The sequence below is a fragment of the Rhizobium lusitanum genome, assembly GCF_014189535.1.
Lineage (GTDB): Bacteria > Pseudomonadota > Alphaproteobacteria > Rhizobiales > Rhizobiaceae > Rhizobium > Rhizobium lusitanum_C.
The window spans coordinates 402,734-460,404 of sequence record NZ_CP050307.1; the positions used below are offsets into that span (position 1 = coordinate 402,734).

Genomic DNA, 57,671 nt, shown 5'->3' on the forward strand with positions numbered 1-57,671 from the left:
CTCGCAGCACCTTCGCCATCACCGCATTTCCGCAGTGATCGATGATCAGATTATGCAGGTTGTCGTCGGATACCCAGTGCGCGTCGGTGTGATAGGCGGTCGCGTCGAGAAGCTCGTGAATTTCGCGCCGCACGGCGATCAATTGCCGGCGCGGAATATTGGGGATCGCCAGCACGGCGGCCTCGGGCTCGATCAGCAGTCGCAGCCGCAGGCTTTGCAGATATTCACCGATATCCACCTGGCGCACGACGTAGTTGCGGCCATCGCCCTTGCGCACCAGGCCTTCGCCTTCCAGCCGCTGCAGGGCCTCCCGCAACGGGGTGCGGGAAATGCCGAGGGTTTCGGCGAGCCTTGCCTCGACGATGACCTGTCCGCCTTTCAGCCTGCGATGGCGAATCATGTCGGAAACGGCTTTGTAGGTCAGCGAGGCAAGATTGTGCTGCCCCCCCGTGGACGATGACGTAGCCGGCATGATTGAAATATCTGTCACCCTTACCTCATTTCCCGTGCTGCCCGTATCCCGCGCGACAACGCACTTTCTTCATACACGCCGCTGCTACATATGATAGCCGATCTCGTAAAGAACCTGAAAGAGGGCCTATGGACGATCGCTTGAATGATGCTGGGGATGCAAGTCTTGCCGAGGAAACCTATCGGTTTCTCCTGGCCGATATCCTGTCCGCCCGGCTTGCCGGTGGATCTGTGGTGCAGCAGAGACGACTGGCAACCAAGCATGCGGTGTCTCGTTCTCCGATGCGCCATGCACTCGGCCGCCTTGAAGGGGAGGGGCTGCTGGTCCGCAACGATAAGGGAGTGCTTTGCGTCCGGGTCATAACGCTGAAGGATTATCTCGACAGTCTGGCGATGAGGCTATTGCTTGAGCCGAGCGCCGCTGCTTTGGCGGCTCCGCATATGGCCGAGGACGAATTGATGTCGCTGTCGGCAACGCTCGATGCGATCGAGGCCGAGCCGGATCCGGACCCGGAACTCGTTTGGCAGTTTGACGATGCGCTGCATACACTCATCGCCGCAGCGAGCGGCAATTCCTTCATGGCAGCGACGATCGGTGAGATGCGGCGTTATACGACGATCTTCGAAAGACAGATGGCCGTGGTCCGCGCAAAGCCCGGCGTTGCCGAGCATCGGGCAATCCTGGTCGCGCTTTCGGCCCATGAATCCGATGCTGCGCGCCAGGCCATGGCCCGCCATCTTGAAGCCGTTCGACAGGGCGTTCTGACGAATTACTGAGGGGCCGTCGCAGCAGCTCTTGCATCAGGGATAAAATTTTGTATAAAAGTGGGATCCCAGATGAATGCAAACTTTGGGACGCCAATAAGAAAACCAGCTCCAGAGGTCATCATGCTCCGAATTCAATTGTCCCGCGGCGTCCTCGCCGCATCGTTCCTAGCCCTGACAACATCCTTCGCTCTCGCTCAATCCTGCACGCCAAAGGTCGCTGCCGGCGAATTGATCACGCCCGGCAAGCTCACCATGTCGACCAATCCGACATTGCCGCCCTTGCAGTTCATCGACTCCAGCGGTGACCTGAAGGGCATGCGCGTCGAGCTCGGTACGGAGATCGCCAAGCGTCTCTGCCTTGAGCCGGAATATATTCGCATCGAGTTCTCCGCGATGGTGCCGGGCCTGCAGGCCGGCCGTTGGGACATGATCAACACCGGCATCTTCTTCACCGAGGAACGCGCCAAGATCATGCAGATGATCCCCTATGAGGATCAGGCGATCAGCGTTTCGATCGCGCCGAAATCCGACAAGAAGGTTGCCAGTAAAGACGATCTGGATGGCATGACGATCGGCGTCGAGATTGGCGGCTTCGAAGAAACCAAGACACGCCTGCTCGACAAGGAATTGCGCGATGCCGGCAAGAAGGGCCTGACGATCCAGACCTTCGACAATTTCGCGCTTGCCTATCAGGCCCTGCGTGCCGGCCAAGTCGACGGCGTGGTGTCGATCGATGCCGTCGCCAAGGACTATGATGCGCGTGGCGACTTCAAGCGTGCTCTGAGCGGTCTCTATCCCGCACCGGTCGCCGTTGCCTTCAAGAGCCCGGCGCTTGCTGACGCGGTATCGGCGACGCTCAAGGAGATGAAGGCCGACGGATCGCTGAAGGCGCTGTTCGACAAGTACGGATTGCCTATGGTGTCCGGAGATTATTCCGTGAAGGGTCCCGGCCGCTGATCGGCTTGATCGGTCCATCGGAATGGCGATGCGCGGCGCCGCCGCGCTCGTCTTGAGCAGAAAGTTACGTTCATGACGCTTTGGAGCTGGCCGGGTTTCTTCGGATACCTGTTTAATCCCTTCATCCTCGGTGGGGTCTTCACGACCATCTGGCTGACCGTCGTGTCGCTGACGGCGGGCCTTATCCTCGGATTTGTCCTTGCCCTGATGCGGCGATCACCGTTCCGCTTGGCCAAGATCCTCGCCAAGATCTATATCTGGCTGTTTCGCGGCACGCCGTTGCTCGTCCAGCTTATCGCCCTCTACACGGCGCTGCCGCAGTTCGGCATTCGCTTCACTGTGATCGAGGCGGCCTTGATCGGGCTCGCGCTCAACGAAGCTGCCTATCTTGCGGAAATCATCCGGGCCGGCATCGAGGCTGTTCCGGAAGGGCAGGCCCGCGCCGCCCGGGCGCTGGGGATGACGGAACGGCAGATCATGCGCCACATCGTCATGCCGCAAGCCTTCAAGGTGATCATTCCGCCGCTCGGAAACTCCGTCAACGGCCTGTTGAAGACGACCTCCGTGACCTCGGTCATTTCCATGGAGGAGCTTCTGCGGCGCACCCAGGTGCTCATCCAGGAACATTTCATGGTGCTGGAGCTCTTCGCGGTGGCCGCCATTTACTACCTTCTTCTGACCACGCTCTGGGATTTCGTCCAGAACCATATCGAGAAGCGCTTCGGTCAAGCCACCAACTCCCGGCTTTCCATCACCGAGAAGCGCTAGAACCAGGATATCTGACATGACTAGGAAGTTTCGCGGTGTCTATACCGTGATGATCACGCCGTTGGATGCAGACGGCGCCGTGGACCTGAAGGCGCTGGCTGCCTTCACCGACTGGCAGGTGCGCGAGGGCATTCACGGCCTCATCCCGCTTGGGTCGACCGGCGAGTTCCTGTCGCTGAGCGAAGAGGAACGCGATGGCGTGGCAAGGACGGTCATCGAGACCGTTGCCGGCCGTGTTCCGGTACTGATCGGCACCGGCGCGGAGGATACGCGCGAATGCGTCCGTCTGAGCCAAAAGGCGGAAGCCATGGGCGCCGATGGCGTCATGATCATTCCGCCCTTCTATTCCACGCCGACGGATGACGAACTCGTTCATCATTACCGCACTATTGCATCGGCGATTTCCATTCCGATCATGGTCTATAACAACCCGGCGACGGCCAATGTGGATCTGAAGCCGGAGCTGGTGAAGCGTATCGCGGAGATCAAGGGTTGCGATTATATCAAGGAATCGACCCTCGAAGTGACGCGGGTGCGTGATATCATTCGTCTGGCGGGCGAAAATATGACTGTCTTCGGCGGCATTCTCGGCTTTGAATCCTTCGTGATGGGAGCGGAAGGCTGGGTGGCCGTTGCTTCGAACGTGGCGCCGGGGCCGATGGTCCGCATTTTCGAACTCGCTGCCGATGAGAAGAAGACCGATGAGGCGCGCGCTCTTTATCTGAAGTGGCTGCCGGTCATCCAGGCGGTTGGCGGGCAGGCCTATGTCGCCGGGTCGAAGGCTCTGCTGACGCATATGGGCTTTGCCGCCGGAACGCCACGGCCGCCGCGCCTGCCGCTGCCGCCCGAGCAGGATGCCGCCATGAAAAAGCTGGTTTCGGACTTTGGTCTGACGTTCAGCGCCTGAGGATCGAGCAATGTCCGCCTCCCTTGCCAACCCGCATTCCGGATCGGAACCACCCGTCGAGTTCTTCGTCGACGGTGTGGCTCTGCATGCCGAACGTGGGATGACGATCGCCGCGGCGATCGAGGCGGGCGGACGGCATGATTTTTCGCGAGGCCTCAAGGGCGAGGCGCGTGGCCTCTTTTGCGGCATGGGCGCATGTCAGGACTGCCTTGTCACGGTTGATGGCAGGGTCAGCCAGCGTGCCTGCATGACATCGGTCGCAGAAGGAATGCAGGTGCGTCGACCGGCTTCAAAGCCGGCGCCCACGGCGGACCATGCCGACCTCTGTGAGGTGCCGGCTGCGATCCCTTGTCTTGAGATGGACCTGCTGGTGATCGGCGCAGGGCCTGCTGGTTTGGCTGCCGCCGAAGTCGCCGCAGCCGCTGGGGCCAGCGTAACGCTTGTCGATGAGCGCGCCATCGCTGGCGGCCAGTATTTCAAGCAGCCCTCGACGTCGAAGGCGGCATTGCGTCTCGGCGGTGATGAGCAGGCCCGGTCGGGCGCGGAGCTGATCCGGCGCGCTCAAGCCGCCGGGGTGTCGATGATCGACGGAACACTCGTCTGGGGCGCGGAGAATGGCGAGAGCGGCCCAAGGATTGCCTGCTACGGTCTGCAAGGCGCCTTTTACTGTAAGCCCAGAATGATCGTGATCGCGACGGGGGCCTATGAGCGGCCGCCGGCCATTCCCGGCTGGACACGCCCTGGCGTTATGACTGCGGGCGCGGCGCAGACGTTGCTGAGAAGCTACGGCACGGTGCCCGGCGGACGGATTGTCGTTGCCGGCAACGGTCCCCTTAATATCCAAGTCGCCAATGAGATCCGGAAGGCCGGCGGCTCCGTCGTCGCGCTGGTGGAAACCGCTCCCGCGCCGTGGAAACAACCGCTGGCGGCGCTCAAGCTTCTGGCGGCGGACAAAGCGCTTGCGATCGGCGGGTTGCAGCAGGTCGCCGCTTTGCGGACGGCCGGTATTCCGATTCTGTGGGAAAGCCGGATTGCATCGATGGATGGGCAAGCCGGCGTCGAGGCCGTCACGGTCAACGGACCGGACGGCGAAGCGAGACTTGAGGCCGATACCGTTCTGATCGGTGGCAGCTTTGCGTCCTCGAACGAACTTTCCAGATTGCTCGGTTGCGGCCATGAGGTCATCGATGGCGATCTCGTTGCCATCACTAGGGATGATGGCGAGACCACGCTTGCCCATATCCATGTGGTCGGAGAAGCCGCCCGCTTTGGTGGCGCGCATATTGCCATGGCGCAAGGCCGGCTTGCCGGGATTGCCGTGGCGCGCAAATTGGGCTTCGACGTCACGCCCGACGCAGGCGCCGAACGCAGGTTTGCGCGGCATCGGACCTTTCAGGCGATGCTTTGGAGCGTATTCAAGTCGGCTCGCCCGATTGGCGACAAACTGCCGCCTGACGATACCGTTATCTGTCGCTGCGAAGGCGTCACCTACGGCACGCTGAGGGCGCTTGGCGAGCATAGCGCCAAGGACCTTGCGACGCTGAAGCGGTTGTCGCGTGCCGGGATGGGGCGCTGCCAGAGCCGTTATTGCGGCCACGCGATCGCGGCCGTCGCGGGAGAGAAACGCACAGCCGGAGAGACACGCGGCTTTTTGGCGCCGCAAATGCCGCTGCGGCCGGTGCCGCTGGCGGCACTCGCGGTCGAAAAGCCGGAATGGGGCGGTCACAAGCGGGCGCTGTTGCCCGAGAAGTCGCCGCTGGAGAATCGCGAACCGTTGCCACTGTCGCAGACCTCGACTCTGGTGATCGGGGCAGGGATCGCTGGTTTGTCGACGGCCCTCTTTCTCGCCCGCGAAGGCGAAGAGGTCACCGTCTTGGAGCGCGCCTTTCCGAACTCGCTGGCCTCGGGCGGCAATGCCGGCAGCCTGCATGCGCAGCTCCTGTCCTTCGATCACGGCGCGCGCGCCGAAGGTGGTGGCAGTGCGGCGGCGCAGACGCTGCCGCTGCAGCGCGATTCCATTGCTCTCTGGGCGGCACTCCAGAATGAGCTTGGTTGTGATTTCGAGATGAAGGTGACGGGCGGCCTGATGGTCGCCGAGACCGAGGCGCATATGCGGTTCCTTGCCGAGAAAGTCGGCGTCGAGCAGCGGGCAGGCATCGATTGCAGGCTGATTGGCCAAGAGGAATTACGGGCGCTGGAACCGGCCCTGTCGCCTCAGTTCGTGGGTGCGGCCTATTGCTCGCAGGAAGGCAAGATCAATCCGCTCGTCGCCACCCAGCACATTCTCGAAGCCGCACGGGCGAAGGGCGCGCGCATCTTCGAGACATGCGAGGTCCTCGGCATCGTGCGCGGTCCGGCTGGCTTCGACGTCACCACCTCGCGCGGCACGATCCGGGCAAAACGGATTGTCAATGCGGCCGGCGCCTTCTCGTCGCGCATCGGATCGATGCTCGGCCTCAATATTCCGGTCTTCGGTGCGCCGTTGCAGATGGTGGTGACGGAAGCGGCCGCGCCGCTGATTTCCTGCCTCATTGCCCATGCCGACCGTCACCTGACCTTGAAGCAGGCCGCGAACGGCAATTTCATCATCGGCGGCGGCTGGACGGCCGGCCTCGATCCGGTTCATCAGCATCCAAGGCCGCTGCTGTCGAGCCTCGAGGGCAATCTCTGGGTCGCCCAGCATGTGGTCCCGGCCTTGCGCAAGCTGCATGTCATCCGCAGCTGGGCGGCGATGAATATCAATATCGACGGAGCGCCGATCCTCGGCGAGCATCCGCAACAGCCAGGCTATTTCAGCGCCGTGACATCGAACGGCTATACGCTCGGCCCGATCGTCGGCCAGCTCACCGCGCAGCTCGTCCTTGGTCGGGAGACCGGCAGGGCGCTGCAACCCTTTTCCATCACTCGTTTCGCGAAAGGCCGCTCATGATCGAAATCAGTGGCGTCTCCAAATTCTACGGTACCTACGAAGTTCTGAAAAACTGCTCCGTCAAGGTTGATCGCGGCGAAGTCGTTGTCGTGTGCGGTCCGTCGGGCTCCGGCAAATCGACGCTGATCAAATGCGTGAACGGTCTGGAGCCTTTCCAGAAGGGCTCTATCCGCGTCCACGGGATCGAGGTGGGCGATCCGAAGACGGATCTGCCGAACCTGCGCACCCGCATCGGCATGGTCTTCCAAAATTTCGAGCTCTTCGCGCATCTGACTATCATCGACAATCTGATGCTGGCGCAGAAGATCGTGCTCGGGCGCAGCGAGACGATCGCCAAGACCAAGGCCATGCAGCTTCTCGATCGCGTCGAGCTTGTCGACCACGCCAACAAATATCCGAGCCAGCTTTCCGGCGGCCAGCAGCAGCGTGTCGCCATTGCGCGGGCGCTCGCCATGGACCCCTTGGCGATGCTCTTCGACGAGCCGACCTCGGCGCTCGATCCGGAGATGATTTCCGAAGTGCTTGACGTCATGACGGGCCTTGCGAAAGACGGCATGACGATGATGGTCGTCACCCACGAGATGGGCTTTGCCCGCCGCGTCGCCACTCGCGTGATCTTCATCGACCAGGGCGAGATCGTCGAGGACCGTCCGAGCGAAGATTTCTTCGCCGGCAAGCATAATCCGAGGACGGAAGCGTTCCTCGGAAAGATCCTGCAACACTGAGGAAGCAATCATGTCCGACTTCGATCTCATTATTCAGAACGGCACTGTTGCGACCGCCTCCGACGTATTTAAGGCCGATATCGGCATCAGGAACGGCAAGATCGTCCAGATCGGCGAGAACCTTTCGGGTGGCGTGCGCGTGATCGACGCGGCGGGCAAGTACGTGCTTCCGGGTGGTATCGACAGCCATGTGCATATTTCGCAGCCATCCGGCGACGGCATCGTCATGGCCGATGACTTTGCCAGCGGCACGCTGTCGGCGGTCTTCGGCGGAAACACGACCCTCATGCCGTTCTGCCTGCAGCAGAAGGACATGTCGCTGCGTGAAGCCCTGACGGCCTATCACAAGCTCGCGGACGGCGAATGCTATACTGACATCAGCTTCCATCTGATCGTCTCGGATCCGACGGAAGCGGTTCTCGGTCAGGAGATCCCGGCGCTGGTGGCGGATGGCTACACGTCGCTGAAGGTCTTCATGACCTATGAGGGTCTGCGGCTGAGCGACGGGGAAATTCTGAAGACGCTCGACGTAGCCCGGCGCACCGGCGCTACCGTCATGGTCCATTGCGAAAACGAGGATGCGATACGCTTCTTGATCGACAAGCACGAGCTGGCGGGCGATGTCGCGCCGCGCGCCCATGCCTCGACGCGACCGATCGCCGTTGAGCGCGAGGCCACGCACCGCGCTCTGTCTCTCGCCGAGATCGTCGATATCCCGATCGTCATCGTCCATGTTTCGAACGGTGAGGCGATGGAAGAGATCATGCGGGCGCGGGCGCGCGGCATCAAGGTGATCGGCGAAACCTGCCCGCAATATCTGACGCTAACCGCCAAGGATCTCGACGGAATGGACTGGGAAGGCGCGAAATTCGTCTGCTCGCCACCGCCGCGCGATGAGGCGGCGCAGGCCGATTGCTGGCGCGGGATCGAGACGGGGGTCTTTGAACTCTTCTCATCGGATCATTGCCCTTTTCGCTATGAGGATGAGCGCGGCAAGCTGAACCCGAAAGGCAGCACCAACTTCCGGCATATTCCGAACGGCATTCCCGGTGTCGAAACGCGGCTTCCGATCCTGTTCTCGCAGGGCGTGATGACGGGCCGCATCGACCTTCCGCGCTTCGTGGCGCTGACCTCCACGAACCATGCCAAGACCTATGGCCTCTATCCGCAAAAGGGCACGATCGCCATCGGCGCCGATGCCGACATCGCCATATGGGATCCGGCCATCACCCGTACGATCCGTCACGCGGACCTGCATGACGGTGCCGATTACTCGCCCTATGAGGGGATGGAGATAAACGGCTGGCCGGTCACCACCATCGTCGCCGGCAAGATCATGGTCGATGACAGCGTGCTGGTCGGGTCGAAGGGACACGGCAGATATTGCCCCGCTAAAACGGGGCCGACAAACGACATTACCAACGCAAGGAAAGACATCCGATGAAATTGAAAATCACCGCCGGCCCCTTCGAATTCGATGCCGTGCTTGAAACCGCGAAAGCCCCCAAGACCTCGGAGGCCTTCCTGAAGCAGATGCCGTTCGAAGGAAAGATCGTGCATGTCCGCTGGTCGGGCGAGGGCGTTTGGATCCCGCTTGGCGATCTCGACTTCGGCGTCGGATATGAAAACCACACCAGCCATCCGGCACCGGGGCATATCATCCTCTATCCGGGCGGCATCAGCGAAACCGAAATCCTGCTTGCCTATGGCGGCGTCGATTTCTCTTCGAAAATGGGCCAGCTCGCCGGCAATCACTTCATCACCGTGACGTCTAACCTCGACAAGCTGCCGGAACTTGGCCGCCTGACCCTCTGGGAAGGCGCACAGTCGATCCGCTTCGAGACGGTCGAGGGCTGAGGCTCCGCTAGCGAACACGATCACGGACCATTTCGATGTCCGTGATCGCCTTGCTCGATCGGTACGTGCTATCCGATCGACATCAGGCTCGCATTTCCGCCCGCTGCTGCTGTGTTGATGGAGGTCGTAACCTCTTCCAGCAGCCAATTCAGGCAATAAGCATCCGCCCCCTTCGCGATCTCGTCGCTCGATGCGCCTTGAACGAGGACCAGCGGCCCCGGAAGAGCGGCGATCGCCTGAACCGCCGTCTTTATCCGGTCCGCATTTCCTTCGATCAGCGCGCCCGCAAAGGGGCCATCCGCAGCCCAGTCGTTCGACCAAGCGATACGGCTTGCGACCCTCTCCGGCAGGCCGCGAAGCTCGTCCTGAAGTGCGGACGAGGCATCCACAACGATGGAATTGCCCGTGGCAAGCGCTGCCGCAAGCTGAACGTAGAGACCGAGCGCCGTCTGCGGCACGAGCAATACTTTCCCGCGAGGATGCAGTTGATAGAGGTTCAGCTCGCCGACGGGCCCGGGCAGTTCGATGTTAAGGCCCAGCGATGACCCGCTGGCGATAGTGCGCGCGCGCTCGGCTGCCTGCGGCACTCCCTTGCTGTCGAGCCAGGTGAGGAAGTCACTTGCGGCCTGATCCGTCTTGACGCTCGCATCCCGAAGCGGCTCGGTCGAGGAGGCGACCAGCCGGCGAAGATAGAGGGGGCCGCCGGCCTTTGGCCCGGTGCCGGAAAGACCGCGCCCGCCGAATGGCTGGACACCCACCACGGCGCCGATGATGTTTCGATTGACGTAGAGATTGCCTGCCTTCACGCGCCCGGTGACATGCGCGATGGTCCCGTCGAGCCGCGTGTGCAGCCCGAAGGTCAACCCGTAACCCGATGCATTGACGGCATCTATCAGCTTGTCGAGCTTCTTGCGCTGGTAGCGGATGATGTGGAGAACCGGCCCGAAGACTTCTCTCTTGAGATCGGCCAGGTTCTTCAGTTCGATAATCGTCGGAGCGACAAATGTCCCCTTTGCGGCGGCGGGCGGAAGATCGAGTTGCTGTACCTTGCAGCCCAGTTCGCGCATGCTTTCAATATGCCCGTCGATGCCGCGCTTGGCGTTGTCGTCGATGACGGGGCCGATATCGATCGCCAGCCGATCGGTGCGGCCGACCGACAATTCGCCGAGCGCACCCCGCAGCATGGTCAATGTCCTGTCGGCGATCTCCTCCTGCAAGCAGAGGACGCGAAGCGCCGAGCAGCGTTGCCCAGCGCTGTCGAAAGCCGACGCAATGACGTCGCCGACGACCTGCTCGGCGAGTGCCGAGGAGTCGACGATCATGCCGTTCTGCCCGCCGGTCTCGGCGATCAGCGGGATCGGCCTGTTGAATTTCGACAGTCTCTCCGCAAGCTGCGCCTGGATGAGCCGGGCCACTTCGGTCGACCCGGTGAACATCACGCCCGATGTTTCCGGGGCGCCGACAAGGGCAGCACCGGTTCTGCCGCTGCCGGGCACGAACTGCAGCGCGCCCCGCGGAATTCCCGCTTCATGAAGGATGCGAACGCCTTGTGCCGCAATCAGCGGCGTGACGCCGGCCGGCTTGGCGACGACCGGGTTGCCGGCGACGAGCGCGGCTGCGATCTGGCCGGTGAAAATCGCCAGCGGAAAATTCCATGGGCTGATGCAGACGATCGGACCGAGCGGAACGCTGTCAGGCTTCAGCACCTTGCGTGCCTGCTCGGCATAATAGCGCAGGAAGTCGATGGCCTCCCTGACTTCGCCGATGGCGTTGGCGGCCGATTTTCCGGCCTCCCGCATCACCAGGCCGATCAGTGTCTCCATCTCCGCCTGCATCAGGTCCGCGGCCCGTTCCAGCCGGTCGGCCCTGTCGGACGGGCTGACGGCCGCCCATTCCGGAGCCGCTTCGGCGGCGAGACGCATCACGATGGCCGCGTCGTCTGTGCCCAATTCGGTGACATGACCGACGAGATCGGAATGATCAGCGGGATTGAGAACCGGCCGGGCTTCGCCCCGTTCGGACCCGTCGGCGAGCAGGGGCTTGGCGACCCATTCCATCGCCGCCGACGCCCGCAAGCGCTCGGCAAGACCCACCAGTGACGTTTCGTTTGACAGATCGATGCCGGCCGAGTTCCTGCGGACGTCATGGAACAGATCGGCTGGAAGGGCGATCTTGTCGTGCTGGGCGCCAACGACTTTCATCGCGCGCACCACCTCGACCGGGTCGGCAATCAGGTCTGCGACCGGAACGGCGGGGTCGGCGATCTTGTTGACGAAGGAGGAGTTGGCGCCGTTTTCAAGCAGGCGCCTGACGAGATAGGCAAGCAGCGTTTCATGCGTGCCGACGGGCGCGTAGATCCGGCAAGGGCGATCGAGATTGCTGCGGCCGACGACCTCTTCATAGAGCGGCTCACCCATGCCATGCAGGCACTGGAATTCATACTTGCCGACGGAAAAGTCACTGCCGGCCATGTGATAGATCGTCGCCAGCGTCTGCGCATTATGCGTGGCAAATTGCGGGAAGATCAGATCGGTCGCCGCCAGCAGCTTCTTGGCGCAGGCGATATAGGAAACATCGGTATAGACCTTGCGGGTGTAGACGGGGAAACCATCGAGGCCGTCGACCTGGGCGCGCTTGATCTCGGCATCCCAATAGGCGCCTTTCACCAGACGGACCATCAGCCGGTGCCCCGAGCGGCGGGCGAGATCGATGATGAGGTCGAGGACATAGGGGCAGCGCTTACCATAGGCCTGGACCACGAAGCCCATGCCGTTCCAGCCGGCAAGATCGGGGTCGAGGCAGAGCTCTTCCAGAAGATCGAGCGACAGCTCAAGCCGGTCGGCCTCCTCGGCATCGATGTTGAGACCGATATTGTATCTCTTTGAGAGAAGAGCCAGCGCCTTCACCTTCGGCAGCAGTTCACCCATAACCCTTTCGGTCTGCGCGCGCACATATCGAGGATGCAGGGCGGAAAGCTTGATGGAGATGCCAGGGCCTTCGTAAATGCCACGGCCCGCCGAGGCCTTGCCGATTGCGTGGATCGCGGCTTCGTAGTCGCGATAATAACGCTCGGCGTCGGCCTGCGTTGTCGCGGCTTCGCCCAGCATGTCGTAAGAATAGCGGAAGCCCTTGGCTTCGAGCGTGCGGGCGCGCCGCAGCGCTTCGTCGATCGTCTCGCCGGTGACGAATTGCTCGCCCATCATCCGCATGGCCATATCGACGCCACGACGAACGACCGGCTCTCCACAGCGCGCAATCAATCGCGTTAGCGCGGCGGATAGCCCCTTGTCGTTCACCGTTGAAGTGAGCTTGCCGGTAACGACCAGCCCCCAGGTGGCGGCGTTGACGAACAGAGAACGACCGCCGCCCAGATGCGACTTCCAGTCGCCGTCGGCAATCTTGTCGCGGATCAGGGCGTCGCGCGTGGCGGTGTCTGGGATGCGAAGCAGGGCTTCGGCGAGACACATCAGCGCTACGCCTTCCTGGCTCGACAGCGAATATTCATGCACCAGACCCTCGACGCCGGTTCCCTTGTGCTTGGCGCGAAGAGCCTCGATCAATATCCGGGCGGTCGCCTTGACGGCATCGCGCTCGGCCTCAGGCAGGGTCGCAGCTTCAAGCAGGGGTGGAAGGCATTCCGTTTCCGGGCGCCGATAAGCATCGGTGATTGCCCGGCGAAGAGGACCTTGTTCGCGGATCGGTGGCGCGAATTGCGCGAATGGCGGGGCGGGCGGCGGTGTCGGCTGATCGGCGAGTTTGGCGTTAGCTGTCATGGTAACCTCGAGGTGCAATGGTCTGAAATGCCGATCGCCTGTTAGGCGTCTGTTGCCTGGCCGGAAGGATGCTCCGGTTGCTTCGAGAGATTATATCTTAGCCCCAAAGGGCGTTCTGCCTTGAATTTGAAAATTTGTAGTCATATTGAACTTCAATATCCGCGATTTCAAATAGGATTACCTATAGAAATGACAAAATCCAGTGAAATAGACCAGTTCGATCAGAAGATCCTCGACGCGCTAGTGGAAGACGGGCGCATGTCGATAACCGACCTTTCCGAGCGTGTCGGCCTTTCCAAGACGCCCTGCCAGGCGCGATTGAGAAAGCTGATCGACACGGGCTACATCGATGGCTTCAAGGCAATCCTGAACCCCGCCAAGTTCGGCCTCGATCATGTCGCCTTCGCCGAAGTGAAATTGACGGATACGCGTGAGCAAGCTCTTCTCAGCTTCAACAATGCCGTCAAAAAGATCAAGGAAATAGAAGAGTGCCACATGATCGCCGGCCGCTTCGATTATCTTCTCAAGATCAGGACGTCGGATATCCGCCGATACCGGATCGTGCTCGGTGAGAAGATCTCAAGCCTGCCATTCGTGGCGAGCACCTCGACCAATGTCGTCATGCAGGCGGTCAAGGAAAGTTGGTCCTAGGGCGTCACGGATTATCGTTGAAGAGAACATCCTTTAATCGAACATATCGGCCGTCGATCTTGCTTTCGCGGAGTTCTCCGCACGATACAACTATAGTAAGAGAAATTCGCGTTTTGGGAGGATGCGATGGAAAAATTGTCTGCCGATGCCATTGTTGTGGGGGCCGGCCTGTCGGGACTCGTCGCCGCGACGGAGCTTGCGGATGCGGGCAGCAAAGTGATCGTCGTGGATCAGGAACCAGAGCAGAATTTCGGGGGGCAGGCTTTCTGGTCGCTGGGGGGATTGTTTCTTGTCGATTCGCCGGAGCAGCGCCGGTTAGGCATCAAGGATTCGCACGATCTCGCATGGCAGGATTGGCAGGGCACCGCGGGCTTCGATCGCAGTGAGGACTATTGGCCAAGACGCTGGGCGGAGGCCTATGTCGACTTCGCGGCCGGCGAAAAGCGCAGCTGGCTGCGCGCCATGGGCCATCGCATCTTTCCGATCGTCGGATGGGCGGAGCGTGGAGGGGCCAGCGCAACCTCCCACGGCAACTCCGTTCCGCGTTTTCATATCACATGGGGAACCGGACCCGGGGTTGTCGAACCGTTCGAACGACGCGCCAGAGCGGCCGAGGAGAAAGGTCTGATCCGCTTTTTATGGCGGCATCGCGTCGACAGGCTGACTGTCGCCAACGGCGCTGTCACCGGCGTTTCAGGAGCCGTTCTGGAGGATAGCGACGCAAGCCGGGGCATGGAAACCTCGCGCGTGGAAGTCGGCGATTTCGAGTTGTCCGGCAACGCGGTGATTGTGGCGTCCGGCGGCATCGGCGGCAATCTCGACCTCGTGCGCCAGAACTGGCCGGAAAGATTGGGCAAGCCGCCGCAGACCATGGTCTCAGGCGTTCCGAAGCATGTCGACGGCAGGATGATCGGAATTTCCGAGGAAGCCGGCGGGCGTCTCATCAACCGCGACCGGATGTGGCACTATACCGAGGGCCTCAAGAACTGGGCGCCGATCTGGCCGAACCACGGGATCAGAATTCTCCCCGGCCCATCGTCGATGTGGTTTGATGCCAAGGGCAACCGGCTGCCCCAGCCCAACTATCCCGGCTACGATACCCTGACCAGCCTGCAGCACATCATGTCCACCGGCTATGACTATAGCTGGTTCGTCCTGAACCAGAGCATCATCCGCAAGGAATTCGCTCTTTCCGGATCCGAGCAGAATCCCGATTTCACCGGCAAAAGCTGGAAGCTGGTGATACGCCGCGCCCTCGGCAAGACGGCGCCCGCACCGGTGGAGGCGTTCAAGCAGCACGGTGAGGACTTTGTGGTCGCCAACAGCCTGCCGGAGCTCGTGGCCGGTATGAACCGCCTGGTAAAATCGGAGTTGCTGCAGCTGGAAAAGATAGATCGCGAGATACGCGCGCGCGACGGACAGATCGAGAACCGCTTTTCCAAGGATGCCCAGATCATGGGCATTCACAATTCCCGTAGCTATCTGGGCGACAAGATCGGGCGCACCGCCAAGCCGCATCCAATCCTCGATCCTGCCCATGGTCCGCTCATCGCGGTGCGTCTCAGTATTCTCACCCGCAAAACTCTGGGTGGTCTGGAAACGGATCTTGAAAGCCGCGTTTTAGACGGTCGCGGAGACATCATTCCGGGCCTGTATGCGGTCGGGGAAGCCGCAGGATTTGGCGGCGGCGGCATGCACGGCTATCGCGCGCTGGAGGGGACTTTCCTGGGTGGCTGCCTCTTTTCCGGACGTGCGGCGGGACAGGCCGTTGCTCGGCAGGGGGCTTAAGCTTCGTCCGGCAAGCGAGCGATCGGACTGTTGCTCCAAACGAGGCGGTGAACGAGATTTTATAATAAATGCGAGGCGACCAGAAATATTGAAGAATAAGGCGGCATATACCTCAATTACAATGAAATTACTCAAGGAAATGTGACGAATATACATTCGGAATGCGTATAGATTAGACGGTTTCCGGCTGGCACTCATGTCACGCTGTGGCGATATTGCCATCTCCGTCGCTGCGTCAATCGTCACTTTGAAACGATGATGCTCGACAAGAATGGTTTGTGCGGATCGGGCGGTTTGCACAAGCACATGTGGGGGATGATACATGTTGATAACGGCTAGTGATGGCCAGACTGACGTCTTGGATGCAGCACTCCGGCTAATATGGAAGGATGTTCATGGGTGGGTCGGCGATAGAATTCCGCATATTCTGAAATTTGTTCGCGAGCTGCACGAGGCCGACAAGGTGGAGGGCGACATTCTCGAGATCGGCGTCCATCATGGTAAGCTGTTCTTCCTGCTTGCGGCAGCGTCGAGAGATACCGAGCACTGCGTCGCCGTCGACCTTTTCGAAGATCAACAAAAGAACCTAGATCATAGCGGCAAGGGCTCGCTCACGATTTTCGAGCAGCATCTGCAGAATTTTTTCCCGGAACTTGTCCCGCGTGTGACGGCAATTTCGGCTGACAGCATGTCGCTTACGCCGGCAACGGCGCGCGAGCGGCTCGGCACAAAGGGCGTCAGATTGATGTCCGTGGATGGCGGACACACGGTCGCGCATGTCGTCAACGACATGGAGATCGCTCAGGAACTCCTTGTCTCCGGTGGTGTTGTGCTTCTGGATGACTTCCTGGGAGTGCATTGGCCGACCGTGACCGAGGGCTTTTACAAATACATGGAGGTTGCAAATCGTCGCTTGGCCCCATTTCTGATCTTTCAGAATAAACTGTTCCTGACGACGTTTTCGGACCAGCCCGCAACATTGACCAAACTGCGGGGATTTCTGGATCGAACCTTGCCGAAGGAAATCCATTCCGGGCGCTGGCGTTACGCAACAGTGGGCGAACACAAAGTTCTTTCTTTTGCGTGACGTCTGAAAATTCCGAGTCTCGCTGGCACCGTCGTGACGTGACAAATGAATAATGCGGATCTCTGGCCGTATTATTCATTCCACGATACCTGAAATGTGGCGCCGATGCCTTGTCGGCTACGGCACGTTTATTTCGCCGAAATGAGTGAGTGCTTGTCGGAGAATGATTCATCGCTCAGTCGGGAGCAAAAGATGCTCGAAAGTAACCAATCCGTGAAGAGACCAACCCCGGAATTCCAGTTTCGGGTGCCGCGAGATCTGGCTGTTCTCGATTCCGAAATCAAACGAATTCTTGTTATCGGCTCATGCACTTCGCAGGGCGTCTCGGACTATGCGCACAGAGTTTTCCCAGATGTTCAAGTAGACCACATTCTTTACAATTTCCCTGGGGTCTCCGAATGCTCTCTGCCGAGGCCCGCTGGCGAATATGACTTTCAGTTTATCTATCTTCCCTTGCGAACCGTCATACCCGAAACGATGCTCGCAGATTTATCCCACGAAAGTGAGGAGCCTTTCATCGAGAAATTTGAAGAAGCAAAAGATAGACTTCTTCAAACGCTGAACGGCGCATTGCAGTATACTGAAAACTCCAATCTGATGACATTCATATCGGAATTCCTAACGCCTCAACAGAACTTGATAGGGCGGCTTTTGCCTCGCCATGATTTTCGCAATCCGACCTATTTTGTCGAGCAGATCAATAAAGTCCTTCATCAGATTGCGGGTGAAAGGATCAATACTCATATCGTTCAAACTGATGCGATAGCATCGACCTTTGGCAAAAAGTATATTCAGGAAGATTTTGTTTGGCCGTGGAGCCATGCGTCCTATGCCACGGACTGGGACAGTGAGTACGATACGAGACGTATCGCTATTCCCACCAAGCTTTTGGATCTCTATCCGTTCAATATAGACGACTTCACCCTCGCATTGTGGGGCGAGATGGATGCCATGTATCGATCGATCAGGCAGAAAGACAGCGTAAAGCTGGTCATTCTGGATCTTGATGACACCCTTTGGCGCGGTGTCGTGGCTGAAGAGGGCATTCACCCTCAAATCCTTGAAGGTTGGCCGCTTGGAATGGTCGAGGCCCTGAAGTATCTCAAGCACAGGGGTATCATTCTGGCAATCGTCAGCAAAAACGAAGAAGGAAATATAAACGAACTTTGGCCAGATATTCTTGGTGGCAGGCTTGATCTTGATGATTTTGCGATCCGGAAGATCAACTGGCGGTCAAAGGTCGAAAACATCCAGGAAATTCTTGCTTATACGAACCTCCTGCCAAAGAATGTTCTCTTCATCGATGACAACCCCGCCGAACGGCAGTTTGTCCAAGCGGCTTTCCCGACAATCCGCACATTGGGAGAGGAGCTATACTCGATCCGGCGAATTCTTCTGTGGGCGCCCGAGTTACAGGTGCCTTATATCAGTCAGGAGTCGAGCCGACGTACGGAGATGATCCAGGATCAAGTCAAGCGTGAGACGGCAAGATCTGAGATGAGCCGCAATGACTTCCTTGCATCCCTGGGTGTGAAGGTTGCTGTCCGAGAGATAACGGATATCTCCCATAGCAGCTTTCCGCGGGCATTCGAGTTGATCAATAAATCCAACCAGTTCAATACGACCGGCCAGCGATGGAGCATGGAAGCATGCAGTCAAGCGTTTGCCCATGGTTGGAAATTCTCGACGTTTGAAGTTCAGGACAATTACTCTTCCTATGGGCTGGTCGGCGTTGCCATATTGAACGGGCCGTATCTGGTTCAGTTTGTCATGAGCTGCCGGGTTGTTGGGCTTGGGGTTGAAAGCGCGGTCATTCGTTTTCTTTATCATCATGGGGGCCTGAAGAGCGGTCATATTGTTGAAACGGAAGCCAATTTGATCGTTCGTGATCTCTTTCAGAAGTGCGGTTTCTACTACGATGGAGCGCATTGGGTGACGGATGGCGATTTTCCCGAGGCCTATACCCATGTAAAGATCGGGGTCGCTTGAAGGGCGGGTTCTATCGCCGCACTTGAATTAGCCCCCGGCTTCCGGCACACAGCCCATGGAACGAGGGCGTGGACATGCGGCACATCTATATTGTCGGTATCGGAACGGGAAATCCCGAGCACCTGACCGTGCAGGCGATCAATACCCTGAACAAGGTTGATGTTATCTTCATTCCCAGCAAGGGCGCGGCCAAGGCCGAACTTGCCGAGGTGCGCAAGGATATCTGCCAGCGCTATGTCACGAACGAGACCATCCGCGTCGTCGACTATGCTGTGCCGGTGCGCCAGACGGCGGACCGTAGCTATGTTCAGAGCGTCGATGACTGGCACGCGGACCTCTCGGCAACCTATGAACGGCTGTTCCAGGATCATGTCCCGGAGAATGGCAGCGCCGCTTTCCTCGTCTGGGGCGATCCGAGCCTTTATGACAGCACAATCCGCATCATCGAGCGGGTGAGTGCGCGCAAACGCATTGCCCTCGACTATAGCGTCATTCCCGGCATCACCAGTATCCAGGCGCTGACGGCGAGCCATCGCATTCCGCTCAATCTCGTTGGAAAGCCGGTTCAGATCACCACCGGTCGCCGGCTGGCCGAGAGTTTCCCGGGCATGGTCGAAACCGCCGTCGTCATGCTGGATGGCGAGCAGGCCTTCAGCAAGATCGACGATCCCGATGCCTATATCTATTGGGGCGCCTATCTCGGCACCGAGGATGAGATCACCATCGCCGGCCGGCTCGCCGATGTGTCGGATCGTATCGTGGCGACCCGGGCGGAAGCGCGGGCAAGGCATGGCTGGATCATGGATATCTATCTGCTCCGCAAGGGCCAGGATTTCGACGATCAGGCCTGAGGCGCCCCCGCCGCCAAATTATTTGCCCGCCGATGCGGATTATGTCAGGACATGTCCTTCATAAGGATTGTCTCATGGCGGTGGCCGACAGGTACAGGATGGAAAGGCAGGACGTCTCCTCGCGGCGGGAGATGGATACCCTTGCCTGTGCTCCGGATGCACCGTCTATGGCCCGCGGCGCCTGCCCTTCACTCAGCGCCCCGATGGTCACCGGCGACGGGTTGCTCGTGCGGCTGCGCCCTATGACGCCGGGCCTGCCCATCGCGCAATTTCGTGCGCTCGGCGAGGCGGCTGCGAAGCACGGCAACGGTCTGATCGAGATCACGGCACGCGGCAATCTTCAACTGCGCGGCATGACGACGGACAGCATGGCCGGTCTGGCAGCGGACATCGATCGTGCGGGCATCGTGCCGGAGACTGGGATTGCCATCGAGGTTCCTCCGCTGAGTGGGCTGGACCGGCTGGAGATTGCCGACGCTCGGGATCTGGCCGCGCGGCTTCGCCGGGAGATCGCCGCGCTCGATCCTCAGCCCATATTGGCTCCCAAGCTGACCATCACCGTCGATGGCGGTGGGCGGCTGACGCTGGATGCGATGTCGGCGGATATCAGGTTGATGGCCACAAAAGCTGATAGCGGTTCGATCGTATGGAGCCTTGCGGTAGGTGGAACCGCTCAGACAGCGAGGGTTCTCGCATCTCTGACCGCCGAACAGTCCGTCCCGGCTGTTATCGAGCTGCTGAAAACACTGGCACATCTTGGACCGAATGCACGCGGCCGTGATCTCGACGCCGTCAGTCTCCCGTTAAGGTTGCCTTCGATGCAAGATGGTGCATTCGGCGACGCCGACCGGCCCATTTCGCCGATCGGCATTCATCGTCTTGGCGACAACAGCCTCGTTCTTGGCCTGCGTCCGTCCTTCGGACAGATCCATGCCAGAGATATTCTGAATTTCCTCGACATCGCTGAAGCTGCCGGAGCAAATGAAATCCGGACCGCGCCGGAGCATGCCCTGCTGGTGCTCGGCCTTGCCGAGAGAGCAGTTCGGGATGTTGAGCTGGCGGCGGCCAACCATGGCTTTCGAACGCGCGCGGATGATCCGTCGAACCACATAGATGTCTGTTCCGGGGCGGGAGCCTGTGCTTCGGCTTTTTATCCCACAAAATCGGTGGCTTCAGACTTGCTCGACGAGGCACCGGAGTTGCTTGACGGCTCGCTCGAGGTTCATCTCTCCGGCTGCCGCAAAGGCTGCGCCCATCCGGGCGAGGCAGCTCTTGCCATTGTCGGTGCGCCAACGGGCTACGGGATTGTCGTAAATGGGTCCGCATCGAGCGAGCCCGTGGCCTACATCGGAAAACAAGAACTGAAATCGGTACTCGCGCGGATGAACCGGCTGGTACGGAATAATAAAGTTGCTGGCGAATCGGCGGAGGAGTGTCTTACACGGCTTGGCACCGATGCGGTCGTTACAGCGCTACGACAGGGGTAGGAATGCCAGACTATGATTATATCCGCGAGGGGAATGCGATCTACGAGCGCTCCTTCGCGATCATCCGCAGTGAAGCCGATCTGTCACGCTTTTCAGACGCGGAGGCCGATGTCGCCGTTCGCATGATCCATGCCTGCGGCTTGGTCGAGGCTTCCGAGCATTTCGTGTTCTCTTCCGATTTTGTCGCCGCTGCGCGCGCGGCACTTTCGCGTGGCGCACCGATCTTTTGCGATGCCGAGATGGTCGTCCATGGCGTCACCCGCGCTCGGCTGCCGGCCGCCAACGAGGTGATCTGCACGCTGCACGATCCGCGCACGCTGGAGCTGGCAAAGGCGACGGGCAACACTCGTTCGGCCGCCGCGATGCATCTTTGGGGCGATCGCCTGGCCGGCTCCGTCGTCGCCATCGGCAATGCGCCGACGGCGCTGTTCCATCTTCTTGAAATGCTGCGCGACGGCGCGCCGAAGCCAGCCGCCATTATCGGTATGCCTGTTGGTTTCGTGGGGGCGGCGGAATCCAAGGATGCGCTGGCGGAGAATTCCTATGGCGTTCCCTATGCCATCGTCCGTGGCCGGCTTGGCGGCAGCGCCATTACTGCGGCAACTCTCAATGCATTGGCGAGGCCCGGCCTATGAACGCGCACTCCACCGGCCGGCTGATCGGTGTCGGCACAGGCCCCGGCGATCCGGATCTCTTGACCGTCAAGGCTGTGAAGGCGCTGGAGACAGCTGACGTCGTCGCCTATTTCGCCAAGCAGGGACGAGGCGGCAATGGCCGCGCCATCGTCGAGGATTTGCTGCGAGCTGATGTAACGCTCCTGCCGCTCTATTATCCGGTGACCACGGAAATCGACAAGGACGCGCCGGAATACAATCGTCAGATCACATCCTTTTACGACGTCTCCGCAGAAATTGTTGCCGCGCATCTAAAGGCTGGGAAAACCGTCGCGGTGCTCAGTGAAGGCGACCCGCTTTTCTATGGCTCCTATATGCATCTGCATGTGCGTCTTGCCGACCGTTTCCCGACCGAGGTCATTCCGGGCGTGACGGCCATGTCCGGCTGCTGGTCGCTCGCCGGCCTGCCGATGGTGCAGGGGGACGACGTGCTTTCTGTACTTCCGGGCACCATGGCGGAAGGCGAGCTGGCCCGCCGTCTTGGCGATACGCAGGCCGCCGTGATCATGAAGGTCGGCCGTAACTTACCGAAAATTCGTCGTGCACTCGTGACTGCTGGACGGCTCGACGAGGCCATCTATGTCGAACGTGGCACGATGACGAACGGCGCGATGACGCCGCTCGCCAGCCGAGGAGATATCGAAGCTCCCTACTTCTCGCTGATCCTCGTTCCCGGTTGGGAAGGAAAGCCATGAGCGGACGTCTCTCGATCATCGGCACAGGCCCTGGCAATCCGGAGCAGATGACGCCGGAGGCGCTGGCCGTTGCGGCTGATGCTGTCGAATTCTTTGGCTATGGTCCCTATCTCGATCGCCTGTCGCTGCGCGCGGATCAGATCCGCCATGCCTCGGACAATCGCGAGGAACTGGACCGTGCCAAAGCAGCGCTGGAGCGTGCCGTTGCGGGTGCGAATGTCTGCGTCGTCTCCGGCGGCGATCCCGGTGTCTTCGCCATGGCGGCGGCAGTGTGTGAGGCGATCGACAACGGGCCGGACGCGTGGCGCGGTGTCGATCTCGTTGTGGTGCCCGGCATTACCGCCATGCTTGCGGTTGCCGCGCGCATCGGCGCGCCGCTTGGGCATGATTTCTGTGCCATTTCGCTGTCCGACAATCTGAAGCCTTGGACTATCATTGAAAACAGGCTTCGCTCTGTTGCGCAGGCAGGGCTGGTGATCGCTCTTTACAATCCGATCAGCAAGGCGCGTCCCTGGCAGCTCAGCAAGGCTTTCGAGATATTACGCGACCTGTTGCCGGCGGCAACACCGGTTATTTTCGGCCGCGCCGCCGGACGGCCGGATGAAAACATCGCGATTGCAAGGCTGGCGGAGGCAGAGGCATCATATGCCGATATGGCCACTTGCGTGATCATCGGCTCCGCCGAAACGCGCGTTATCGCCCGGAACGGAAAACCCGATCTGGTCTATACGCCACGCTTCATCAAGGAAGAGGCGAGATGATCGATACGAAGCAGCGCAGCCTCGATAGTTTCGACAGCCGGCAGGCTGGCGGCATGCGCGCGCTCGACCATGATCACCTCGATACCCAATTGCCGCGCAGCCTCGATCTTCGCATAGGTGGCATCGCCACCGCTGTTCTTGGCGACCACCGCATCGATACGATATTCCCGCAGCATCGCCAGTTCGTCGTCCAGGTGGAACGGACCCTTGGCGTGGATATAGGTGACATCAGGCGCCGTCAGCACCGGCTCGACCGGATCAACGCTGCGCACCCAATAATGATGGATGGGCGCGGCATTGGCGTGATGAGCCTCTTGCCGGCCGATCGCCAGGAAGATGCGGAGAGGGGAGGTGCCGAGTGCGGCAATCGCCTCGGAAACGCTGCGCACCGTGCGCCAGCGATCACCCTCGACCGGCAACCAGGCGGGCCGACGGAGTGCAAAAGCGGCAATACCCCTGCGACCGGCGGCGTCAACGGCATTGGCGGAAATGCGTGCGGCGAAAGGATGGGTCGCGTCGATCAGCAGATCGATAGCCTCATCCTTCAAATAGCGCGCAAGCCCCTCGGCGCCACCAAAGCCGCCGGTGCGAACGGGAACCGGCTGCGGAGCCGGATCGGTGGTTCTGCCGGCCAGCGACAGTATGACATCGAGATCGGCGCGGGTAGCCAGCGATGCCGCCAGCCGGCGAGCTTCCGTCGTGCCACCCAAGATCAGAATGCGGGTTCCGCCCATGTCTGAGATACCTTCCGCTCAACGCTGGCTCACTCTTATCGGCATCGGCGAAGACGGTCCAGCCGGGCTCGGCGACGAGGCCAAGCGTTTGATAGCATATGCCCCGGTCGTCTTCGGCGGCGCGCGGCATATCGAGCTCACGCGGCCTTTGATCAAGGGCGAAGCGCATGCCTGGCTGAGCCCCTTCGAAAAATCCATCGAGGCCGTGCTGGCGCGGCGCGGGACACCGATCGTCGTGCTTGCTTCCGGGGATCCCTTTTTCTATGGCGTCGGCGCGACGCTTTCACGACATGTCCCCATCTCGGAAATGACCGTCATCGCAGCGCCGTCCTCCTTCAGCCTTGCCGCCTCGCGTCTCGGCTGGCCGTTGCAGGATGTCACTGTCCTCTCGCTGCATGGCCGACCGCTCGATCTTGTCCGCCCACATCTGCATCCGGGCCGCAAGATCCTGGCCCTGACCTCGGATGGGCAGGGGCCGGCCGATCTCGCCCGCCTTTTGCAGGAAAACGGGTTCGGCCAATCGATGCTGACGGTTCTTGAAGCGCTGGGTGGGCCGAATGAGCGCGTTTCCAGACAGCAAGCCGCCAATTTTGCGCTCTCCGGCATCAATGATTTGAACGTATGCGGCATCGACGTCGTGGCGGGTGAGGGCGCGCGCATCCTGCCGCTCGCCGCGGGGCTTGACGATCACCTGTTTGAACATGACGGCCAGATCACCAAGCGGGAGATTCGGGCAATGACCTTGTCGGCGCTTGCACCGCGCCGGGGTGAATTGCTATGGGATATCGGAGCCGGTTCCGGCTCTATCGCCATCGAATGGATGCTCGCCGATCCCTCGATGCGCGCCATCGCCATCGAATCCAACAGTGACCGTGCTGCCCGCATTCGCCGTAATGCAGCGAGCTTCGGTGTCCCGGGGCTTGCCGTCGTTGAAGCGCAGGCACCGCATGCACTTACCGGATTGCCCACGCCCGACGCGATCTTCATCGGCGGCGGTGGCAGCGATGCCGGCGTCATGGATGCGGCCGTCGGCGAATTGAAGAAGGGTGGGCGGTTGGTTGCCAATGCGGTGACGACCGAAATGGAAGCGATCCTGCTCACTGAGCATGCCCGTCGCGGCGGCTCGCTGATCCGTATCGATATCGCCCGCGCCGCGCCCATCGGCAGCATGACCGGCTGGCGGCCGGCGATGCCGGTGACGCAGTGGTCATGGGTTAAAGAATGAGAAGTGGGGTAGCTGAATGACGGTGCATTTCATCGGAGCGGGACCGGGTGCGGCTGACCTGATCACCGTCCGCGGCAGGGACCTGATCGGCAAATGCCCGGTCTGCCTCTATGCCGGCTCGATCGTCTCGCCGGAGCTTCTGCAATATTGCCCGCCGGGCGCTCGCATCGTCGATACCGCGCCAATGTCCCTGGACGAGATCGAGGCCGAATATCTGAAAGCGGCTGCATCGGGTAAGGATGTCGCGCGCCTGCATTCCGGCGATCTCTCGGTCTGGAGCGCTGTCGCCGAGCAGATCCGTCGCCTGGAAAAGCACGATATCCCCTACACGCTGACCCCCGGCGTTCCCGCCTTTGCGGCGGCGGCCTCCGCCCTTGGACGCGAGTTGACCATTCCCGCCGTCGCTCAAAGCCTTGTTCTCACGCGGGTTTCCGGCCGCGCCTCGCCGATGCCGAACGATGAGACGTTGGCAAAATTCGGCGCCACGGGCGCGACGCTCGCCATTCACCTGGCGATCCATGCGCTCGGGCAGGTGGTCGAGGAATTGACGCCGCTTTATGGCGCTGATTGCCCGGTCGCGATCGTCGTCAAGGCCTCCTGGCCGGACGAGCGCATTCTTCGCGGCACACTGGGCACGATTGAAGCACAAGTCGCGGCCGAGCCGATCGAGCGTACCGCACTGATCTTCGTCGGCCCGTCGCTCACCGCCGACGATTTCCGCGAGAGTTCGCTTTACGATCCTGCCTATCAGCGCCGTTTCCGGGGCAGGGAATGACAGGCAGCGGATGCCGTTGCAATTCCCGCTGAAATTTCCTCTAGTCGGACCATTCGCAAAAGGGGAAAGAGATGCAGCGCATCACCATTACCATCGATGATGATCTTCTGGAGACGATCGACAAGATCAGCGAACTGCGCGGCTATGCCAGCCGCTCGGAAACGCTGCGCGATCTCGTGCGCGACGCTGTCACCCGCGAGCAGGCGGCCGTCAACAGCGAAACGAAGTGTTACGCCACGCTTACTTATGTCTACGAACACGAGACCCGCGATCTCTCACGCCGCCTGACGACAACGCAGCATCATCACCATGATCTCTCTGTCTCGACACTGCACGTTCACGTCGACGGGCACGATTGCCTGGAAGTCTCCGTGCTGAAAGGCACGGTCGGAGAGATCAAATCCTTCGCCGACAGCGTGGTCACCCAACGCGGTGTTCGTTTCGGGAATTTGCATCTCATTCCGTCGGAACATGGCCCACACGATCATGGGCCACATTCACACGATTGATCCGCGAGATCAGCTTGGAATCTCGCATCGCCGCCATCAAACCTGCGCGGACAAATAGGCCATGCTTTGCTTCAATGCCTCCGCCGGCTCCTTCAGCGCATGCACGTCCGGCGCAAAGGGCTCGAAGGAGAAGGGACCGGCATAGCCGGCGGACAACAGCGCCCGCATCTGGCCCGCATTGTCGAGACGATCACTGGCGTCGACCAGGACGCGATGCGGGTCGCGCATATCGGAGACCGTAACATTCGTATCGCTGACGCCGGAGATATGAACCAGGCCGGTAAGCTCGGGGAAAGTGGCCGTCTCGCCGGCAAGGTGATGATGGAACGTGTCGTGGACGAGGCGGAAGGTGGATTGGGCGTCGAGGGATTTGATCGCGGCCGCTGCTTCCGTCTTCGAGCTTAGCGAGCAGATCTCGAAACCGAGCGGCTCGACCAGGCCGATGATCCCAGCCTCGTCCAATATCGGCTTTAGCGCCGTTAGCGCTGTCAGGAGATTGTGCCGGCGGGCATCCGGCTCACGGCCGCTACCGTCGTTGACGGGAACGAGCACCAGCGCCTTGGCGCCGCAATCGCGTGCATAGCCGATGAGTTCGGCAGCCTCCTTGGCGCGGACCTCATTCCACTCGTTGAAGCGCTGTAGCGCGTTGATCGAAATGATCGTCAGCCCATGCTGTGCCGCAAGCGCCTTGACGGCCGCCGCCGCCGTACCATCGATGATGGCGTTGCCGGCCAAGTCGTTGCGGATTTCGACGCTGTCGATGCCGAGGCTCTTCGCCGTGGAGAAGAAGGTCTCAAGGGGCAGGGACGGCGCGCACATGTGATTGAGCGCGAAACGAATGGAACTCATGCGGGTATTCCTCCTCGTCGGCCGGCGGGACAATTACTCGGCCGTACATGCCAAGATGACTATCCAGAATCGCACTGCCGATCCATCCTCGACCTATTGCATCGGCTATCATCGATGATAGAAATATCCGCGTAATGATGGGATTCCATCATTCCCGACTAGATGTTTTCCGAGATGAAAATGTCGAATGGCAAGAAGGATTGGCCCGGCATGGTCGCCTCGCCGCGCTCAACGGCGCCGATCATCAAGCCAAACAGCTCCTTGCAGAGCGAGGGGAGCGGGGTGCCGATGACCATGGAGACGACATCATCGGCAAGCGCCGCCTTCGATTCCGGCGTCAGCTCGTTGACGACGACGACCAGTTTTCCGGCAAGCCCTTCCTCACGGATAGCGGAGATCGCACCCTCCATGCCGCCACCGCAGACGTAGAAACCGATGAGATCCGGATGTTTCTGCAAGAGGTTCAGCGTCGCCTCGTGGGTGATCTCCGCGGTGTCCAGATTGATAAGCGTATCCAGCACCTCGAAATCGGGTGCATTCTCGCGGAAATAGGAGCGAAAGCCGATCTCGCGCAGTTCATGGCCGTGAAAACGATGGCTGCCGACGAAGCAGGCGACCTTGCCTGGGCGATGCGCCGACTTGGCGATGGTCCAGGCGGCTGTGCGCCCGACTTTGCGATTGTCGACGCCGATATAGGTTTCGCGCACGCCCGTCGCGAAGTCGGATAGGAGCGAAAAGACGGGGATCCCCTTTTCCTTCAACTCTTCAATTGCCGTGGTTACCGCCGGATAATCGGGTGCGACAAGCGCAACGGCCTGGGTCCGCGCCGCCATGGCTTTCAGCTTTTCGACGATCGCCGTCGGTGTGGATGCGGCGACAAAATCGACCTGCGCATGGATACGTGCGGTGGCGACTGTCTGCGCCGTCGCCGTAATCTCCTTGGCGAAGGCCTGATAGAAGGGTTGCGATGGCTTCTGCAGCACGAAGCCCAGCCGGTATTGCGGCAGGTCCTCGAAAACGCGCTGCCGCAGCAGGCCCACTGCATGATAGCCGATCGACTGCGCGGCCTCATAGACGCGCCGGGCCGTTTCCTCGCGGACGCGATGCCGCCCGTTGAGCACGCGATCAATGGTTGCCACGCTGACGCCGGATGCTTTTGCGAGGTCGGAAATCGTCGGGCGGCGCATATCGGCTCCTGATGTGTTCTATCAGTAATGATAGTGCAGTGATGATAGCTTTTGATAGATTCCATCATTCACGCATTGAGGCAAGCAAAAACTCGGCCTATCCTTCTCGGCATGAGGTGCGGTGCGCTTTTTTTGGCGCATCGCGGGAGGAAGAGATGATTGAGACAATCAAACGCGATTACAGCCTGCTCGGCCCGAGCAGCAAGCGGGCGGTCGAAACGGGGCTGGCGGCGGCGGAGTGGTATCACACGGATATTCCCCGCAAGGAGATGAAGGCGCTGATGCAGCGCTCCGACAAGGCCGCCATTCGCGACACGATCATTTGGCTGGGCAGCATGGTCATCTTCGCCGGGCTTGGCGTCTATTTCTGGGGCTCGTGGCTCTCGGTTCCCTTCTTCCTGGCCTATGGCGTGCTCTACGGTTCCGCCTCCGACAGCCGCTGGCACGAATGCGGCCACGGCACGGCTTTCAAGACCCGTTGGATGAACGACGCGGTCTATCAGATCGCCTGTTTCATGATCATGCGCAATCCGGTGACTTGGCGCTGGAGCCATACCCGCCACCACACCGATACCGTCATCGTCGGCCGCGACCCGGAAATCGCTGTCATGCGGCCGCCGGATCTCCTGCGCCTTGTTCTGAATTTCTTCGGTATTCTCGATGCTGCCTATGGCATGCTGGATATGATCCGCAATGCCGCCGGCATCGTCAGCGCCGAGGAAAAGACCTTCATCCCGGAGCAGGAGCAGCCGAAGGCGATCCGCATCGCCCGCATCTGGACAGCGATCTACGTGGTGACCATTGCTGCGACTATTTACATGGGCTCGATCCTACCACTGGTGCTGATTGGCCTGCCGCGGCTCTATGGCGCCTGGCATCATGTGTTGACCGGCCTGCTGCAGCATGGCGGCCTTGCCGACAATGTCATCGACCACCGGCTGAACAGCCGCTCGGTGCTGATGAACCCGATCAGCCGCTTCATCTATTGGAACATGAACTATCATGTCGAGCATCACATGTTCCCGATGGTGCCCTACCATGCGCTGCCAAAGCTGCATGCGATGATCAAGCACGACCTTCCGCAGCCCAATCCGTCCATCTGGTCGGGTTATCGCGAGATGATCCCGGCCTTTCTCCGTCAGCTCAAGAACGAGGATTATTTCCTGAAGCGTGAGCTGCCGCCGACGGCGCGGCCCTATCGGGAAGAATTCCACGGCGCATTGCCCGAAGCGGCACAATAACAGCTAAAAACTGAAATCAGGGAGGCAAGAATGAGCGGCAATTGGATCGAGGTCTGCGCAGCCGATGCGATAGACGAAGAAGATGTGATGCGCTTCGACCACGGCGGACGGACCTTCGCGATTTATCGCAGTCCGGACGATGAATACTTCGCCACCGACGGTCTCTGCACACATGAGCAGATCCATCTCGCCGATGGGCTGGTCATGGACCACATCATCGAATGTCCGAAGCACAACGGCCGTTTCGATTACCGGACCGGCGAGGCCAAGGGTGCACCCGTCTGCGTCAACCTCCAGACCTATCCGGTCAAAGTCGAAGGCGGCACCGTCTTCATTGCGGTGTAGGGAGAAAGTCATGCCGCATTTTATCATCGTCGGGGCAGGGGAATGCGGCGCGCGCGCTGCCTTTGCGCTGAGGGAGAAGGGCTTTGATGGCGACATCACTTTGATCGGCGCCGAGCCGGTCGCACCCTATGAGCGCCCGCCGCTCTCGAAGGAAGGGCTTGTCCATGCGGCTGAACCGAAGTTCGTGACGGCATTGGAGCGTTACACGGAACAGCGTATCGACTTGCGACTGGGCATTGATGTGATTGATATCGATCCGGCTACCAAGGCGGTCACGCTCTCAGGCGGAGAAAAGCTCGGCTACGACAAATTGCTATTGGCAACCGGCGCATCCGCGCGTCCCTTTCCAGGCCTTGCCGGAACTGGCGAGCGCATTCGCCTGCTTCGCACCCATGCCGATGCTTGCGCTTTGCGGGCAGTCCTTCATCCCGGCCAGCACATCGCGATTATCGGTGGCGGCTTCATCGGTCTCGAACTGGCGGCCACGGCGCGCAAGCTTGGCGCGGAGGTGACCATTATCGAGGGCTTGCCGCGCGTTCTGAAGCGAGGCGTGCCGGAGGAGATTGCCGAGGTTATGGCAGGGCGCCATCGGCAGGAAGGCGTCGATATCCGCTGCGGCGAGACTATCGTCGCCGTCGAGGAGGGGGCGGATAGCACTGTTATTCGCCTGGGGAGCGGCGAGATCATCTCCGCCGATCTCGTCCTGATCGGCATCGGCGCTCTTCCGAACGTCGCATTGGCAGAGAAGGCGGGCCTTGCGATCGACAACGGCATCGCGGTGAACGAGCGGCTGGAGACCTCCAGGGCCGATATTTTCGCGGCCGGAGATTGCTGCTCATTCCCGCTGGCGCTTTATGGCGGGCGGCGGGTTCGGCTGGAGTCCTGGCGCAATGCACAGGAACAGGGAACATTGGCAGCGGGCAACATGCTCGGCGAAGGGAACAGCATTTCCGCCGTGCCGTGGTTCTGGTCCGATCAATATGATCTGACGCTGCAGATCGCCGGCCTTGCCGATGGTGCAACGACAACGCTCAGGCGCGATCTTTCCGACGGGGCCTTCATCCTCTTTCATCTCGATGATGCCGGGCGGCTTCTCGCAGCCAGCGGCATCGGCCAAGGCAATGCTGTCGCCCGTGATATCCGCCTTGCCGAAATGTTGATCGCCGCCCATGCGCACCCCGATCCAGAGGCGCTGACGGCAAGTCATGTCAAACTGAAATCGCTTCTTGCGGCATGATCCACGTCCAAGCGCCCAGGCTTACCCTTGACGAATGGCCCTGAACGGCAAACTCTCTCCATTTGGTCATCAGGGGGATACGATGAAAATTCTGGGCATATCGGGCAGCCTCCGCAAAGGTTCCTTCAACACGGCACTGCTGCATGCCGCTGTCGAACTGGCGCCGCCGGGTGTCGAGCTCATCGCCGCGACTATTCATGGCGTGCCGCTTTATGATGCCGATCTCGAGGCGGCAGACGGCATTCCGGAGAAGGTGACGGAACTAAAGGAACTAACGGTTGCCGCTGATGGCCTGATCCTGTTCACGCCGGAGTACAACAATTCGCTTCCCGGCGTCTTCAAGAATGCCATCGACTGGATGAGCCGTCCGTCGGACGATATCGCCCGCGTCTTCGGGGCAAAGCCCGTCGCCATCCTCGGGGCGTCGCCCGGTAATTTCGGGACGATCCTCAGCCAGAATGCCTGGCTGCCGGTGCTGCGAACGCTTGGCACAAATCCGTGGTTCGGCGGGCGGCTGATGGTCTCGCGCTCGGGAAGCGTTTTCGATGCGGAAGGTAAAATCATCGACGAGAAGGTTAAGCACAACCTTGCCGCCTTCATCGAAGGATTTGCGGCCTTTGTCGAGGGCGCGAAAAAGAACTGATCCGCGCATTTCGCGCGCGGAGAGTTTTCCTGAAGCCTATGATTGAAAGACCGCATGACCTATTGTGATAAGCAGCGTCGAGTCAGCCGGCCCTTCCGGGGCCGCATACAATCTTCCTTTGAGCCGAAATGAAATCCAACACTGCCGGTTATGTCTTCACGCTGTTGGCGATCAGTATTTTCGCCATACAGGACGGGATCTCCAAACATCTGGTCAGCGCCTATCCGCCGCTTTTCGTGGCGATGATACGCTATTGGGGTTTCATGCTGTTTGCGATCGCGCTGGCAGCGCGCTCGCCGGGCGGATTGCGGGTTGTCGTCCACACCAGAAAGCCTGGCCTGCAGATCGTTCGCGGGCTCCTGCTCGCCCTGCAGATCGTCATCGCCATTTCGTCCTTCGTCATGGTCGGTCTTGCGCATTCGCAGGCAATCTTCTCGTCCGGCCCGCTGATGGTTGCGCTGCTCTCCGTGCCTATCCTCGGCGAAAGGGTCGGCTGGCGGCGATGGTTGGCGATCTCGGTCGGCTTCGTCGGGGTGCTGTTGATCCTGAAGCCGGAAAGCGGTGTCTTTGATATCCGCTTCCTGGTGCCGCTGGCGGGCGCCCTGGTGTTTTCGCTCTACGTCGTCATCACCCGATATGTCAGCAGGGTGGATTCATCGATGACGAGCTTCTTTTATACCGGGGTTGTGGGCGCGATCGCGATGAGCACTGTCGGGCCGTTTTTCTGGACACCGATGCTACCGCATGACTGGGTCTTCATGGGCCTGCTTTGCCTCACCGGCATGACGAGCCATTATTTCCTCATCCGCGCCTATGATCTTCTCGACGCGGTGGTCATCCAGCCGCTCACCTACCTGCAGCTTGTCTTCTCCGCCGTCATCGGTGTTGCGATCTTCGGCGAGACGCTCGGCATCAATATGATCATCGGTGCCGTTATTGTCGTCGGCGCGGGCATTTTCACGATCTGGCGTGAAAATGCCCTGGCCAAGTCTCGGTCGAGGGGCGCCGGAGGGTAGAGGCTTTTACGCCTCTACCTCGGTTTTTGGATGGTCTTCGGTATAGTAGCTGACATACTTCTGCCGATAGCGCTCGGTGCCGCCAAAATCGCTGTAGCGTGACAGTTCCGACATGTCGGTCTTGTTGAGAATGACGCCGAGGATGCGCGAGTTGATCTGCGGCTCCTGCTCCAGAATGTCCTTGACGAGACTGGTCGGCGTCGCGCCCCATTCGGCAACGAACAGGAAGGCATCCACCTGCGGCGCAAATGCCTTGGCGTCGATGACAGGTCCGAGTGGCGCAAGGTCGACGACGATATAGTCGAACATCTTCCGCGCATTCTCCATCAGGTTCATCATGCCCTGCGAGGACAGAAGCTCGCTGGTATGGAGCAGATGGTCGCGTATCACCACTGGCAGGATGGCAAGCTTGGTGCGCGGATCGACCTTGACAGCGCTTGCCCAGGGGACTTCGCCGAGAGCGGCCTCGATAAGACCGACCTGCGGAGGTGTCCTCAGCGTCCGGCTCAGACCCGGATTGCGCAAGTCGGCGTCGATCAGCAGCGTGCGCTTGCCGCTGCTGGCGAGCAGGGCGGCAAAATTGGCGGCTGTCGTTGACTTGCCTTCGCCAGGCAGCGCCGAGACGACGCCGATCACCCGGTCGGAACGTCCCTGCAGCATGATATCGCTGGCAAGCTTGGCGTTTCGCAGGGTCTCGGCGAAAATCGAGCGCGGCGCCTCGACCGAAACACGCATGATGCGTTCGAACGCAACGCCGTTTTCGCCCTCTTCGACCGCTGCCGTCGCCATTGCCGGCACGGGACCAATCTTGCGCTTGCGACTGTTCTTCTTCTTCGGGAAGCCCTGTTGGCCAAGGAGCGGCAGATAGCCCAGGAATTTGAGCCCGAGCACTGCACGCACATCGGCTTCGACGCGGAAGAAGCGATCCCGGAATTCCTGGAACGCGGCAAAGGCACCGCCGGCCATCAAGCCGAGGATGACCGAAAGCGCCATGACAAGCGTCTTCTTCGGGCTCGACGGGGCCGTGGGAACACCGGCCGCCGATATGACGCGCGCTTTGGCGATCGGGAAGGACCGCTGTTGTGCCGCAGCCTCGAAGCGGCCCAGATAGGATTCGTACAGCGTCTTCAGCGCCGTCGCCTTCTGGTTCAGCTCGTTCAACTGCACGAGGGATTTGTTGGCTTCGGAATTCTTGCCGACCATGCCCTCGATGCTGCCACGCAGCGATGTCGCGCGCGATTGTGCCACGTCAAACTCATTTTTGTAGCTCGCCGTTAGTTGCTGGAGCTCCTCATAGATCTGACGGGTAATGTCTTGGCGTTCCGCCTTCAAAGCCACGGCCTGAGGATGGTCGGCGCCGAAATTCTGCGTCACGTCCTGCTCGCGCTTCTGCACTGCAAGATAGCGGGTCTTCAGGTCCTGCAAGCCACTGTTACCGGATTGGCTGGACGAGATCGTCGCGTTCTTCACCGCATTGTCCGGCCCCTGGTCGATAATCGACTTGTACTGGTTATAGCGAGCGGAGGCGCTGGCGGTATCGGCCTGTGCGATGATCAACTGCTTGTTCAGATCGGAGATCTGCTGCTCCGACATCAGCTCGCCGCCGGTCGAAGTCAAGCCATTATCCGCCTTGTACTTCTCGACCTCGAGCGATGCCATCTGCGCCCTCTGACGCAGATCGTTCAGCCGCTCCTGCAGCCAGACGGATGCGCGCTCGGTCGCGTCGAAATTGGCGTTGAGCTGGTCGGTCAGATAGGAGTCGGCATAGGCGCTGGTGATTTTCGCCGCCAATTGCGGATCGGTCGAAACGAAGGATACGGAAACGACGGAACTGCGGGTGACGCGCTCGACCTTGAGAGCGTCCTGCAATATGGCCGCGACCTGCTGACGTTTTGCCTCTCGCGCTTCCGCAGGCGACAGGGGTGGCTTGGCAGGTTTGAAGACGCTGGCAATCAGCTTCACGCCAGACTTGATCAATGCGACCGGCGACTGCGGCGGATTGGCGAACGCGTCATTGTCAACGAGCCCGGCAGTATCGACAACCCGCAAAGCCATCTCGTTGGACTTCAGGATTTCGACGGCGCTGGCAATATCCATGTCGGCCTGCTGGCTGCTGGCCGGCGGCGGCTGGTCCTCCGCATATTTGGTCATGTTTTCATCGAGCAATATCTGCGTTGCCGACGTGTAATTCGGGGTGGCGAACAACAGATAGGCGAGCGCAAGCGCAACGAAGACGGCCACACCGAGCATAATGGTGCGGACACGGCGGATTACCACCGCCATCAGGCGATCGAGGTCAATGAAGCCATCCTGCTCCTCCGCTTTGGGGGTAGCGCTATGGAAGGTGAAATTTTTCTGATGCATGGCGACCACCTCGTCGGAGAAGCCCAATTGAATAACGGCTCGTGACCTGCGGCCACCAGGGCCGCAGGCGGAAAGTGTGTTGGTTTAAGCTGCGTTCATCTGCGCTTCGTGCGAGAGAACCAGGTTCCGGATCGAATCATAGACGAGACCGCCAATATCGGCACGCGCGAGCGCGAAGGCGACGTTGGCCTCGATGAAGCCTTGCTTCGATCCGCAATCGTAAGTCCGTCCATTATAGGCCTGAGCATGGAACCCCTGTGTTTCGGACAGGCGACGCATGCCATCGGTGAGTTGGATCTCGTTACCGGCGCCGCGCTCTTGCCGGGCCAGAATATCGAAGATTTCGGGCTGCAGAATATAACGACCATTAAGGTAAAAGTTGGAAGGCGCCTCCGAAGGATGCGGCTTTTCAACCATTTTGGTCACGCCGAAGCCATGGCGAACCGGCGCTCCCCTGCCGATAATGCCGTAACTTGACGTTTCTTCCGGTGAGCATTCCTCGACACCGACGACATTGCCGCCGACTTCGTTATAGAGGTCCATCAACCCGGCGGTGCAGCCTCGCAGGCCATGGCAGACCATGTCGGGCAGCAGCAGCGCGAAGGGTTCGTCACCGATCACGTCGCGGGCGCACCAGACGGCATGACCGAGGCCAAGCGGCGCCTGCTGACGGATAAAGCTGACGGAGCCGGCGCGCGGCAGAAGACGTTCCAGTTCGGAAACCTGTTTTGTCTTGCCTGCCCTGTTCAGCGAGGAAATCAGCTCCGGCGTATCGTCGAAGTGATCTTCGATCGACGTCTTGTTGCGGCTGGTGATGAAAACGATGTGCTCGATGCCGGCTTCAATGGCTTCGTCGACGGCATATTGCACCACCGGACGATCGACGATCGTTAGCATTTCCTTCGGCATTGCCTTGGTGGCGGGCAGGAAACGGGTTCCGTTGCCGGCAACAGGAATGACTGCTTTTCTCACACGAAGCTTACGGTCCATGGCTCTATCCTTTGTTAGAGTGAGGGCCTGCGCCCAAACTGGGGAGGGAGGAGGAGATTTGCGGGGCCGCAGCCACTTCACCGCCCGTGAGGACGGTCGTTTCGCCGCTACCCCGAAGAGAGGCGGCGAGACGACGAAAGCGAGCTGCAATCGGCATGCGCAGGTGGCGGAGCGCGCGTGGATTGCGGCATGCAATCTTCAGCGCGGTCGGTAGGGCGCCATCCTTGAGGCTGTCGATCAGCATCAGGAAGGACAATACGTCCTTCAGGTTCCGCGTCCGTCTCCGCTGTGCGGCGAGGGCGGCGGCACCAAAAGGATGTTCGGCAAAAAACTTGGCATCGGCGGCGATCATCGCTTCGACATGTTGCCGCTTCAGCACCCGCGAGATCGAACCCTCGCGAATATAATAGAGGTAGCCAGCTGTCGGCTCGACCGCGCAAACGCCGCCCCAGGCAAGGGCTGAGGCAAGGAAGATGTAATCCTCGCCGATCCTGAGGGCCTCGTCGAAGCGCAGGTTATGCTTTTCCAGGAAGGCCCGCTCAAAGACCGGCTTTGTGTAGCCGAGATTGTGCTCGGATTGGAAAATCATGTTCGACGAGATGAATTTCGCGAGCGTCAGCAGGGGCATGCGGGCGAGCATGGCTTCGGGGAACATGGCGCCAACGGCCTCGTTCTCGCCCCGGATGACGTCGAGATTGTCGATCACGATCTGCGCCTCGGCTTTTTCGGCCCGGGCGATCAGTCGTGCCATGCGGTCTGGACGGAGTTCATCATCGGAATCGAGCACTGCCACCCAGCGGCCGCGCGCCGCATCCAGTCCGGCATTGCGCGCAGCACCTGGGCCTCCGTTATGCGGCATGGCGACCAAGCGCACCCGGGGGTCGGGGTGATTGCTGACGATGTCCCGAGTGCTGTCGCTGGAGCAATCGTCGACGACGATGACCTCCATGCTGACCGCGCCCTGAGCAAGTGCGCTGCCGATGGCGGACTCCAGCGTCTCCTCGGCGTTGTAGGCTGCGATGACGAAGCTGACATCAGGGATGAAATCCGTCATTGCGGCGCGTTCTCCAGATTTCCGTATTGCACGATTTCACGAACGCCGAACAGGCCGCTGACGACGCCTGCATGCATGATGCCGCGCAGGCCGTAGCGATGGCGCTTTATCGGCAAAGGAGAAAGAAGCGTGGCGGCAGCAAAGCAGTATGCGGACTTGGTGCCAGCAACTGCAATTGCCTTCCAGCGACCGAAACCGGCCGCCCCCTCTAGCAGCATTCGCCCATGGGTCTGCCCCATGCGGTAGCGCCGCTTCGAAAGCCATGACAGTTTGGCACGCCCGCTCGGCACGGGCTCATAAACCATGGCATCTTCGGCGAAGGCGATGCGCCCGCCCGCCTGGTGCATATGGGCAAAAAATTCTGTGTCCTCACCGCCGCTGCGTCCGAGCGCGAGGTTGAAGCGGCGACCGGCGAGCGAAGGCGCCTTGCGTCGCAAAAGCACGTTGCAGGTATAGCCGGTGCGGATATCGCCCGCGACCCAGACGGGCAGGGTCGAATGGAAATCGCCACGGCTCATCCAGCCCGGCGCCACATTCGGATAGACGGCTCGCACCGGCCCCAAAACAGCGTCAGCCCCGGTCGTATCGGCGGTTACCAGCAATTCCGCCAGCCAATCTTCCGATGCCGTCTCGTCGTCGTCGATGAAGGCGACAAAATCTCCGGTGGCGTGCTCCAGGCATGCATTGCGGGCAATGGAAATGTTCGATGCCGGGCAATGCACATAGGCAATCTCGAAGGGCACGGCCGAGCGCATGGCTTCGACGCGATCAAGCGCGCTCGGCGTCACGTCGTTGTCGGCAACGATAATGCGAACGAGGGCGCCGGTCGGCACGGTCAGGACCGCCAGCGACAGCAGGGTCTGGTCCAGCTCGGCGCGGCGATAGGTGCAGACGGCGATATCAATTTTCACGCGGGGGCTCTCGGGGCTTTGCGTCATGACACCACCCTGCGCCCGCGAAATTTGAGAACTTCCATCCAGAAGCCCATCGACCAGGCGAAATGCATGACCATGGCGGAGATGGCGGCAAGTGGCCCGTATGGGTTCTTCTGACCGAGCGCGATCCAGAAACCGTAGGCGAGGCAAGCAAAGGCCCACAGGCCAATCGGAATAACCGCGATCCAGTTGAGGACGGCTAGGAAAGCGCCGACGAAGATCGGCACCACGGCAAGCGGCAGCATCTGGCGGACGCTTGGCATGCTGCGATGCTTCAGGATATTCCGAGCGCGGCGCGCGCCATAGCCGAGATACTGTCGGAAAAGCGTCGGGATGCTGGCACGCGGATAATAGGTCATCGTTGTCTTGTCGGTGAGCCAGATGCGATAACCGGCCTTGCGCAGGCGATAATCCAGCTCGGCATCCTCATTGTGACTGAAGGTTTCGTCGTAGCCGCCGACGGCGCGGAAAGCGGTAATGCGCATCAGCGCGTGGTGGCCGTGATCGGCCCAATGTCCCTTGGCGCCTTCGCGATGCTTCGAGCCGCCATTGCCGAGCTTCGAGTTCTGCGCCACCGCCGTCGCCTTCTGGAAGGCACTGAAACCCTGGGTGCGCATAGCGACGACGACCGAATCTGTCTCGGTCGCGTCTGCCTCCTCGACCAGTCTTTGGCAATAATCATCCGGGTAGTCGCCATGGGCGTCGATGCGAATGAGATAGTCGTAGTCATTGCCGAAGGTTTCGACGGCAAGATTGATTGCGGCACTTTGCAGCCGTTTCGGGTTGTCGAGCAGCAGAATGCGCGGGTCGGCCCCGGCGATTTCCTTGACAATATCCCGCGTCCTGTCCGTGCTGCCGCCATCGGCAACCACGATCCTGGCGTCAAGTTCGTTCAGAGCGCCACCGAGCTTGGCGATCAGCGGCTCGATATGCTTCTCTTCATTGAGGCAGGGGATGACGATCAGGCAACGCATATGCTTGGGATCTCCAGTTTTCATTGCAATCCACCTCTATTGCGATGCAGTTGGGGGAGGGCCTGTAAATCGGCGGTTTGTTCGTTGGCGCGGGTGAGGGAAGCCAGTCGCTGCACCAGGCCTTGGCAATCAGCGCGATCGGTCATCCATTGCCTGCGGTCCTGTGCGGCCACGGCGTCGAAAGCGGCGAGATAGCGTTCTTCGTTCATGTCGCTCATGAGCGTGACGAGATGAGCGGGGTTAGCCTTGTCGAGCGTGAGGCCGATTTTCCGGCTTGTCAGGAAGCGTGAGGTCTCGGTGCCATCCATGGCGATCGGAACGGCGCCGTAAAGGCCACCCTCGTAGAGCCGGTTCGGCAGCAGCCAGCTCGAATTCATACCCTCTTCGAAGAAATCGATCGCCCAGGAGAACTGTACCTCGCCATAGATGGCCGAGAGGTCCTCCGGGTTCTTGTAGGGACCGCCAAAATGCATGAAAGGCGCATCGCGCACGATGCCATCGAAGTCGTCGAACTCCGAATGGGCCGGCCGGCCGCGCAGGATGATCTCGAAACGTCCGTCCATCCGGCGCGAAAATTCGTCGAGCAGCGCCAGCGACTTGCGGCAGCGAAGCGCGCCGAACCAGCCGATTTTCCAGGGCTCGCCCTTGGCCGGCAACCGGGGAGAGGCAACAGCCATGTCACCAACGCCATCGAGCGCCAGAACCTTGTTCTCCAGAAGGACAATCGGAAGATCGAGGCCGGAGCGAGGGCGGAAATAGCGCTCGACGAAAGCGGGCGAACTGGTCAGCAGTAAAGCGGCGTCCGCACCGAAATGACGCTCCACCCCGCGAAGGGCGGCGCCAAGCGTATCCTTGCGCAGCAGCAGCCGGTGAATATCGAGACACTCGTAGACGACCGGCATATCGCCGCCGAAGATCGATCTCGCCCGATTGGCCAAGGCCAGCATTTCGAGATTGCGGCCGATGATGACGTCCGGCTTCTGGACCGAACGCAATGAGCCGCGCAGTTTCAGCGCGGATGTGAAAACGGCTGCAATACGATGTGTGAACTGCGCATCGCGCGTCTTCCCGAGCTCGATCGGCTCAATGCCGTGCACGGCCGCGAGCGCATTGTCGTCGCGCCGGAAGCCTGCCAGTGACACCCGTGCTCCACCCGCCTGCAGCATCAGCACCCGCCGACGGACGGCGGGGTCAGCTAGATCGTGGACGAAGTAGAGAATATGCAGCATTAAAACTTCCGTTTTCGTGCCCGGTCGAAGCCAGGGGTCTCGTTTCGTTGGTGTCGCATCATGTCTTACCCGGCCGCGACATTTGTTTCGCAGCCGGAATGTCTTAGTTCAGCTTGCAGGCAATCGATTCCGGGAACTGGCACTTGTCGCCTTCCGCGGTGAAAGCCACGCGCTTGATCTGCATGGTTGCCGGGCCGCCGCCATAGGCGAACTTGCCCATCCAGCCGCTCAGCGTGTCGGTGCCCCAAAGGCTGAAGAAGATCTTCTGGGCATTCGTCGGGATCTTCGAAGGGTCGGTCACGTCCTGGATCAGCTGGCCGTTCACATAATAGCGAAGCCGATCCTTCTCCCAGACGAAGGCATAGTCGTTGAAGCCCTGATCAGCGCCGCCGGGGACCGGAACCAGTTTCTCGTTGCCACCCTTGGCGGCGATATACTGGTTGACCTGAACCTGCCCTGCATTCTTGCCGAGAACTTCGAAATCGATCTCGTCATGCGGCCTCTTGTCGGTCGGCCCGATATAGGTAAAGAACGCCGAGTTGAGGCCGGGGCCGCTGGCGGTGCGATAGCGCGCCTCATAGGTGCCGTAGCCAAAACGCTTGGTGGTCTGGATCTCGCCGCAGGCATAGTCGCGCTCACCGGTCTTGCCCTGAGTGAATTGAAGTTGCAGCATGCCGTCTTCGCGGCTGACCTGCTTCTTCGACCAGGTGCAGTTCTGGTGCGGGCCGTTGTTCCAGCCATCGGAAATGTACCAGCGGCTTCTGTCGATCCTGTCGAAATTGTCAACGAAGGATGTGCCGTTCGGCTGATCTTCCAGCGCGGAAGCTACACTTGGAAACAGGCCGGCGCTCAAGATGGCCAGTGAAACAAGGCTGAGTCTGCGCGCATGGGTGGTCGGTTTCGTCATGTGTCACCTTTGCTCTGAAGTCGCCTGCCGGCGGTCGGCGTTGCCGGTGCTTTCGTACGCGAACACGCACGGCTACCAGTCAGCAGGTTGTAGATGGAGGGCAGGGCGGAGCGCGCCATGCCGTTGGTCAGCGGCAGCGCCATCAGGGCGATGGCAGAGGCCAGCAGATAGAAGATCGGATAGATCTCGCTGCCGCCGCGGTTCCAGAGAACCCAGAGGCAGAACAGCAGCGGGTAATGGGCGCAGAACACCCAGAAGCTCAGGCCGCCGGTTCCCGCCAGGCTCTGGCCTAGCCGGCTCCTGATGAAGATCGCCGACAGCGCCCAGAAACCGGGAATGCCGACGAGCACCATAAGGTTGCGGCCTATTTCGAGCCACAAGGGCAGCGTGGGGCCTGTGAGGTAAGTCGCCGTGGCCAAGAGTGCCGCCAGGGCGACGAAGGCCGGTCCAATTAGCGTGGCATAGCGATCGATAATCGTCAGGTCGACACGATAGAGGCTGAGATAGATGCCGAAGCCAAAGCTGAAGAGGATGGAGTTTCGAAGCACGATGCCGAGCGGGATCGGTAACGCCGCCAGCAGCAGCAAGCCCACCAGCGTCGATAAGGGAAAGCGGCTGATCAGCAACGCCAGCAATGGCGACAGCAGGATGCAGACGAAGAGATCGCGCAGGAAATAAAGGGGCAGGTTGATAGGCGTGCCCTCGATGGCGAAAAGAAGCGTTGAAAGCGTGCGCGGGCTGGCGTTCGAAAGATCGGGCAGAAAACCGTCGCCGACACCGAAGCTCTGCAGGATCAGCACCAAAAGGAAGAAGGCGCTGTTCCACAACAGGAAGGGCAGGAGAACGGTCTTCGCCTTGCGGCGAATGGTCTTGCCGTAGTCAAGCTTTGCCGTGCCATGCCGGAAAAGAAGATAACCGGAAATGGCACTGAGGCAGGGCACCCCAACGCGAAAGAGACTATCGCGCAGAAAGACCCGCAGCCAATCGAAGAGCCCATAATCACCATTGAACGGGCTGGAATCCGTATCGAACGGGATATGCACAAATATGATGCCCGAAATGAGCACTATACGCATGAGATTTATCCGCGAAGACACGTTGGCAGTCACATTCACGATGTCCGTCACCCCTTTTCCAGATCGCTCCCCCCTTGCGACCGTTTCAACCAGAGCAGACTAGAGCCTACAACGCATAACCTAGGGCGATCTTACGAAAAGAAATATGGCGGTGCAGCAAAAAACGAGAATGAAGGGGCGCCAACTGCCGCAACTCCGCGGCAAAAAGGCCGGTGAAACAGGTGATGGAGACGGCCGATATCGGTGGAAGTCCCTGGTATTAAAAGGATTTAAGTACGCTGAAATAATTCGTGAAACGATCTGCGGCCCTACGAGGCATCATCATCATTTTTTTCGCATTAGGTGAACATTTTTTGCACCGCCGCATAATCCGTGGTCAAACATGGACAGAATGGGGCGGCGATGCAAGTTCCCTAAGAAAGTTCTGCAGAATCATTCAGCCACAGGTTGCGCTTCCGCATTCGGCTTTCTGCGTGAACGAACGAGTTCCAGTATTTTGCGCACAAGCGCTCTCTCAGTCAGCAGGACGAAAGCGAGGTATATTGCGCCGCCCACCACCGAGCCCACGACGATCTGCAGAACAGCGCTCGGCATCGCTACCTTCAGATGGTCCAGCATGAAGCGAACGATGAGTGCCATGATGAGCGCGGTGATCATCGGCCGGTTGCTGATATAGAACCCTTGAAAGAACGGCATGCCGTCGGCGCGAAAGACCGCCCAGGAATAAAAGATCAAGGTGATGACGCTGACGATGCAGAGCCAGACCATGGCGTTGATCAAATCGCCGGTCATGGCTCCATAGGCGACGGCAGCTGTAGTGACGACGGCGCGGATGATTGCCGACCAGAACAGGACATTGCCGCGGCCGACGCCCTTGAGATAGGGGATGAAGGTGCTGCAGGGCGTCAGGATCGCCTTGGAGAGTGCCAGCAGGCCGAGCACCGGCCAGGCATAGGCCCATTTCTGTCCGAACAGCACCAGCATGGCCGGCTCGGCGATGGCCCACAGGCCGAACATCATCGGCGCCAGAAGCACCGTTGTGACCTGCGTGCTCAGCATCAGCGCGTCCGACCGGCGCTTGCGGTCATGCATCATGTGGCTGAAGGCCGGAAACAAGACGCCCATAACTGCCGAGAGCACGACCTGGTTCGGGATGCTGGCAAAACGATTGCCGGCGGAATAGGCGCCGGCATCGGCCAGACCGAGGTAGCGGGCGATGATCACCATCGGCGACTGGAAGGTAACGAAATTGGCGATTTCCGATCCCATCATGCCGAAGGAGAACTTCGTCAGCCCCTTGATGCGGCTGAAGGAGAAGGCGAACCGGGGGAAGTAGCCGGAGACGGCATAGAGACCGACAAGGCGAACGGTGCCGGAGACAAAAAGCTGGGCAACGAGCGACCAGACGCCAAATCCGAACCAGGCCAAACCGACCGCGACCAGCGCGCCGGAGGACTCCGAAATCATGCTCCAGACCGCATCCTTGCTGAAATTCATCCGCCGCGCCAGGATCGAATAGGCGACATCGGCGGCGAGCTGGATGGGAATCATGAATGCCATAATGCGCAACAGGTAGGCTGCCTCTTTGGCGCCCAACAATGTTGCGAAGAAGTCGGCGAAGACATAAAGAACCACGGCCATCAACGTCGACACCGCGAGATTCACCCAGAAGACGGAGTGAATAGTCAGCATATCCTCCTTCTCCTGGATGACGAGAGAGGAGGTGAGCCCGGCGCCGCCGATCATGGCGAGGAATTGCACAACCGTCAGCGCCACGGCGACGACGCCGAATTCCTCGGGAGTAAGGATGCGCGCCAGGATGGGCACGGTAATAAATTTCAATCCAAATGTACTTGTCTTCGATAAAACGCTCCATCCGACATTGTTCGTTATCGAACGGACACTAACTGTTGAGGTCATTGCGACATCCTATCTCTTGGGAGCGGCTGTAATCAGCGATGGAGATTGTCGAAAAAATGTATGGTCGCGACCCTGGGAGGAGGTCGCAAACTCTTTGTTGAAAAACGTAAGGCGAAAAAATGGCGTCGATTACGATTGTTATTCCCTTCTACCAAAAACAGACAGGCATTCTGCAGCGCGCATTGAGGTCGATATCTAGGCAGGTGTTTCAGGATTTCGATATCCTTGTCGTCGATGATGAATCGCCGCTCCCGGCGGAAAGTGAACTTCAATCGCTCGCAGACGACGAGCGTGCGCGCATTACAGTCATCCGCCAAGCCAATGCCGGCCCGGGCGGCGCGCGCAATACTGGCCTCGATAATGTGCCGGCCGCAAGCCGCTTTGTCGCCTTCCTCGATTCCGATGACGAATGGGCGCCGGAGCATCTGAGCAACGCTTTCGAGGCGCTGACGCGCCACGATGCGGATTGTTATTGGGACTCGATCAGCGGCGGCGAGGGTTTTTCCTATCATTTCGGTATAGACGAACTGGCGAAATCGCCCGACGCCGTACGCCTCTCCGACGCACCCTCCATCATCGAAATCCCCGATATTGCCAGCGTCATGCTGAAGGACTGGGGCTTTCTGCACCTCTCCTGCATGGTGATCGGCCGGCCGTTGTTCGAAAAGATCCGCTTCGAAGCCTCACTGCGACTGGCGGCCGAAGACGTGCTGTTCTTCTGTGACTGCATCCTGGCGGCCAAGCGCGTGCTGCTCTGCGAAGACGCCGGCGCGCTGCGCGGCGAGGGCATGAATATCTTCCACAGCATCGACAATGATTCACCGCAGTTCCTGCGCCAGCAGTTCAACACCTGGACGGCGCTCAACACGCTGGAACAGAGATTTTCGCGCCGGCCGCAGGACATCGAGACCATTCGCGCCTGCAAAAACCGCGCCCGCCAGCAGGCGCTGTGGAGCCAGGCGCGGCAGTTGCGCCGTCACCGATTGCCACAACTTGGGCTACTCGCGAAATGGGCCTGGCGCGACCCCGGCATATTGCAGAGTGCGATGCAGCTTGCCGCGGGCAAGTTTACGCCCTAGTTTTCGCAGTGCAGCAAAGCTGTTCATGCCCCATTCTAGAGCCAATGCATGTGCAGCTACGGTCTAGATCAGCAAGGAGTTCTGTATGAAGCCGTTCCACTGGGAATCCACCCATGGCAATTTCGGTGACGATCTCAATCTCTGGCTCTGGGATTTTCTACTCCCTGGCCTGCGCGACGTTCATGAGGAAACACTGCTGGTCGGTGTCGGCACCGTCCTGAACACGTCGCTATTGCCGCCTGACGGCCAGAAGCTCGTGATCGGCAGTGGCTTCGGCTATGGCACGCTTCCTGACATGAGCGACAGGAGCAAATGGGATATTCGCTGCGTTCGTGGCCCGCTGACGGCTGAAAAAGTTGGCGTTCCCACGGATATGGGCATCATCGATCCGGCCGTCATGGTCACCGAGATGCCGGAATTCAAAAATCTGCCGAAGACCAAGCGCCACACGTTCGTGCCGCATTGGGAGTCGGCAGGCGCCGGGCTCTGGCAGGATATCTGCAAGACAGTTGGTCTTTCCTATCTCGATCCGCGCGGCGAGGCGAAGGCCGTGATCCGCGAGATCGCCACATCCGAGTTGATCGTCGCCGAATCCATGCATGGCGCGATCCTTGCCGATGCCTTCCGCGTGCCGTGGATTGCCGTCAGCACCTCGCGGGCGATCAACAGCTTCAAATGGAACGATTGGGCGCATTCTCTCGGCGTCACCTATGCGCCGAAACATATTCCCGTTTCCACCCGCGCCGAAGCGATCGCCAAGGGCGCCCGCTTCTGGGGTGTTGGCTTCGAACGCGATGAACAGGCGGCCGGAGAACTGGAAAAGCAGCGATATGGCGAGACCGTGCTTGCTGATCCGCAACAGACCACGCTGCGCGTGATGGCAAAACAGGCACTTGCCGTACCCTCGGCGCTGGCGCTTTGGCAGGCCAGCAAGGCAAAGCCGCAGCTCAGCACCGACGCGGCCCTTGCCGGTCGCAAGGAGCGCTTCATGTCGGTGATTGAAAGCGTCAAGCGCGACTACATCTGACGCGCCTGCGAATTATTCGGGAACGGCCTGCAGGAGATAACGCAGGCCGTTTGCGCCCGAATGGGCGATTGGCGCGCTGCCGCCCTTGCGAAAACGCTCGGTCTTATCGGCGAAAATACCGCCGGCTATGGCTGGAATGGCACCTGGCTTGCCCAGGGCGTAGGAGGCCGCTGCCCCCATGCCCGATTTCGATTTGATATCGAGAAAATGCCGCAGCTCGTACCGTCCGCGAATATGCTCCTCGTGGCGGCGGATGACTGCTGCATCGATCGGTGAGAGCCCGCCGGCCGCAAGGATCGCCCGATCCGCCTCGTAAAGTCGGCGCAAATCGTCGGTGCGATGCTGGCCGCTCAGGGAATTGCTGCGCACCACGGCGCCGTAGCCGCAGCTATGGATGATCTTGTAGCGCGCAGCCTTGGCAAGCGCCCGCACATAGAGGTCGTAATCCTCACCGAGACGCAGGGCCTCGTCATAGCGCAGGCCATGCTTGTCCAGAAACGACCGGCGCATCAGCGGCTTCAGGAAGCCGATCTCGCCGCGCCGGACGCCGCGCTTGGAAATATTGCCCTCGACAAAGGCGACCAGATCCAGGAAGCGCGGTTTCGGATCGAAATGATCGAGCATGGTATAGGCATTTGAAACCGTATCGGCATCGACGAAGGCGATATTGTCGGCGACGAAATCCCAATCGTTACTGGCAAGCAGCGGCTTGAAGCGCCCCGGGAAAAAGAAGTCATCGGCGTCGAGGATGCTGATTAGCGGCGCGCGCGAAATCTCGATCGCATGATTGCGTGCCGCGGCTGGCCCGCGATTTTTCTCGAATTCCTGGATGATCAGGCGGCCGCTGCCATCATCGGCCTGACGCGCGGCGGCAGCCGTGCCGTCGGTCGAGCCATCGTCGATAACGACGACCTCGGCCACTTCCGGCTCGCGCAACGCCGAAGCCACAGCGAGACCGATGGTATCGCTGGCATTCTTCGCGGCAATGATTACGCAGACATTGTTTTCGGCACTGTCGATCAAGTCAGCCTCCATGGTTCTGTTGGAGACTTAGGACGACAACAGCCATCCGGCAACCACATGGTCACCAAAAGATGCGCCAAATGGCGGCGTCAGGGGTTGAAGGGTTCGGAACGATTGAGGTTGGCAGCGGGCAGGCCGCTAACCTTGTCACCTTCACGCACCGGCATTGCAGCCGAGCCTTCATTCAACAACGCATTCCTCGCATTGCGTTCTTTCCACACCAGGAAAAGAACGCCCGCGAAGTAACCGATCTGTAGCAGGACTGCGCAAATTGCAGTTTCGATCAAGGTGACCGAAAGTGAATGCGTCAGGAAATAAGTCGCAATGGCGAATACGGCCAGAGTGCCCGCCATGCTGATGAAGACGCGAGGTGCATACATGGACATTACCTCCTCCCCAGGAATATCTGCATAAAAGTAATCAAGGTCTTTCCTCCCTCAGTAGACCCAGAACTCAAATATATTTTATGATTCATTTAGATTCAACCAAGCGACGGCAATACGTTACGAATTGATACGGATCCTACGTCGCGCTCGTTAAAACTACTCCTCCACAATGAATACAATTGCATTCATTATCTTTTTTCGCCTCTCGACACTCTCCCAAAGGTTGTTCGCAAAAATTTCACATACAATTTCGTACTGCTAATCGATTAGTGCAATCGATTCTGATTTTAACAATTCAATCAACTTTTATTACAAAGTCTGGCCGTTGCTTTCATCAATATGTGCGTCGCAATATCTTGTTGCAGTGCAATATTTTTGACCGAAAATCGGGGTTTGTCAGGGGTATTCAAGAGTGTTTAAAGCCTATCTTGGATAAATCAGAGAAAAAAATCTACTAATTCGACCTTTCTTACCCTATTACACTATAAATCAAAACGTAAGAAGTTAATTCTTCCCGGATTTATACGGTATGTAATCTGTGTTCCGGTCGTCTTGGAGGTGACTGAACTTACGGCTCCGGCCACGTTGGCGGTAAAAGCATACCGTGAATCGGCATTGCCACAAAAAATTAGCTTAAAAAATCACAATCTCATCCTACACTCCTCGCTGCACCGCACTAGTTACGCGTCTGAGACATTTCCGACCAATTCGCCAACATGAATGGAGTCATCTCTATGAAGTCTGCGACGAGATCGGCCGCAACGGCTTTTTTCAGCGCCACGGAAAGCGACGTTTTTCCGCCAACGGGTGGAATCCTAAAGAGAGGATTCGACGTCACATCCGCCCTGATGGGACTGATTTTCATCAGCCCCCTCTTCCTCATGCTCATGCTCATGCTCCTGGTGAAGCTCTCGGACCGTGGCCCGATCTTTTACGGTCATCGCCGCATCGGTCACAATGGCAAGACCTTCGGTTGCCTGAAGTTCCGCACCATGGTCGTCGATGGCGATAGGGTGCTGCAGGCTTACCTGAAGGCCAATCCCCGGGCGATGGACGAGTGGCGCGCAACGCGCAAGCTGCAAAACGACCCCCGCGTTACGCTTATCGGCGCGGTGCTTCGTAAACTGAGCCTCGACGAACTGCCGCAACTCATCAATATCATCCGCGGCGAAATGAGTGTCGTCGGCCCCCGTCCTGTCGTCGAGGACGAGCTTGAGCGTTACGAAACTTCCGCGATCTACTATCTCCAGTCTCGCCCCGGCCTTACCGGTCTGTGGCAGGTCAGCGGCCGCAACGACGTCTCCTATGAGAGCCGCGTCGCCTTCGATACGCATTATGTCAAAAACTGGTCACTTGGCAGCGACATGATGATTATCGCCAAAACCATTCCCGCGGTTTGCCTCTCGCGCGGCAGCTACTGACGACGAAGCAGATACCGCGGGGAAGGTTCCTGCGGTTTCCCCGCGCATGCGGGGCTGCGATCTAATAACAGGGAAGATCCTGCATGATTGAAATTAAGCCTTCTGGTAGGCTCGTTGGCGCAACCACATCTTTTCGTTGCGCCGCTCTCGTCCTTTTCAGCCTCTGCGTGGTGTCAGGCAATGCCCGCGCCGATAACCTTCCCGGATATCACCTGGGCGTCATGGACAAACTGAGCATTCGCGTCGCCGAATGGCAGACAGCAGAAGGCACGATCCGCGACTGGTCGGTGGTGTCGGGTGACTACACGGTCGGTCCTTCCGGCTCGGTTTCCATTCCTTTCATCGGGGACATGCCAGCCGCCGGCAAGACGACGGATGAGATCGCGGAAGCGATTGGCCTCGGATTGCAGAAGCAGTTCGGTCTGCGCGATCGGCCCTCGGCTTCCGTGGAGCTTTCGCAATTTCGGCCGATCTATCTCTCCGGCGAGGTCCAAAATCCGGGTTCATATCCTTTTGTGCCCAACCTGACCGTTCTTAAGGCGGTGAGCCTGGGTGGCGGCATGCACCGCGCCGAAGCCGGTCAGCGCTTTGCGCGCGATTTCATCAATGCCAAGGGCGATGCCGTCGTCCTCATGGCCGAACGCGGCCGGTTGCTGATGCGCCAGGCGCGTCTTTTGGCCGAAGTCGCCGGTAAGGATCAGATCGATATTTCGCCGGACCTTCAAAAGCTGCCGCAATCGACCGACCTGCTGGCCAGCGAAGAGGCCCTGATGAAGACGCGTAGCGTGCGTATGAAAACGCAATTGCAAGCGCTGGCGGATCTCAAGGTGCTGCTGCAAAGCGAAGTCGAGGCGCTGGCGAAGAAGACCGATACGCTCAGCCGTCAACTCGATCTCGCCAAGGCGGACCGCGACAAGGTCGAGAGCCTGGCTGAAAGAGGACTGGAACTTGCCTCGCGCAGGATCTCAGCCGAACAGCGCGCTTCCGACGTCGAGACCAATCTGCTGGATACCGATACGGCATCGCTGAACGCCAAGCAGAGCATCAGCAAGGCCGGTCAGGACGAGAATACGGTGCGTAACGATTGGCAGAATTCGCTTGCGCAGGATCTGCAGGATACCGACACCCAGTTGGAAACCCTGCAACTCAAGCTCTCCACCAGCCAGGCGTTGATGCAGGAGGCGGTCGCGCAATCGGCCGATGCCAGCAATATCGATGCCGGCGGGCAGGGCGTGAATGTCGTCTATACCATTATACGGGACGAGAATGGTCAGGCGAAGGAAATTCCGGCCCAGGAGAATACCCTGGTGCTGCCCGGTGATCTCATCAAGGTGAGTGCCGGTCTAGCGATGCGATAAGGAGAGTCGATGCGGATTCGCAAATCGACCTTTATTCGTCCGGGCAGCAACGCCACCTATGGAATGGTGGCGATTGCGCTTTCTTTCTTTGCCTTCGCCTATTCCGCCCGCCTCGGGCAGGCTGCCATTCTCGTCTATTACGCAGTGTGGTTTCCGCTGGTGCTGATCGACTATCGCAGCGTGCTCGGTAGCTACTCGAAGCAGCTCTGGATCTTTGCATTCGGCATTTTCACCTGTCTTTCGATCTTCTGGTCGGTGGTGCCGCCGGTGACCGCCCGCGCCGCAATTCAGTACATGACGCATATCATCTGTGCGCTGATCGCCGTGCGTACGCTCGATATCCGCACGCTGACACGCGGCGCGATTGCCGGCACCAGTATCGTGCTGCTTTATTCGGTGCTGTTCGGCTATTATGCTCTCGACGCGATCGACGGCACCTATAGCTTCGTCGGTGCTTTCGACTCGAAGAACCAGCTGGGCTTCTATGCCTCGCTCGGGATCTATTTCGCTTTCGCCGCGGTCTTCATTCTTGGCGAGCGTCGTATCTGGTTGCTTGGAGCAGGCGTTGTCGGCCTCTTGGCTGCCTACTGTCTTCTTGCCTCGCAATCGGCGACGTCGGTGTTGGTCACCGGTCTGGTCGTGATGCTCAGCATCGGCATGCGCGTCATCCTGTTCCTGTCGCCAAAGCAGCGTAAAAAGCTGTTTGCCACCGCAGCCATATCGGGGATCATTCTGGTGGTCGCTGGCGTTTATCTCGGGGCGGTCGATCTCGTGCTCGGCGCCTTCGGCAAGGACTCAACGCTGACCGGTCGTACCTATCTCTGGCAGCAGGGAATAGCCGCAGCCATGTTGCATCCCTTCTTCGGGATCGGCTATCAGGCCTATTGGGTGCAAGGCTTCTCCGAACCGGAACGCCTGTGGGAAGAATTCTACATCACCTCCCGCGCCGGCTTCCATTTCCACAATACCTTCATCGAAACGACAGTGGAAACCGGCCTGATCGGCGTCTTCCTGCTGGTGTCGATATTGCTGACGGCGGTGATTGGCCATCTCAAGCGGTTTCTCAACGACCTCAGAAACGATGAATCCTATGTTCTGTTCGGTCTGGCGACGCTGCTTCTGATCCGCGCTTTCGTCGAGATCGATATTCTCAACCCCTACCAGGTCGGCTCGTTCCTGCTGTATTTCATAGCGGGAAAGCTGACGATGAAGGCGCAAGCGCCACGGATGGTTCCATCGGTCTCCGATGATCGGATGGAACTTGGGCCGCCTGCAAACTGGGAAGCTCAGGTCAGCAGATGAAAACTCTTTATAGCATCCAATATCTTCGCGCCGTTGCCGCGCTCGCGGTCGTCCTTTTCCATGCGGCGGAACGCAGCGGCGGCCATTTCCAGATCGGCGCGGCTGGTGTCGATGTCTTCTTCGTCATCAGCGGCTTCATCATGTGGACAATAAGCGAGCGCCGGCCCGTGACGCCCTGGCGGTTCTTGTTTGATCGTCTGCAGCGCATCGCGCCGTCCTACTGGATCGTTACCGCCATCATGATCGCGGGGGCAGTAGCCGGTCTGTTTCCGAACATGAAGCTGACGGCCGGTCATATTCTTGGCTCGATGATTTTCATTCCCGTGCGCTCGCCGAGCAATGGCGTGATCTGGCCGGTTCTGGTGCAGGGATGGACACTTAACTACGAGATGTTCTTCTACGTCATATTCGGTGCAGCGCTGCTCCTGTCGCGCCGCATACGACTGGTCAGCATAGCCAGTGTCTTCGTTGCCTTCGTCATTGCCGGCGTCATTTTCAGCCCGCAATCGCCGTTGCTCCTCACCTACACGCGGCCGATCATTCTGGAGTTCGTGGCAGGCATCCTCCTTGCTGAGCTATGGCTATGCGGGAAAATACCGAGCGCCGGCCCCGGACTCGCCCTGATCGTCGTCGCTCTTTCGGGTTTTGCCGCTGTCCAGCTCCTGCATCTCGAATTCAACGAACTGACCTGCGGACCGCTCGCCGTGGCATTGGTACTTGGAACGATATCGTTGGAGCGTAGCGGAAAGCTACCGGATATTCCGATACTGACCTATCTCGGCAACGCCTCCTACTCGATCTATCTCTGGCACACGCTGGCAGTTTCGGTGCTTATGAAATTGCTGGCGCGCACGGAAATGCCTTCCGACGTCAAGACGTTCCTCTGTCTTGTCTCAGGCGTGCTGCTGGGCATCGGTGCCTATGAACTGGTCGAGAAACCATTGCGTGGTCTATTGAAGGGCCTGAGTTGGCAAAGATCACGCCCTTCACCGGTGTGATGGGTAGCGCAACTCTGTCGAACCGAAGCCGGCTGTCATTTGCTGGGCGAGCGGGGCGTCATTCTCCGCAACTTTCCGTCTAACGGCGCCTTTGGCTTGGCTTTGGAGCGATAAAACTCGCGCGGAAAAGCGATCCCCCTGATGATTTGATCGGATTGCCGGCGTCGCGGAGCGCATTTGTTGCGCGCGGTGTGGCCATAGGCCGTTCGATACGACCAATTCCTTACGACGATTGCTGTCAAAATCACACAAAACCCAATAAAATCTGTGGGTTGAAGTTAATTTAGGATCAACTAATTAACGGGGGCTTCCATAGACGGAAGCAGCTTGATCCAACATCCTTTCAACTCGATATGGAGGAAACACCGTGCCCCGTTATTTTGCCTTTGAACAACCCTCGTCACCAGGTCAGGAATTCATCATCGAGTTGACGGATGAACAGACGATCGACCATGCCCTGAAGATTCTTTCCGGCGAGGAACAGAGCCGGGTTCATGTCCATGGCAGGATCATCAAGAGAACTCAGCCATATAATCCAAGGTTCAGCTTCTACCTGGACCCGGCAACGATCAACTTCTTCGACATGGCCATCGAAGTCTGCGATGCGAACATGGTCTATGTCGAGGATCATCTCGATGAAGCGGGCGGCGCCTTCCTCCCTGGAAGTCATTGGTGCCCCTGGGATTCCAGACTGACCCGAGAAATAACCAGCAACTAACAAAATTGAGTGGGCGGCAATCGAGGCGAGACGATCTCACCCGGATTGCCGCCCACCTCAACGATAGCCGGTGTCGAATATCTTCAGAGACGTCGGCGCCGCAACTGATCGAAGTAGACGATCACGATGATCAGCACGCCGGTGATGATGCGCTGCCAGAAGGAATTCAGGTTCAGGAGGTTGGCACCGTTGTTGATGGTGGCGAGGATAAAGGCGCCGATCAGCGGGCCGTAAACAGAGCCGACTGCGCCGAAGAGGCTGGTGCCGCCGATAACCGACGATGCGATCGCCTGCAGTTCCCAGCCATCGCCCTGGGTCGCATTGCCGATGGCAATGCGCGAGGCAAGCAGAACACCGACCAAGGCGGCGCAGGTTCCAGACAGTATATAGGCGAAATAGATCATTCCGTTGACGTTGACGCCGGAGAGGCGCGCCGCCTCGCGGTTTGAGCCGACGGCGAAAAGATAACGACCCCAACGGCTCAAATGCAGGAAGACGACGGCTGGAATCGCCACCACGATCACCATCCAGAATAGGCTCGGAATACCGAGAAAATCCGCGACCGAGAAATTTGTGAAAGCGTCGTTGACGATGTTGATGCTCGAGCCGTTGGTGATGAGCAGGCCGATGCCGCGCAGAGAGGTCAGCGTCGCCAGCGTGATGATGAAGGGCGGCAAGCCCATGCGCACGATGCCGAAGCCATGGAATGCCCCAATAAGAACCCCGAAGAGCAAGGTTATGAGGATAGCGGCCCAGATCGGAACGCCCGCCTGGAGCAGCCAGGCGACGACTACGGTGCAGAAGCCGACGATTGCGCCAACGGAAAGATCGATGCCGCCGGTGATGATGACGAAGGTTTGTCCAAGTGCAAGGATGGCCGTCATCGACCCCTGGCGTGCCAGGTTGGTGATGTTGAGCTGCGTCCAGAACACGTCTGTCGAGAAGCCGAGCACAACCCATAGCGCAATCAAGAGCAGGATCAGCGTCAGGCTGAAGAGGATGCTCATCTTACGCCGCGGTGCAACGGCGGGGCCTTCTGTCGTGTTCGCGACCATTCTTGTTCTCCTCTTTCGATTTTTTATCGTTCAGACGCCGATGGCCTCGCCGAGGACTTCCTCGTGCGTGGCGGCGTGAAAATCATGGCTGGCGACCAGCTGGCCGTGGCGAAACACATGCAGACGATCGGCAAGCTCGTAAACCTCGGGCAGGTACGAGGATATGACGATGATGCCCGCGCCGTCGCGAAGTAGCTTGGCGAAAAGCCGATAGATTTCCGCCTTGGTGCCGACATCGACGCCCACCGTCGGCTCGTCGAAGATGAAAAGCTTGGCGCCATGGCTCAGCCATTTGCCGATGACCACCTTCTGCTGATTGCCGCCGGACATGGCGGAAACCAGAACCCGTCGGCTGGGCGTCTTTATGCTGAGATCGCGAATTTGCCTGTCGGCATTGGCGGCCTCGCTCTTGTTGTTGATGATCGGACCGCGGCTTAGCCGCTTAAACACAGGCAAGTTAATGTTGAGGCCGATCGGCAGGTTGAGGCAGAGCCCCTGATCGCGACGGCTTTCCGGCGCGAGCGCGATGCCGAGTTCCATCGCGTCGCGTTCGTTGCGGATTTGGACCTTGCGCCCCTGCCAGTATATTTCCCCCGCAGAGACCGGCTGACGGCCATAGAGGCCGAGCGCGAATTCGCTGCGGCCGGCGCCGATCAGCCCATAAAGCCCGACGATCTCGCCGGCCCGTACGGTTAGCGAAACATCCTCGAAACCAGGACCGGAAAGGCCGCGCGTCTCAAGGATGGGCTCACCGATCGGGATCTCTTCCTTGTGGTAGATCTGTTCGATCGAGCGATTGATCATCAGCTTGATCAGTTCGTCATCGTTGGTCTCGGCAATCATGCGAGTGCCGACATGCGTGCCGTCGCGCAGCACGGACACGCGGTCGGCCAGCTCGAAGACCTCCTCCATGCGGTGGCTGATATAGACGATCGTCACGCCTTCGCTTTGCAACCGGCGGATCAGCTTGAACAACTGCGCCGATTCCTTGCGCGTCAAATAGGCGGTTGGCTCGTCGAAGATCAGGAATTGCGTGCCGCGCATGGCGGCTCTTGCTGTTGCGACCAGCTGCTGCTGACCAATGGTGAGAGAGCTAAGGAGGTCGGCGGCCGGCAGTCCGAAGCCGAGGTCGTCAAGCACCGTCTGGGCCATAGCGACCATCTGCTTCTTGCGCATCAGGCCGAAGCGATTGACTTCGTCGCCGAGAAAGAGATTGGCGGCGACCGTCAGATGCGGGCAAAGGACGACCTCCTGATGCACGGCGTTGATACCGCGCGCGATCGCTTCATTGGGATTGGCAAGCGCGACAGGATGGCCGCACCAGAATATCTCGCCGTCCGTCCTGGTGATGACGCCGGTCAAAAGCTTGATGAGCGTCGATTTTCCGGCTCCGTTTTCGCCGACAATGGCGTGGATTTCGCCGGCCAGAAATGTGATCGTCGCAGGTTTCAGCGCCTCGACATAGCCATAGCGCTTCTGCAATCCCTTGAGTTCGAGGATAGGCGAGCCGGCCGGAACGCGACTTGCTTCCGTCTTGACCTTGTCATCGTGCCGATGGCTGATTTCTTCGAGGCTCGTCATGGGTCTCCTTCCTCTCGCATCACGCTCCATTTTTCATTCCAGAGCGGGTTCAGATTTTGGGTCGAATAGACCTGAAATCATCCGGCTCTAGACGAAAAGGCTGCGCCCGACTTGTCGGGCGCAGCCTTTAAGCTTTACTTGACCTTCGGGTTGATCAGGGCTTCGATCTTCGGCTCGCTCATGTTGGCCTTGGTCACGAGGTTGGCGCCGGTGTCGACATTGGCTTCAACCTTTTCGCCCTTGGAGACGGCGAGAGCGGTCTTGATGCCGTCGTAACCCATGCGGTACGGGTCCTGAACGACGAGGCCGGCAATAGCGCCGCTCTTGAGGAAGCCGAGGGTCTTGTCGTCGCTGTCGAAGCCAATGACCTTGACCTTGTCACTGAGCTTGTTTTCAGCAATGGCCTGGCCGACGCCCTGCGCCATGATCAGATTGGAGGCAAAGACGCCAACGATCTTCGGGTTTGCCGTGATCAGGTCAGTCATGATGTTGAGGCCGGTCGTCGCCTGACCGTCAGCATACTTGTCGGCGACAACCTTCAGGCCCGGATATTTGGTCTTGACCTGATCCAGGAAACCCGTGCGGCGCTGTTCGAGAGAACCGGCGCCGGGCGTGTTGGTAATGATGACGACATCGCCTTCATCCTTACCGGTCATTGCCTTGATCGCAGCAGCAAGGCCATCAGCAGCAATACGGCCGCCCTGCACGTTGTCGGTCGTCAGGAATGACTTGAAAGCCTTGGAGTCGGCACCGGAGTCGATACCGATAATCGGAACGGACTTCGCTGCTTCGTCCACCGGCTTGCCAAGCGCCTTGAACTCGGTCGGCGAGATGACGATTGCGGCCGGCTTGCCGGCGACAGCGTTTTCAAGAATGCTGATCTGACCGTTGACGTCGGTTTCAGCCTGGGCACCCAGCTCCGGCACCTTGACACCGAGATCCTTGCCGGCCTTGCGTGCGCCGGCGAGAACGATCTGCCAGTAGAAGGATGTCGTGTCCTTGACGATGATCGGGATCGTCACTTCGGCCGCGAAGGATTGCGCCGGCATGGCGACGGCGATCATGGCCGCGCCGGCAAGACCGGCAAAGGTGCGGCGGGACAGAAGGGATTTGGTGATATTCATTGGTTTCTCCTCTCAACACGCTCTTCTCCTGCACACCGGCCGTTGAACGCTTGCGGCTCGGTACCGTGAACACCAGATGGCTCACGCATCGCGTAGCAGCACGAAGCCACCACGCCAAAACAGGCTTTCCTCCTCTTTCAAGTCGCCTCTCCCGGCGGCTCGATAGCTCTTTATTTGCTTTGCATGATCTTATCCAAAAACCGCTTCACACTTTTCCGGGATCATGCTGTCAAACCCGAACGGCGCCGTCG

The 57,671-nt window shown here is 59.5% G+C and carries 52 protein-coding genes (2 of these 52 running past the window's edge); 32 read left to right on the top strand and 20 right to left on the bottom strand.

Annotated features, from left to right (window positions below):
- On the bottom strand, positions 1-472 hold the 5' portion of the coding sequence (locus HB780_RS04855) for a GntR family transcriptional regulator (protein ID WP_183689610.1). The gene continues 188 nt to the left of window position 1, outside the view; the window shows 472 of its 660 coding nt (coding positions 1-472); its start codon is at positions 470-472; its stop codon lies beyond the left edge, outside the window.
- 128 nt (positions 473-600) lie between these two features.
- On the opposite strand from HB780_RS04855, the gene HB780_RS04860 reads away from it, so the two are divergent.
- From HB780_RS04860 to HB780_RS04895, 8 genes are all read left to right on the top strand, one after another.
- The gene (locus HB780_RS04860; RefSeq protein ID WP_183688918.1) at positions 601-1,248 is read left to right on the top strand and encodes a GntR family transcriptional regulator; all 648 of its coding nucleotides are present in this window, start codon (positions 601-603) and stop codon (positions 1,246-1,248) included.
- Positions 1,249-1,359: 111 nt separating this feature from the next.
- Entirely contained in the window at positions 1,360-2,196 is an 837-nt protein-coding gene (locus HB780_RS04865; protein WP_183688919.1) for an ABC transporter substrate-binding protein, read from the top strand.
- A 72-nt stretch (positions 2,197-2,268) separates the two neighbouring features.
- Complete coding sequence (locus HB780_RS04870) at positions 2,269-2,964, top strand: amino acid ABC transporter permease (protein WP_183688920.1); 696 nt, start codon at positions 2,269-2,271, stop codon at positions 2,962-2,964.
- Between the two features lie 16 nt (positions 2,965-2,980).
- Positions 2,981-3,871, top strand: coding sequence for a 4-hydroxy-tetrahydrodipicolinate synthase (gene dapA, locus HB780_RS04875; RefSeq protein ID WP_183688921.1), 891 nt, complete (start codon positions 2,981-2,983; stop codon positions 3,869-3,871).
- 10 nt (positions 3,872-3,881) lie between these two features.
- Positions 3,882-6,800 carry an FAD-dependent oxidoreductase gene (locus tag HB780_RS04880; protein ID WP_183688922.1) on the top strand — a complete coding sequence of 973 codons (2,919 nt, stop codon included), beginning with the start codon at positions 3,882-3,884 and terminating at the stop codon, positions 6,798-6,800.
- On the top strand, positions 6,797-7,525 hold the full coding sequence (locus HB780_RS04885) for an amino acid ABC transporter ATP-binding protein (protein WP_183688923.1): 729 nt from the start codon (positions 6,797-6,799) through the stop codon (positions 7,523-7,525). The genes HB780_RS04880 and HB780_RS04885 overlap by 4 nt, the downstream gene beginning before the upstream one ends.
- A 10-nt stretch (positions 7,526-7,535) precedes the next feature.
- Positions 7,536-8,969: a dihydropyrimidinase gene (gene hydA / locus HB780_RS04890; protein WP_183688924.1), complete on the top strand. Its 1,434-nt coding sequence runs from the start codon at positions 7,536-7,538 to the stop codon at positions 8,967-8,969.
- A complete protein-coding gene (locus tag HB780_RS04895) occupies positions 8,966-9,382 on the top strand; it encodes a DUF3830 family protein (protein WP_153363713.1) in 417 nt (138 codons plus the stop codon). Before hydA ends, HB780_RS04895 begins: the two co-directional genes overlap by 4 nt.
- Before the next feature lie 68 nt (positions 9,383-9,450).
- Here HB780_RS04895 and putA read toward each other — a convergent pair whose 3' ends face one another.
- Positions 9,451-13,155, bottom strand: a complete 3,705-nt coding sequence (gene putA / locus HB780_RS04900) for a trifunctional transcriptional regulator/proline dehydrogenase/L-glutamate gamma-semialdehyde dehydrogenase (protein WP_183688925.1) — start codon at positions 13,153-13,155, stop codon at positions 9,451-9,453.
- Positions 13,156-13,344: 189 nt separating this feature from the next.
- Between putA and HB780_RS04905 the strand changes: the two genes are divergently transcribed.
- The 9 genes from HB780_RS04905 to HB780_RS04945 all read left to right on the top strand — a co-directional run bounded on the left by HB780_RS04905 (position 13,345) and on the right by HB780_RS04945 (position 23,138).
- Complete coding sequence (locus tag HB780_RS04905) at positions 13,345-13,806, top strand: Lrp/AsnC family transcriptional regulator (protein ID WP_183688926.1); 462 nt, start codon at positions 13,345-13,347, stop codon at positions 13,804-13,806.
- Positions 13,807-13,932: 126 nt separating this feature from the next.
- Entirely contained in the window at positions 13,933-15,594 is a 1,662-nt protein-coding gene (locus HB780_RS04910) for an FAD-binding dehydrogenase (RefSeq protein ID WP_183688927.1), read from the top strand.
- Positions 15,595-15,916: 322 nt separating this feature from the next.
- On the top strand, positions 15,917-16,681 hold the full coding sequence (locus tag HB780_RS04915) for a class I SAM-dependent methyltransferase (RefSeq protein ID WP_183688928.1): 765 nt from the start codon (positions 15,917-15,919) through the stop codon (positions 16,679-16,681).
- 192 nt (positions 16,682-16,873) lie between these two features.
- Positions 16,874-18,670 (top strand): HAD-IIIC family phosphatase, encoded by a 1,797-nt coding sequence (locus HB780_RS04920; protein ID WP_183688929.1) that lies wholly within the window; start codon positions 16,874-16,876, stop codon positions 18,668-18,670.
- 74 nt (positions 18,671-18,744) lie between these two features.
- The gene (gene cobF / locus HB780_RS04925) at positions 18,745-19,521 is read left to right on the top strand and encodes a precorrin-6A synthase (deacetylating) (protein ID WP_183688930.1); all 777 of its coding nucleotides are present in this window, start codon (positions 18,745-18,747) and stop codon (positions 19,519-19,521) included.
- Between the two features lie 74 nt (positions 19,522-19,595).
- Entirely contained in the window at positions 19,596-21,008 is a 1,413-nt protein-coding gene (gene cobG / locus HB780_RS04930; RefSeq protein ID WP_183688931.1) for a precorrin-3B synthase, read from the top strand.
- A 2-nt stretch (positions 21,009-21,010) separates the two neighbouring features.
- Positions 21,011-21,643, top strand: a complete 633-nt coding sequence (locus HB780_RS04935; protein ID WP_183688932.1) for a precorrin-8X methylmutase — start codon at positions 21,011-21,013, stop codon at positions 21,641-21,643.
- Complete coding sequence (locus HB780_RS04940; protein ID WP_183688933.1) at positions 21,640-22,377, top strand: precorrin-2 C(20)-methyltransferase; 738 nt, start codon at positions 21,640-21,642, stop codon at positions 22,375-22,377. The genes HB780_RS04935 and HB780_RS04940 overlap by 4 nt, the downstream gene beginning before the upstream one ends.
- Positions 22,374-23,138, top strand: coding sequence for a precorrin-3B C(17)-methyltransferase (locus tag HB780_RS04945; RefSeq protein WP_183688934.1), 765 nt, complete (start codon positions 22,374-22,376; stop codon positions 23,136-23,138). The genes HB780_RS04940 and HB780_RS04945 overlap by 4 nt, the downstream gene beginning before the upstream one ends.
- Here HB780_RS04945 and HB780_RS04950 read toward each other — a convergent pair.
- Entirely contained in the window at positions 23,102-23,872 is a 771-nt protein-coding gene (locus HB780_RS04950; protein WP_183688935.1) for a cobalt-precorrin-6A reductase, read from the bottom strand. The genes HB780_RS04945 and HB780_RS04950 overlap by 37 nt on opposite strands.
- On the opposite strand from HB780_RS04950, the gene cbiE reads away from it, so the two are divergent.
- From cbiE to nikR, 3 genes are all read left to right on the top strand, one after another.
- Positions 23,871-25,097 carry a precorrin-6y C5,15-methyltransferase (decarboxylating) subunit CbiE gene (gene cbiE / locus HB780_RS04955; RefSeq protein WP_183688936.1) on the top strand — a complete coding sequence of 409 codons (1,227 nt, stop codon included), beginning with the start codon at positions 23,871-23,873 and terminating at the stop codon, positions 25,095-25,097. The genes HB780_RS04950 and cbiE overlap by 2 nt on opposite strands.
- 16 nt (positions 25,098-25,113) lie before the next feature.
- The gene (gene cobM, locus HB780_RS04960) at positions 25,114-25,872 is read left to right on the top strand and encodes a precorrin-4 C(11)-methyltransferase (RefSeq protein ID WP_183688937.1); all 759 of its coding nucleotides are present in this window, start codon (positions 25,114-25,116) and stop codon (positions 25,870-25,872) included.
- Between the two features lie 71 nt (positions 25,873-25,943).
- A complete protein-coding gene (gene nikR, locus HB780_RS04965; protein WP_183688938.1) occupies positions 25,944-26,381 on the top strand; it encodes a nickel-responsive transcriptional regulator NikR in 438 nt (145 codons plus the stop codon).
- A 36-nt stretch (positions 26,382-26,417) separates the two neighbouring features.
- On the opposite strand, the gene HB780_RS04970 is transcribed toward nikR, so the two are convergent.
- On the bottom strand, positions 26,418-27,230 hold the full coding sequence (locus HB780_RS04970; protein ID WP_183688939.1) for a TIM barrel protein: 813 nt from the start codon (positions 27,228-27,230) through the stop codon (positions 26,418-26,420).
- A 158-nt stretch (positions 27,231-27,388) separates the two neighbouring features.
- Positions 27,389-28,417, bottom strand: a complete 1,029-nt coding sequence (locus HB780_RS04975) for a LacI family DNA-binding transcriptional regulator (RefSeq protein ID WP_183688940.1) — start codon at positions 28,415-28,417, stop codon at positions 27,389-27,391.
- Positions 28,418-28,572: 155 nt separating this feature from the next.
- Here HB780_RS04975 and HB780_RS04980 point away from each other — a divergent pair, with 155 nt between their 5' ends.
- From HB780_RS04980 to HB780_RS05000, 5 genes are all read left to right on the top strand, one after another.
- Positions 28,573-29,658, top strand: coding sequence for a fatty acid desaturase family protein (locus HB780_RS04980; protein ID WP_183688941.1), 1,086 nt, complete (start codon positions 28,573-28,575; stop codon positions 29,656-29,658).
- 30 nt (positions 29,659-29,688) lie between these two features.
- The gene (locus HB780_RS04985) at positions 29,689-30,003 is read left to right on the top strand and encodes a MocE family 2Fe-2S type ferredoxin (protein ID WP_183688942.1); all 315 of its coding nucleotides are present in this window, start codon (positions 29,689-29,691) and stop codon (positions 30,001-30,003) included.
- 10 nt (positions 30,004-30,013) lie between these two features.
- On the top strand, positions 30,014-31,240 hold the full coding sequence (locus HB780_RS04990) for an NAD(P)/FAD-dependent oxidoreductase (RefSeq protein ID WP_183688943.1): 1,227 nt from the start codon (positions 30,014-30,016) through the stop codon (positions 31,238-31,240).
- A gap of 82 nt (positions 31,241-31,322) precedes the next feature.
- Positions 31,323-31,883: an NADPH-dependent FMN reductase gene (locus HB780_RS04995; protein ID WP_183688944.1), complete on the top strand. Its 561-nt coding sequence runs from the start codon at positions 31,323-31,325 to the stop codon at positions 31,881-31,883.
- A 128-nt stretch (positions 31,884-32,011) separates the two neighbouring features.
- Positions 32,012-32,899 carry a DMT family transporter gene (locus tag HB780_RS05000; protein WP_183688945.1) on the top strand — a complete coding sequence of 296 codons (888 nt, stop codon included), beginning with the start codon at positions 32,012-32,014 and terminating at the stop codon, positions 32,897-32,899.
- A gap of 6 nt (positions 32,900-32,905) precedes the next feature.
- On the opposite strand, the gene HB780_RS05005 is transcribed toward HB780_RS05000, so the two are convergent.
- The 9 genes from HB780_RS05005 to HB780_RS05045 all read right to left on the bottom strand — a co-directional run bounded on the left by HB780_RS05005 (position 32,906) and on the right by HB780_RS05045 (position 44,348).
- Complete coding sequence (locus HB780_RS05005) at positions 32,906-35,263, bottom strand: polysaccharide biosynthesis tyrosine autokinase (RefSeq protein ID WP_183688946.1); 2,358 nt, start codon at positions 35,261-35,263, stop codon at positions 32,906-32,908.
- A gap of 84 nt (positions 35,264-35,347) precedes the next feature.
- Positions 35,348-36,253 carry a UTP--glucose-1-phosphate uridylyltransferase gene (locus HB780_RS05010; protein WP_183688947.1) on the bottom strand — a complete coding sequence of 302 codons (906 nt, stop codon included), beginning with the start codon at positions 36,251-36,253 and terminating at the stop codon, positions 35,348-35,350.
- A 4-nt stretch (positions 36,254-36,257) separates the two neighbouring features.
- Positions 36,258-37,307 (bottom strand): glycosyltransferase family 2 protein, encoded by a 1,050-nt coding sequence (locus tag HB780_RS05015; protein WP_183688948.1) that lies wholly within the window; start codon positions 37,305-37,307, stop codon positions 36,258-36,260.
- Positions 37,304-38,245 carry a glycosyltransferase family 2 protein gene (locus tag HB780_RS05020; protein ID WP_183688949.1) on the bottom strand — a complete coding sequence of 314 codons (942 nt, stop codon included), beginning with the start codon at positions 38,243-38,245 and terminating at the stop codon, positions 37,304-37,306. Before HB780_RS05020 ends, HB780_RS05015 begins: the two co-directional genes overlap by 4 nt.
- On the bottom strand, positions 38,242-39,240 hold the full coding sequence (locus HB780_RS05025; protein ID WP_183688950.1) for a glycosyltransferase family 2 protein: 999 nt from the start codon (positions 39,238-39,240) through the stop codon (positions 38,242-38,244). Before HB780_RS05025 ends, HB780_RS05020 begins: the two co-directional genes overlap by 4 nt.
- Positions 39,237-40,445: a glycosyltransferase family protein gene (locus tag HB780_RS05030; protein ID WP_183688951.1), complete on the bottom strand. Its 1,209-nt coding sequence runs from the start codon at positions 40,443-40,445 to the stop codon at positions 39,237-39,239. The genes HB780_RS05025 and HB780_RS05030 overlap by 4 nt, the downstream gene beginning before the upstream one ends.
- Before the next feature lie 103 nt (positions 40,446-40,548).
- Positions 40,549-41,352, bottom strand: a complete 804-nt coding sequence (locus HB780_RS05035; protein WP_183688952.1) for an endo-1,3-1,4-beta-glycanase ExoK — start codon at positions 41,350-41,352, stop codon at positions 40,549-40,551.
- The gene (locus tag HB780_RS05040; protein WP_286202969.1) at positions 41,349-42,428 is read right to left on the bottom strand and encodes an acyltransferase family protein; all 1,080 of its coding nucleotides are present in this window, start codon (positions 42,426-42,428) and stop codon (positions 41,349-41,351) included. Before HB780_RS05040 ends, HB780_RS05035 begins: the two co-directional genes overlap by 4 nt.
- A gap of 432 nt (positions 42,429-42,860) precedes the next feature.
- Positions 42,861-44,348 (bottom strand): lipopolysaccharide biosynthesis protein, encoded by a 1,488-nt coding sequence (locus tag HB780_RS05045; RefSeq protein WP_183688953.1) that lies wholly within the window; start codon positions 44,346-44,348, stop codon positions 42,861-42,863.
- 119 nt (positions 44,349-44,467) lie between these two features.
- Between HB780_RS05045 and HB780_RS05050 the strand changes: the two genes are divergently transcribed.
- Together HB780_RS05050 and HB780_RS05055 are read left to right on the top strand one after the other, a co-directional pair.
- Positions 44,468-45,427, top strand: a complete 960-nt coding sequence (locus HB780_RS05050; protein ID WP_183688954.1) for a glycosyltransferase family 2 protein — start codon at positions 44,468-44,470, stop codon at positions 45,425-45,427.
- A gap of 85 nt (positions 45,428-45,512) precedes the next feature.
- Positions 45,513-46,454: a polysaccharide pyruvyl transferase family protein gene (locus HB780_RS05055; protein WP_183688955.1), complete on the top strand. Its 942-nt coding sequence runs from the start codon at positions 45,513-45,515 to the stop codon at positions 46,452-46,454.
- A 12-nt stretch (positions 46,455-46,466) separates the two neighbouring features.
- On the opposite strand, the gene HB780_RS05060 is transcribed toward HB780_RS05055, so the two are convergent.
- Together HB780_RS05060 and HB780_RS05065 are read right to left on the bottom strand one after the other, a co-directional pair.
- The gene (locus HB780_RS05060) at positions 46,467-47,477 is read right to left on the bottom strand and encodes a glycosyltransferase family 2 protein (RefSeq protein WP_183688956.1); all 1,011 of its coding nucleotides are present in this window, start codon (positions 47,475-47,477) and stop codon (positions 46,467-46,469) included.
- 89 nt (positions 47,478-47,566) lie between these two features.
- Entirely contained in the window at positions 47,567-47,857 is a 291-nt protein-coding gene (locus HB780_RS05065; RefSeq protein WP_183689612.1) for an exopolysaccharide production repressor protein, read from the bottom strand.
- A 740-nt stretch (positions 47,858-48,597) separates the two neighbouring features.
- Between HB780_RS05065 and HB780_RS05070 the strand changes: the two genes are divergently transcribed.
- The 5 genes from HB780_RS05070 (at position 48,598) to HB780_RS05090 (ending at position 53,660) form a co-directional block, all read left to right on the top strand.
- The gene (locus tag HB780_RS05070) at positions 48,598-49,284 is read left to right on the top strand and encodes a sugar transferase (protein ID WP_183688957.1); all 687 of its coding nucleotides are present in this window, start codon (positions 48,598-48,600) and stop codon (positions 49,282-49,284) included.
- Positions 49,285-49,367: 83 nt separating this feature from the next.
- Positions 49,368-50,642, top strand: a complete 1,275-nt coding sequence (locus HB780_RS05075) for a polysaccharide biosynthesis/export family protein (RefSeq protein WP_183688958.1) — start codon at positions 49,368-49,370, stop codon at positions 50,640-50,642.
- Between the two features lie 9 nt (positions 50,643-50,651).
- The gene (locus HB780_RS05080; protein WP_183688959.1) at positions 50,652-51,944 is read left to right on the top strand and encodes an O-antigen ligase family protein; all 1,293 of its coding nucleotides are present in this window, start codon (positions 50,652-50,654) and stop codon (positions 51,942-51,944) included.
- Positions 51,941-52,942: an acyltransferase family protein gene (locus HB780_RS05085; RefSeq protein WP_183688960.1), complete on the top strand. Its 1,002-nt coding sequence runs from the start codon at positions 51,941-51,943 to the stop codon at positions 52,940-52,942. The genes HB780_RS05080 and HB780_RS05085 overlap by 4 nt, the downstream gene beginning before the upstream one ends.
- A gap of 367 nt (positions 52,943-53,309) precedes the next feature.
- Positions 53,310-53,660, top strand: coding sequence for a BP74-related protein (locus HB780_RS05090; protein ID WP_183688961.1), 351 nt, complete (start codon positions 53,310-53,312; stop codon positions 53,658-53,660).
- Positions 53,661-53,743: 83 nt separating this feature from the next.
- Here HB780_RS05090 and HB780_RS05095 read toward each other — a convergent pair whose 3' ends face one another.
- The 4 genes from HB780_RS05095 to HB780_RS05110 form a co-directional block, all read right to left on the bottom strand.
- Entirely contained in the window at positions 53,744-54,715 is a 972-nt protein-coding gene (locus tag HB780_RS05095; protein ID WP_183688962.1) for an ABC transporter permease, read from the bottom strand.
- A 30-nt stretch (positions 54,716-54,745) separates the two neighbouring features.
- A complete protein-coding gene (locus HB780_RS05100) occupies positions 54,746-56,296 on the bottom strand; it encodes a sugar ABC transporter ATP-binding protein (protein ID WP_183688963.1) in 1,551 nt (516 codons plus the stop codon).
- A gap of 134 nt (positions 56,297-56,430) precedes the next feature.
- A complete protein-coding gene (locus HB780_RS05105) occupies positions 56,431-57,420 on the bottom strand; it encodes an ABC transporter substrate-binding protein (protein WP_183688964.1) in 990 nt (329 codons plus the stop codon).
- Positions 57,421-57,649: 229 nt separating this feature from the next.
- On the bottom strand, positions 57,650-57,671 hold the 3' portion of the coding sequence (locus HB780_RS05110) for an aldo/keto reductase (protein WP_183688965.1). Its footprint extends 998 nt past the window's final position; 22 of the gene's 1,020 nt are visible here — the last part of the coding sequence; its start codon lies off the right edge, out of view — the gene reads right to left on this strand; the stop codon is at positions 57,650-57,652.

Bases quoted from the DNA above. Each gene is read 5' to 3' on its own strand.
- cobG (WP_183688931.1), top strand. From the start codon at position 19,596: ATGGCGGTGGCCGACAGGTACAGGATGGAAAGGCAGGACGTCTCCTCG.
- HB780_RS05010 (WP_183688947.1), bottom strand. From the start codon at position 36,253: ATGGACCGTAAGCTTCGTGTGAGAAAAGCAGTCATTCCTGTTGCCGGC.
- HB780_RS05040 (WP_286202969.1), bottom strand. From the start codon at position 42,428: ATGCGTATAGTGCTCATTTCGGGCATCATATTTGTGCATATCCCGTTC.
- HB780_RS05065 (WP_183689612.1), bottom strand. From the start codon at position 47,857: ATGTATGCACCTCGCGTCTTCATCAGCATGGCGGGCACTCTGGCCGTA.
- HB780_RS04985 (WP_183688942.1), top strand. From the start codon at position 29,689: ATGAGCGGCAATTGGATCGAGGTCTGCGCAGCCGATGCGATAGACGAA.
- HB780_RS04870 (WP_183688920.1), top strand. From the start codon at position 2,269: ATGACGCTTTGGAGCTGGCCGGGTTTCTTCGGATACCTGTTTAATCCC.
- HB780_RS04995 (WP_183688944.1), top strand. From the start codon at position 31,323: ATGAAAATTCTGGGCATATCGGGCAGCCTCCGCAAAGGTTCCTTCAAC.
- HB780_RS04950 (WP_183688935.1), bottom strand. From the start codon at position 23,872: ATGGGCGGAACCCGCATTCTGATCTTGGGTGGCACGACGGAAGCTCGC.
- HB780_RS04905 (WP_183688926.1), top strand. From the start codon at position 13,345: ATGACAAAATCCAGTGAAATAGACCAGTTCGATCAGAAGATCCTCGAC.
- cbiE (WP_183688936.1), top strand. From the start codon at position 23,871: ATGTCTGAGATACCTTCCGCTCAACGCTGGCTCACTCTTATCGGCATC.
- HB780_RS05045 (WP_183688953.1), bottom strand. From the start codon at position 44,348: ATGACCTCAACAGTTAGTGTCCGTTCGATAACGAACAATGTCGGATGG.
- HB780_RS05080 (WP_183688959.1), top strand. From the start codon at position 50,652: ATGCGGATTCGCAAATCGACCTTTATTCGTCCGGGCAGCAACGCCACC.
- nikR (WP_183688938.1), top strand. From the start codon at position 25,944: ATGCAGCGCATCACCATTACCATCGATGATGATCTTCTGGAGACGATC.
- HB780_RS05025 (WP_183688950.1), bottom strand. From the start codon at position 39,240: ATGAAAACTGGAGATCCCAAGCATATGCGTTGCCTGATCGTCATCCCC.
- cobF (WP_183688930.1), top strand. From the start codon at position 18,745: ATGCGGCACATCTATATTGTCGGTATCGGAACGGGAAATCCCGAGCAC.
- HB780_RS04990 (WP_183688943.1), top strand. From the start codon at position 30,014: ATGCCGCATTTTATCATCGTCGGGGCAGGGGAATGCGGCGCGCGCGCT.
- HB780_RS04945 (WP_183688934.1), top strand. From the start codon at position 22,374: ATGAGCGGACGTCTCTCGATCATCGGCACAGGCCCTGGCAATCCGGAG.
- HB780_RS05020 (WP_183688949.1), bottom strand. From the start codon at position 38,245: ATGACGCAAAGCCCCGAGAGCCCCCGCGTGAAAATTGATATCGCCGTC.
- HB780_RS04920 (WP_183688929.1), top strand. From the start codon at position 16,874: ATGCTCGAAAGTAACCAATCCGTGAAGAGACCAACCCCGGAATTCCAG.
- HB780_RS04970 (WP_183688939.1), bottom strand. From the start codon at position 27,230: ATGAGTTCCATTCGTTTCGCGCTCAATCACATGTGCGCGCCGTCCCTG.
- hydA (WP_183688924.1), top strand. From the start codon at position 7,536: ATGTCCGACTTCGATCTCATTATTCAGAACGGCACTGTTGCGACCGCC.
- HB780_RS05015 (WP_183688948.1), bottom strand. From the start codon at position 37,307: ATGACGGATTTCATCCCTGATGTCAGCTTCGTCATCGCAGCCTACAAC.
- HB780_RS05050 (WP_183688954.1), top strand. From the start codon at position 44,468: ATGGCGTCGATTACGATTGTTATTCCCTTCTACCAAAAACAGACAGGC.
- cobM (WP_183688937.1), top strand. From the start codon at position 25,114: ATGACGGTGCATTTCATCGGAGCGGGACCGGGTGCGGCTGACCTGATC.
- HB780_RS04880 (WP_183688922.1), top strand. From the start codon at position 3,882: ATGTCCGCCTCCCTTGCCAACCCGCATTCCGGATCGGAACCACCCGTC.
- HB780_RS05100 (WP_183688963.1), bottom strand. From the start codon at position 56,296: ATGACGAGCCTCGAAGAAATCAGCCATCGGCACGATGACAAGGTCAAG.
- HB780_RS04975 (WP_183688940.1), bottom strand. From the start codon at position 28,417: ATGCGCCGCCCGACGATTTCCGACCTCGCAAAAGCATCCGGCGTCAGC.
- HB780_RS05055 (WP_183688955.1), top strand. From the start codon at position 45,513: ATGAAGCCGTTCCACTGGGAATCCACCCATGGCAATTTCGGTGACGAT.
- HB780_RS05030 (WP_183688951.1), bottom strand. From the start codon at position 40,445: ATGCTGCATATTCTCTACTTCGTCCACGATCTAGCTGACCCCGCCGTC.
- HB780_RS05035 (WP_183688952.1), bottom strand. From the start codon at position 41,352: ATGACGAAACCGACCACCCATGCGCGCAGACTCAGCCTTGTTTCACTG.
- HB780_RS04895 (WP_153363713.1), top strand. From the start codon at position 8,966: ATGAAATTGAAAATCACCGCCGGCCCCTTCGAATTCGATGCCGTGCTT.
- HB780_RS05095 (WP_183688962.1), bottom strand. From the start codon at position 54,715: ATGGTCGCGAACACGACAGAAGGCCCCGCCGTTGCACCGCGGCGTAAG.
- HB780_RS05075 (WP_183688958.1), top strand. From the start codon at position 49,368: ATGATTGAAATTAAGCCTTCTGGTAGGCTCGTTGGCGCAACCACATCT.
- putA (WP_183688925.1), bottom strand. From the start codon at position 13,155: ATGACAGCTAACGCCAAACTCGCCGATCAGCCGACACCGCCGCCCGCC.
- HB780_RS05005 (WP_183688946.1), bottom strand. From the start codon at position 35,263: ATGCATCAGAAAAATTTCACCTTCCATAGCGCTACCCCCAAAGCGGAG.
- HB780_RS04935 (WP_183688932.1), top strand. From the start codon at position 21,011: ATGCCAGACTATGATTATATCCGCGAGGGGAATGCGATCTACGAGCGC.
- dapA (WP_183688921.1), top strand. From the start codon at position 2,981: ATGACTAGGAAGTTTCGCGGTGTCTATACCGTGATGATCACGCCGTTG.
- HB780_RS05000 (WP_183688945.1), top strand. From the start codon at position 32,012: ATGAAATCCAACACTGCCGGTTATGTCTTCACGCTGTTGGCGATCAGT.
- HB780_RS05105 (WP_183688964.1), bottom strand. From the start codon at position 57,420: ATGAATATCACCAAATCCCTTCTGTCCCGCCGCACCTTTGCCGGTCTT.
- HB780_RS04940 (WP_183688933.1), top strand. From the start codon at position 21,640: ATGAACGCGCACTCCACCGGCCGGCTGATCGGTGTCGGCACAGGCCCC.
- HB780_RS04865 (WP_183688919.1), top strand. From the start codon at position 1,360: ATGCTCCGAATTCAATTGTCCCGCGGCGTCCTCGCCGCATCGTTCCTA.
- HB780_RS04885 (WP_183688923.1), top strand. From the start codon at position 6,797: ATGATCGAAATCAGTGGCGTCTCCAAATTCTACGGTACCTACGAAGTT.
- HB780_RS05085 (WP_183688960.1), top strand. From the start codon at position 51,941: ATGAAAACTCTTTATAGCATCCAATATCTTCGCGCCGTTGCCGCGCTC.
- HB780_RS04915 (WP_183688928.1), top strand. From the start codon at position 15,917: ATGTTGATAACGGCTAGTGATGGCCAGACTGACGTCTTGGATGCAGCA.
- HB780_RS04980 (WP_183688941.1), top strand. From the start codon at position 28,573: ATGATTGAGACAATCAAACGCGATTACAGCCTGCTCGGCCCGAGCAGC.
- HB780_RS05070 (WP_183688957.1), top strand. From the start codon at position 48,598: ATGAAGTCTGCGACGAGATCGGCCGCAACGGCTTTTTTCAGCGCCACG.
- HB780_RS04860 (WP_183688918.1), top strand. From the start codon at position 601: ATGGACGATCGCTTGAATGATGCTGGGGATGCAAGTCTTGCCGAGGAA.
- HB780_RS04910 (WP_183688927.1), top strand. From the start codon at position 13,933: ATGGAAAAATTGTCTGCCGATGCCATTGTTGTGGGGGCCGGCCTGTCG.